At 72.2% G+C, this 57,671-nt stretch carries 48 protein-coding genes (1 of these 48 running past the window's edge); 16 read left to right on the top strand and 32 right to left on the bottom strand.

Annotated features, from left to right (window positions below):
* A protein-coding gene (locus tag LZF96_RS04625; protein WP_233865855.1) for an MFS transporter crosses the window boundary here: on the bottom strand, nucleotides 1-55 show its beginning. It extends 1,592 nt beyond the left edge of the window; the window shows 55 of its 1,647 coding nt (coding positions 1-55); the start codon lies at nucleotides 53-55; its stop codon lies off the left edge, out of view.
* Nucleotides 56-318: 263 nt separating this feature from the next.
* On the opposite strand from LZF96_RS04625, the gene LZF96_RS04620 reads away from it, so the two are divergent.
* Nucleotides 319-765 (top strand): enediyne antibiotic chromoprotein, encoded by a 447-nt coding sequence (locus LZF96_RS04620; protein WP_233865853.1) that lies wholly within the window; start codon nucleotides 319-321, stop codon nucleotides 763-765.
* Between the two features lie 177 nt (nucleotides 766-942).
* On the opposite strand, the gene LZF96_RS04615 is transcribed toward LZF96_RS04620, so the two are convergent.
* The 3 genes from LZF96_RS04615 to LZF96_RS04605 form a co-directional block, all read right to left on the bottom strand.
* Nucleotides 943-2,295: an NAD(P)/FAD-dependent oxidoreductase gene (locus tag LZF96_RS04615; protein WP_233865851.1), complete on the bottom strand. Its 1,353-nt coding sequence runs from the start codon at nucleotides 2,293-2,295 to the stop codon at nucleotides 943-945.
* A 17-nt stretch (nucleotides 2,296-2,312) separates the two neighbouring features.
* On the bottom strand, nucleotides 2,313-2,741 hold the full coding sequence (locus LZF96_RS04610) for an SgcJ/EcaC family oxidoreductase (protein ID WP_233865849.1): 429 nt from the start codon (nucleotides 2,739-2,741) through the stop codon (nucleotides 2,313-2,315).
* A 118-nt stretch (nucleotides 2,742-2,859) separates the two neighbouring features.
* Nucleotides 2,860-4,041, bottom strand: a complete 1,182-nt coding sequence (locus LZF96_RS04605; protein WP_233865845.1) for an acyl-CoA dehydrogenase family protein — start codon at nucleotides 4,039-4,041, stop codon at nucleotides 2,860-2,862.
* Nucleotides 4,042-4,222: 181 nt separating this feature from the next.
* Here LZF96_RS04605 and LZF96_RS04600 point away from each other — a divergent pair, with 181 nt between their 5' ends.
* The gene (locus tag LZF96_RS04600) at nucleotides 4,223-5,794 is read left to right on the top strand and encodes a 4-hydroxyphenylacetate 3-hydroxylase family protein (protein WP_233865844.1); all 1,572 of its coding nucleotides are present in this window, start codon (nucleotides 4,223-4,225) and stop codon (nucleotides 5,792-5,794) included.
* 99 nt (nucleotides 5,795-5,893) lie between these two features.
* On the opposite strand, the gene LZF96_RS04595 is transcribed toward LZF96_RS04600, so the two are convergent.
* Complete coding sequence (locus LZF96_RS04595) at nucleotides 5,894-7,555, bottom strand: thiamine pyrophosphate-binding protein (protein ID WP_233865843.1); 1,662 nt, start codon at nucleotides 7,553-7,555, stop codon at nucleotides 5,894-5,896.
* Between the two features lie 10 nt (nucleotides 7,556-7,565).
* On the bottom strand, nucleotides 7,566-8,582 hold the full coding sequence (locus LZF96_RS04590) for a trans-aconitate 2-methyltransferase (RefSeq protein WP_374203095.1): 1,017 nt from the start codon (nucleotides 8,580-8,582) through the stop codon (nucleotides 7,566-7,568).
* A 226-nt stretch (nucleotides 8,583-8,808) separates the two neighbouring features.
* Between LZF96_RS04590 and LZF96_RS04585 the strand changes: the two genes are divergently transcribed.
* Both LZF96_RS04585 and LZF96_RS04580 read left to right on the top strand, forming a co-directional pair.
* A complete protein-coding gene (locus LZF96_RS04585; RefSeq protein WP_233865840.1) occupies nucleotides 8,809-10,131 on the top strand; it encodes an acyltransferase in 1,323 nt (440 codons plus the stop codon).
* A 348-nt stretch (nucleotides 10,132-10,479) separates the two neighbouring features.
* Entirely contained in the window at nucleotides 10,480-11,454 is a 975-nt protein-coding gene (locus LZF96_RS04580; protein WP_233865838.1) for an AfsA-related hotdog domain-containing protein, read from the top strand.
* 247 nt (nucleotides 11,455-11,701) lie between these two features.
* Here the strand turns inward: LZF96_RS04580 and egtD are convergent, their stop codons facing one another.
* Entirely contained in the window at nucleotides 11,702-12,652 is a 951-nt protein-coding gene (egtD, locus tag LZF96_RS04575) for an L-histidine N(alpha)-methyltransferase (protein ID WP_233865836.1), read from the bottom strand.
* Nucleotides 12,653-12,744: 92 nt separating this feature from the next.
* Nucleotides 12,745-13,989 (bottom strand): ergothioneine biosynthesis protein EgtB, encoded by a 1,245-nt coding sequence (gene egtB / locus LZF96_RS04570; protein WP_233865833.1) that lies wholly within the window; start codon nucleotides 13,987-13,989, stop codon nucleotides 12,745-12,747.
* 267 nt (nucleotides 13,990-14,256) lie between these two features.
* On the opposite strand from egtB, the gene LZF96_RS04565 reads away from it, so the two are divergent.
* The 5 genes from LZF96_RS04565 to LZF96_RS04545 all read left to right on the top strand — a co-directional run bounded on the left by LZF96_RS04565 (nucleotide 14,257) and on the right by LZF96_RS04545 (nucleotide 20,474).
* Entirely contained in the window at nucleotides 14,257-15,615 is a 1,359-nt protein-coding gene (locus LZF96_RS04565) for an NAD(P)/FAD-dependent oxidoreductase (RefSeq protein ID WP_233865832.1), read from the top strand.
* Nucleotides 15,616-15,945: 330 nt separating this feature from the next.
* A complete protein-coding gene (gene trxA / locus LZF96_RS04560) occupies nucleotides 15,946-16,326 on the top strand; it encodes a thioredoxin (protein WP_233865831.1) in 381 nt (126 codons plus the stop codon).
* A gap of 203 nt (nucleotides 16,327-16,529) precedes the next feature.
* The gene (lhgO, locus tag LZF96_RS04555; protein WP_233865830.1) at nucleotides 16,530-17,732 is read left to right on the top strand and encodes an L-2-hydroxyglutarate oxidase; all 1,203 of its coding nucleotides are present in this window, start codon (nucleotides 16,530-16,532) and stop codon (nucleotides 17,730-17,732) included.
* Between the two features lie 177 nt (nucleotides 17,733-17,909).
* Nucleotides 17,910-19,652 (top strand): alpha-glucosidase, encoded by a 1,743-nt coding sequence (locus LZF96_RS04550; RefSeq protein ID WP_233865829.1) that lies wholly within the window; start codon nucleotides 17,910-17,912, stop codon nucleotides 19,650-19,652.
* A gap of 249 nt (nucleotides 19,653-19,901) precedes the next feature.
* Nucleotides 19,902-20,474, top strand: a complete 573-nt coding sequence (locus LZF96_RS04545; RefSeq protein ID WP_233865828.1) for a GNAT family N-acetyltransferase — start codon at nucleotides 19,902-19,904, stop codon at nucleotides 20,472-20,474.
* A gap of 45 nt (nucleotides 20,475-20,519) precedes the next feature.
* Here LZF96_RS04545 and LZF96_RS04540 read toward each other — a convergent pair whose 3' ends face one another.
* The 12 genes from LZF96_RS04540 to LZF96_RS04480 form a co-directional block, all read right to left on the bottom strand.
* Nucleotides 20,520-22,070, bottom strand: coding sequence for an ABC transporter ATP-binding protein (locus LZF96_RS04540; RefSeq protein WP_233865827.1), 1,551 nt, complete (start codon nucleotides 22,068-22,070; stop codon nucleotides 20,520-20,522).
* Nucleotides 22,070-22,849 (bottom strand): ABC transporter permease subunit, encoded by a 780-nt coding sequence (locus tag LZF96_RS04535; protein WP_233866081.1) that lies wholly within the window; start codon nucleotides 22,847-22,849, stop codon nucleotides 22,070-22,072. Before LZF96_RS04535 ends, LZF96_RS04540 begins: the two co-directional genes overlap by 1 nt.
* Before the next feature lie 59 nt (nucleotides 22,850-22,908).
* Nucleotides 22,909-23,862 carry an ABC transporter permease gene (locus LZF96_RS04530; RefSeq protein ID WP_233865826.1) on the bottom strand — a complete coding sequence of 318 codons (954 nt, stop codon included), beginning with the start codon at nucleotides 23,860-23,862 and terminating at the stop codon, nucleotides 22,909-22,911.
* Nucleotides 23,859-25,472: an ABC transporter substrate-binding protein gene (locus LZF96_RS04525; protein ID WP_233865825.1), complete on the bottom strand. Its 1,614-nt coding sequence runs from the start codon at nucleotides 25,470-25,472 to the stop codon at nucleotides 23,859-23,861. Before LZF96_RS04525 ends, LZF96_RS04530 begins: the two co-directional genes overlap by 4 nt.
* Nucleotides 25,469-26,365, bottom strand: coding sequence for a class I SAM-dependent methyltransferase (locus LZF96_RS04520; RefSeq protein WP_233865824.1), 897 nt, complete (start codon nucleotides 26,363-26,365; stop codon nucleotides 25,469-25,471). Before LZF96_RS04520 ends, LZF96_RS04525 begins: the two co-directional genes overlap by 4 nt.
* Complete coding sequence (locus LZF96_RS04515) at nucleotides 26,362-27,633, bottom strand: MFS transporter (protein ID WP_233865823.1); 1,272 nt, start codon at nucleotides 27,631-27,633, stop codon at nucleotides 26,362-26,364. Before LZF96_RS04515 ends, LZF96_RS04520 begins: the two co-directional genes overlap by 4 nt.
* Nucleotides 27,630-28,745 (bottom strand): dipeptide epimerase, encoded by a 1,116-nt coding sequence (locus LZF96_RS04510; RefSeq protein WP_233865821.1) that lies wholly within the window; start codon nucleotides 28,743-28,745, stop codon nucleotides 27,630-27,632. Before LZF96_RS04510 ends, LZF96_RS04515 begins: the two co-directional genes overlap by 4 nt.
* Nucleotides 28,742-29,827, bottom strand: coding sequence for a PLP-dependent cysteine synthase family protein (locus LZF96_RS04505; protein ID WP_233865819.1), 1,086 nt, complete (start codon nucleotides 29,825-29,827; stop codon nucleotides 28,742-28,744). The genes LZF96_RS04510 and LZF96_RS04505 overlap by 4 nt, the downstream gene beginning before the upstream one ends.
* Nucleotides 29,824-30,705 (bottom strand): Rossmann-like domain-containing protein, encoded by an 882-nt coding sequence (locus LZF96_RS04500; RefSeq protein WP_233865817.1) that lies wholly within the window; start codon nucleotides 30,703-30,705, stop codon nucleotides 29,824-29,826. Before LZF96_RS04500 ends, LZF96_RS04505 begins: the two co-directional genes overlap by 4 nt.
* Nucleotides 30,702-31,973, bottom strand: a complete 1,272-nt coding sequence (locus tag LZF96_RS04495; RefSeq protein ID WP_233865816.1) for an ATP-grasp domain-containing protein — start codon at nucleotides 31,971-31,973, stop codon at nucleotides 30,702-30,704. Before LZF96_RS04495 ends, LZF96_RS04500 begins: the two co-directional genes overlap by 4 nt.
* Nucleotides 31,974-32,604: 631 nt before the next feature.
* On the bottom strand, nucleotides 32,605-34,572 hold the full coding sequence (locus LZF96_RS04490) for an endo-1,4-beta-xylanase (protein ID WP_267940464.1): 1,968 nt from the start codon (nucleotides 34,570-34,572) through the stop codon (nucleotides 32,605-32,607).
* Between the two features lie 232 nt (nucleotides 34,573-34,804).
* Entirely contained in the window at nucleotides 34,805-35,305 is a 501-nt protein-coding gene (locus LZF96_RS04480; RefSeq protein WP_233866073.1) for an NUDIX hydrolase, read from the bottom strand.
* A 358-nt stretch (nucleotides 35,306-35,663) separates the two neighbouring features.
* Between LZF96_RS04480 and LZF96_RS04475 the strand changes: the two genes are divergently transcribed.
* Nucleotides 35,664-36,428 (top strand): trans-aconitate 2-methyltransferase, encoded by a 765-nt coding sequence (locus LZF96_RS04475; protein WP_233865815.1) that lies wholly within the window; start codon nucleotides 35,664-35,666, stop codon nucleotides 36,426-36,428.
* Here the strand turns inward: LZF96_RS04475 and LZF96_RS04470 are convergent.
* Nucleotides 36,410-37,324 (bottom strand): dihydrodipicolinate synthase family protein, encoded by a 915-nt coding sequence (locus LZF96_RS04470; protein ID WP_233865814.1) that lies wholly within the window; start codon nucleotides 37,322-37,324, stop codon nucleotides 36,410-36,412. The genes LZF96_RS04475 and LZF96_RS04470 overlap by 19 nt on opposite strands.
* On the opposite strand from LZF96_RS04470, the gene LZF96_RS04465 reads away from it, so the two are divergent.
* The gene (locus tag LZF96_RS04465) at nucleotides 37,323-37,943 is read left to right on the top strand and encodes an L-threonylcarbamoyladenylate synthase (protein WP_233865813.1); all 621 of its coding nucleotides are present in this window, start codon (nucleotides 37,323-37,325) and stop codon (nucleotides 37,941-37,943) included. The two genes, LZF96_RS04470 and LZF96_RS04465, sit on opposite strands and share 2 nt — an antisense overlap.
* Nucleotides 37,944-38,020: 77 nt before the next feature.
* Here the strand turns inward: LZF96_RS04465 and LZF96_RS04460 are convergent, their stop codons facing one another.
* From LZF96_RS04460 to LZF96_RS04430, 7 genes are all read right to left on the bottom strand, one after another.
* On the bottom strand, nucleotides 38,021-40,180 hold the full coding sequence (locus LZF96_RS04460) for a PQQ-dependent sugar dehydrogenase (RefSeq protein WP_233865812.1): 2,160 nt from the start codon (nucleotides 40,178-40,180) through the stop codon (nucleotides 38,021-38,023).
* Nucleotides 40,181-40,312: 132 nt separating this feature from the next.
* Nucleotides 40,313-41,260 (bottom strand): sugar phosphate isomerase/epimerase, encoded by a 948-nt coding sequence (locus LZF96_RS04455; protein WP_233865811.1) that lies wholly within the window; start codon nucleotides 41,258-41,260, stop codon nucleotides 40,313-40,315.
* A gap of 323 nt (nucleotides 41,261-41,583) precedes the next feature.
* The gene (locus LZF96_RS04450; protein ID WP_233865809.1) at nucleotides 41,584-42,591 is read right to left on the bottom strand and encodes a sugar phosphate isomerase/epimerase; all 1,008 of its coding nucleotides are present in this window, start codon (nucleotides 42,589-42,591) and stop codon (nucleotides 41,584-41,586) included.
* On the bottom strand, nucleotides 42,588-43,835 hold the full coding sequence (locus LZF96_RS04445) for a Gfo/Idh/MocA family protein (protein WP_233865807.1): 1,248 nt from the start codon (nucleotides 43,833-43,835) through the stop codon (nucleotides 42,588-42,590). The genes LZF96_RS04450 and LZF96_RS04445 overlap by 4 nt, the downstream gene beginning before the upstream one ends.
* 97 nt (nucleotides 43,836-43,932) lie before the next feature.
* The gene (locus LZF96_RS04440; RefSeq protein WP_233865806.1) at nucleotides 43,933-44,994 is read right to left on the bottom strand and encodes a substrate-binding domain-containing protein; all 1,062 of its coding nucleotides are present in this window, start codon (nucleotides 44,992-44,994) and stop codon (nucleotides 43,933-43,935) included.
* Nucleotides 44,995-45,155: 161 nt separating this feature from the next.
* On the bottom strand, nucleotides 45,156-46,259 hold the full coding sequence (locus LZF96_RS04435) for an ABC transporter permease (RefSeq protein WP_374203094.1): 1,104 nt from the start codon (nucleotides 46,257-46,259) through the stop codon (nucleotides 45,156-45,158).
* Entirely contained in the window at nucleotides 46,256-47,737 is a 1,482-nt protein-coding gene (locus LZF96_RS04430) for a sugar ABC transporter ATP-binding protein (RefSeq protein WP_233866067.1), read from the bottom strand. The genes LZF96_RS04435 and LZF96_RS04430 overlap by 4 nt, the downstream gene beginning before the upstream one ends.
* Nucleotides 47,738-47,942: 205 nt before the next feature.
* Here LZF96_RS04430 and LZF96_RS04425 point away from each other — a divergent pair, with 205 nt between their 5' ends.
* The gene (locus LZF96_RS04425; protein ID WP_233865805.1) at nucleotides 47,943-49,196 is read left to right on the top strand and encodes an ROK family transcriptional regulator; all 1,254 of its coding nucleotides are present in this window, start codon (nucleotides 47,943-47,945) and stop codon (nucleotides 49,194-49,196) included.
* Nucleotides 49,197-49,225: 29 nt separating this feature from the next.
* On the opposite strand, the gene LZF96_RS04420 is transcribed toward LZF96_RS04425, so the two are convergent.
* Nucleotides 49,226-50,743 carry a serine hydrolase gene (locus tag LZF96_RS04420; protein WP_233865804.1) on the bottom strand — a complete coding sequence of 506 codons (1,518 nt, stop codon included), beginning with the start codon at nucleotides 50,741-50,743 and terminating at the stop codon, nucleotides 49,226-49,228.
* 340 nt (nucleotides 50,744-51,083) lie between these two features.
* Here LZF96_RS04420 and LZF96_RS04415 point away from each other — a divergent pair, with 340 nt between their 5' ends.
* Together LZF96_RS04415 and LZF96_RS04410 are read left to right on the top strand one after the other, a co-directional pair.
* Nucleotides 51,084-52,085 (top strand): ion transporter, encoded by a 1,002-nt coding sequence (locus LZF96_RS04415; protein WP_233865803.1) that lies wholly within the window; start codon nucleotides 51,084-51,086, stop codon nucleotides 52,083-52,085.
* A 417-nt stretch (nucleotides 52,086-52,502) separates the two neighbouring features.
* A complete protein-coding gene (locus tag LZF96_RS04410) occupies nucleotides 52,503-53,186 on the top strand; it encodes a hypothetical protein (protein WP_233865802.1) in 684 nt (227 codons plus the stop codon).
* 460 nt (nucleotides 53,187-53,646) lie between these two features.
* On the opposite strand, the gene LZF96_RS04405 is transcribed toward LZF96_RS04410, so the two are convergent.
* From LZF96_RS04405 to LZF96_RS04395, 3 genes are all read right to left on the bottom strand, one after another.
* Entirely contained in the window at nucleotides 53,647-54,807 is a 1,161-nt protein-coding gene (locus tag LZF96_RS04405) for a calcium/sodium antiporter (protein ID WP_233865801.1), read from the bottom strand.
* A 41-nt stretch (nucleotides 54,808-54,848) separates the two neighbouring features.
* Nucleotides 54,849-55,754, bottom strand: coding sequence for an MBL fold metallo-hydrolase (locus tag LZF96_RS04400; RefSeq protein ID WP_233865799.1), 906 nt, complete (start codon nucleotides 55,752-55,754; stop codon nucleotides 54,849-54,851).
* Between the two features lie 127 nt (nucleotides 55,755-55,881).
* Nucleotides 55,882-56,691 carry a phosphodiesterase gene (locus tag LZF96_RS04395; protein ID WP_233865797.1) on the bottom strand — a complete coding sequence of 270 codons (810 nt, stop codon included), beginning with the start codon at nucleotides 56,689-56,691 and terminating at the stop codon, nucleotides 55,882-55,884.
* 273 nt (nucleotides 56,692-56,964) lie between these two features.
* Between LZF96_RS04395 and LZF96_RS04390 the strand changes: the two genes are divergently transcribed.
* Both LZF96_RS04390 and LZF96_RS04385 read left to right on the top strand, forming a co-directional pair.
* Complete coding sequence (locus LZF96_RS04390; RefSeq protein ID WP_233865795.1) at nucleotides 56,965-57,228, top strand: DUF2945 domain-containing protein; 264 nt, start codon at nucleotides 56,965-56,967, stop codon at nucleotides 57,226-57,228.
* Between the two features lie 2 nt (nucleotides 57,229-57,230).
* Nucleotides 57,231-57,593, top strand: coding sequence for a DUF3140 domain-containing protein (locus LZF96_RS04385; RefSeq protein ID WP_233865794.1), 363 nt, complete (start codon nucleotides 57,231-57,233; stop codon nucleotides 57,591-57,593).
* Nucleotides 57,594-57,671: the final 78 nt, after the last annotated feature.

The following is a 57,671-nucleotide window of genomic DNA, read 5'->3' as shown; positions in this document are numbered from 1 at the left end:
TGGCCAGGCCGATCCATTCCTTCCGACCGGCTCGGGGAACTGCCTCTACAGTCATCTCTTGACACTTCCTATCGTCATAGAGGTGAACGGGCGTCGGGGAAGCGGAGATCAACGCCCTCGCGGTCACGCACCGGCCGGTGTCAGACACGATCTCCCCGGCGGCCGGAAGGCGCATCTCGTCACGTGCGGTCCTCAGCGAACACCACATCAGTCTCGTGAAGCAACGTGGAAGATGCCCAGGTCGTCGTGAGGTGTCTACCGTTTCTTCCACGAGGCCGATTCGGCCCGTCCCCCCTGTACCCGGGAGTCGTTTTCATGATGAAAGGGAACACGATGAAGTTCGCCGCACGAGCCGGTGGTGCCGCCGCCCTCGCCCTCGGGCTCGCCCTGGCCGTCCAGCCCGCCGCTCCGGCGGCCGAGAACTCCGCCCCCTCCGTGACCGTCACCCCCACCAGCGGTCTGTCCGATGGCGACACGGTCACCCTCTCCGCCACCGGGCTCACCCCGGGCGACCTCTACCACGTCGGCCAGTGCGCCTTCGTGGAGGAGTGGGTCTACGGCTGCAACGCCGCGACCTCGGTGGACGCCGTCGCCAACGCGGCCGGCGAGGTCAAGGTCACCCTCCGGGTGAACAAGAGCTTCGAAGCCGTGGTCGGGGCCGAGACCGTGCCCTGGGGAACGGTCGACTGCACCGTGACGCAGTGCATGGCCGGTCTCGGCAACGCCGCGGGTGAGGGCGGCGGCGTGCCGGTCTCCTTCCGCTGATCTCCGCAAGGGTGCCTCCGTGCCCCGGGTTCCGGCGTGGCGCCGCGCCGGAACCCGGGGCACCGCGCTGTCCGCTCGGGCCCTCGCCGGTGGAGCACCGGGCCGCGGGAGACCGGGTGCCGACGCGTTCGGCCCGCCCGCCCCGGAGGGCGGGCGGGCCGAACACCGGCGAAGAACTCAGGCCACGGCCGCTCCGACCCGGCGCACGCCCTCCTCCACGCGCCGCATCACCTCCGGGTCCATCAGCGCGGTGGGCGGATCGACCAGACCGGCGACCCGCATGAAGGTGGCGGTGAGAGTGCCGTCCACCGTCGCCGCGGTGTGGAGGTCGGCCATGTATCGACCGCTCCGCTCCCATTCGGCGGTCCGTTCCCCCTCCACCTCGGGGTAGCCGAGGTCGGAGCCGGCCGACATCTGCCACGGAACCTCGATGACCCCCGTCAGGTCCCGGAAGTAGGCCCGGGGATCGACCGGTCCACCCGCCACGTGCTCCCGCAACACCAACGACTCCAGGGCGGACACCGTCATGCCCTGTCCGTACACGGGGTTGAAACTGCACACGGCGTCACCCATCACCACCAGCCCCTTCGGGAAGCGGGTGAGCTCGTCGTAGCGGCGGCGCACGCTGGTCGGGAACCGGAAAGTCGTCCCGTCACAGACCGGCTCGGCGTCCTTGATCACGTCGTGGATGTCCGGCACCGCGAGGGTTCGCGTCCAGGCGAGGAATCCCTCGAGCTCGGTGGGCGCGCTCTCACCGAGCACACCGGTGAGTGAGACGACGATCAGTCCGTCCTCGATCCGGGAGAGGAACGCCCCGCGGCGGTGGCTGGGCGAGGAGACGGGATTGATCGACATGTCGCCCCGAAGGACCGACTCGTCCGGTAGCCGGAACAACCGCGTGGTGTAGGTCAGATCGACACCGATGCGCTCCTCCCGGGGGCGCTGGTACCCCATCTCCTCCAGCCATGCCGGGGTACGGGACCCGCGACCGGTGGTGTCCACCACCAGCTCGGCCCCGACGGACCGCTCGCCCCCCGCGGCACCGTGGACCCGGACACCGGTCACGGTATGACCGTCCTCGCCGACCGTGAGCCCCACGATGTCGTGCCCTTCCAGGAAGGACACGTTCTCCAGCGCGGCCACCCGGGCCCGTACCCGGCTCTCCAGCAACGGGCGGGTCGCCGACACACAGGTCAGACCGGTGGGAGCCGGACTCAACCGCCGTCCGTTGAAGAACCACCGGAGCTCGCCGAGGTCCGCGGTGGGGATACCCGCGGCGACGGCCTCCTCGGTGAAGCCGGGGAAGTGCTCCTCCAGAATCTGCTGACCTCGCGCCAGCAGTCCGTGCACGTGCCGCCCCTGCGGCACCCCCTTGCGCGCCGTGGTCGAATCACCGATCACATCGCGATCGACGACCACCACCCGACGGTGGGTGTCGGCGAGCACGCGTGCGGCGAGCAGGCCGGCCATACCACCGCCCAGGACCACCGCGGAACGAACGCCTTCTTCCGACATGTCGAATCCCTCCATGCTGTGCTCCGTCCCGCTCACGCCGTGTGCCGCGGGCTGTTCTGGTAGGAGGCGAGACGCCATTCCCCGCCTTCCTTGACGACCACCCAGCAGGCATGCACCGCGCGCTCCCTGGAGGGTTCCTCCTCCCCCGGCGCGAGCACACCGCCCCTGGTGATGAACAGGCCCGACACCGGAGTGAAGAACCGCACGTCGATCGGGGTGCCGGTGACCCGGGTGCCCTTGTAGGGACCCGCGAACGCCTCGGTCAGGAAGGTTTTGATGGCCTCACGGCCCTTGAGATGAACCCCGGGGAGAATCATCGTCCCGGTCTCGGCGAAGATCTCGGAGAAGGTCTCCGCGTCGTGATCGGCCCACGCGGCCATCACCCGCCGGGGCAATTCGGTGACCGCCGCTCGATCCTCGTCGGGGATCCGGACATCGTCATGGGTGTTCCGCTCGCTCATGGCTGCTCCTCGCTGATGGGATGTGGATTCCCGGGTCCCCACGGGCCGTGCCCGGGGGGAAACTCACCGATTCGGGGACCGCCGCGCCGAAGGGGAACGGGCGGCGGACCGGAAGCCGTCAGAGGTACTGGGTGTTGGGTTCCAGACCGCACAGCACCCTGCCGTACAACTCCGTGTTCACGTCCGGGTTCATCAGGGCGTGCAGGGCGACGGCGTTGATGTCGGCGAGGATCCGCTGAATCGGCACCCGGCGGTACACGGAGGAACCACCGGACGCTCCCGCGAGGATGTCCACGGCCTCCCCCGCCCGACGGACCGCCGCTCCCAGATCCGCCCTGGCCCGGGATCGCTCCGCTGCGGACCACTCCTCGCCGGCCCCGCTCTTGGCGTCCACCTGATCGGCCAGGCGGTGCGCGTGGAAGACCGCCTCGTCCGCGAGGAGGTGGGCCTCGGCCACCTTCAGGTGCGTCTGGGCCGCTTCCGCCTGGGTCCCGTAGGAGGTATAGGTCAGGCCTCGCTCGGGCAGCCGCTCCATGAAGAGGTCCCGCGCGGCCATCGCGAGTCCGACCGCGGTTCCCACCGATGAGGCGGACGCCACCGGCAACAACGGCGCGCGATAGACGGCGGACTCCTTGTTCGCCACGGAGGCGTACTGCCCGGCCAGTACGGCGGGAAGCGGCAGGATCCGCTCCCGGGGGACGAAGACGTTCTCCGCCACGGTGGTGACGCTCCCGGTGCCCCGCAACCCGTGGGAGTCCCAGTCGTCGACGATCTTCAGCTCGTTCATGGGGACGAGCGCCATCACCGGCATCGGCGGCTTGTCCCCATCGATGAGAACGGCGAGGATCTGCTGCCAGTGGGCATGGGGGGCGCCGCTGACGAAACCCCAACCACCGTTGACGGTGATGCCGCCGGATGCGGGGACGGCCTGCGCGGACGGGCTGAGCGTGCCGCACAGACGTACGTCCGGGGTGGAGAACACCTCGTCCTGGACCTCATCGGGGAACATGCAGGCCATGTACGTGGGGATCCACGTCACCGAAGCCGACCAGGCGGCCGAACCGTCCCCCCGCGCGAGCTCGGTGGCGAACTCGACGAGCGTGCGGGTGTCCACCTCGTGGCCACCGTAACGCCGGGGAACACGAAGTCGGTAGGCGCCCGCCTCGGTCAGGGCCTCTACCGTGTCATCCGACAGACGTCCGTCCCGCTGGGCCCGGTCCGCGCCGCTGCGCAGCAGCGGCACCAAATCGGTCGCGCGCCGGACCAGCTGCGCGCGCGTGGGAATATCGACGGTGGTCATCGTGGAACCTCCTGCGGAACGACGGATGCGGACCTTCGACGACCGAGCTCACACCCTGCCCCCGGAGCGGCGCACCTTCCGGATTGCGCTGCACGGCGCCCGGTCGAACGTCCCGGGCGGAGTGGCGAGGCCGCGCACACTGGAAGAAGCGCCACCGGACCCGAACTGTCACGATGCCGACATGAGCGAGCAGGGTGGCGCCTCCGCCGAACCCCCCAACCCACCACGAACACGTCCACTGACCGGCGACGAGTACCTGGAAAGTCTCCGCGACGGTCGGGAGGTGTTCCTCTACGGGGACCGGGCGGGTGATGTGACGCGGCATCCCGCGTTCGCCAACCCCGCTCGCATGACGGCCCGGCTGTACGACGCGCTCCACTCCCCCGAGCACCGGGACGTGCTCACCACCGAGGTGGACGGCGGGGGGGCGGGGTACACGCACCGGTTCTTCACGACACCGCGCAGCGCGGATGACCTGGTGGCCCACCAGCGTGCCATCGCCGCCTGGTCACGTATGAGCTACGGCTGGATGGGACGGAGTCCCGACTACAAGGCCGCCTTCCTCGGCACGCTGGGGGCCAACGCCGACTTCTACGAGCCGTTCGCGGACAACGCCCGTCGCTGGTACCGCCGTTCCCAGGAACAAGTTCTGTACTGGAACCACGCGATCGTGCATCCGCCGGTGGACCGGCATCTGCCCCCGGACCAGGTCTCGGACGTGTTCGTGCACGTGGAGCGGGAGACCGACGCGGGGTTGGTGGTCAGCGGTGCCAAGGTCGTCGCGACCGCCTCGGCCATGACCCACCACAACTTCATCGCCCACTACGGTCTTCCCGTCAAGGAACGTGAGTTCGCGCTGGTCGCCGCCATCCCCACGGCGGCGAAGGGAGTCAAGCTCATCTGCCGCCCCTCCTACACCGCGACGGCGGCGGCGGCGGGAACCCCCTTCGACTACCCGCTCTCCTCACGACTCGACGAGAACGACACGATGCTCGTCCTGGACCGGGTTCTCATCCCGTGGGAGGACGTCTTCATCTACGGCGACATCGCCAAGGTGCACATGTTCGCCGGGCACTCGGGCTTCGTGGAGCGCTTCACCTTCCACGGCTGCACCCGGCTGGCAGTGAAACTGGAGTTCATCGCCGGACTGCTCGCCAAGGCCCTGGAGATCACGGGTGTCCAGGACTTCCGCGGCGTACAGAGCCGACTCGGTGAGGTCCTCGCCTGGCGGAACCTGTTCTGGTCCCTCTCGGACGCGGCCGCCCGCAACCCGACACCCTGGCACCACGGTGCCGTCCTGCCCAACCTCCAGTACGGAATGGCGTACCGCTGGTTCATGCAGATCGGCTATCCCCGGGTGCGGGAGATCATCCAACAGGACGTCGCCAGCGGGCTCGTCTACCTCAACTCCAGTACCCGCGATTTCACCAACCCCGAGATCCGGCCCTATCTCGACACCTATCTGCGCGGTTCCGCGGGGACCGACGCCGTGGAACGGGCCAAGGTCCTCAAGCTCCTGTGGGACACCGTCGGCACCGAATTCGGCGGACGCCACGAGCTCTACGAGCGCAACTACGGCGGCAACCACGAGGCGACACGGACCGAGATCCTCGCTTCGCAGACCGCCCTCGGCATGGTGGACTCCTACAAGGAGTTCGCGGAGACGTGCATGGCCGAGTACGACCTCGACGGCTGGACGGTGCCGGACCTGATCGATTTCGGTGGCCCGCATCCCTTCCCCCGTCCCATGTGAGGCGGAACCCCGGAGGCGGATCCGCACGGAGACGGACCCCCGAGGCCGGGCCGGAACAGCGAGGGGCCCCGACATCGATGTCGGGGCCCCTTCGGATGATCAGCCCGCGGGTCCCCGGATCAGCTCCTCCAGGAACGGCGCGACGACTCCACCGGTGAGCTTGCAGTCCAGAACCAGCACACCCGGCCGCCCATGCCCGGTCCACCGTTCGACGATCGCCAGATCCTCCGGGGCCCGCACGGTCACCGCCTCCGCCCCCAGGGCCCGCGCGATGCCCGCGAAGTCCGTATCGGAAAACCGCACCGTGGCCGGGTCCGCGCCGCGTGGCAGGTACATGTGCTCCTCGAAGCCGTAGGAGGCGTCGTCGTAGATCACGACCAGCGCGGAAACGCCGGTCCGCACCAGGGTCTCGAGTTCGGGCAGCCCCATCAGGCCGCCGCCGTCCCCGGTGGCGAGGACCACCACCCGATCCGGCCGGCCCACCGCGGCTCCCACCGCACCGGCGAAACCGAGCCCTATGCACTGGAAGGCGGCCCCGGTGAAGACCAGACCGTGCGGGTCCGGAACCGACCAGTACTGCGCCGGCCACGCGATGAAGTGGCCCCCGTCCCAGACCACGGTCCGCTCACGCGGCAGAAGGGCGACCAACGCCCGGGTCAGCGAGCGGGGATCGATCCGCCGGGGCTCGGAGCGGTCTTGGAACGGCTCCGCGTGCCAACCCCGCGCCAGCGCGCGGAGCCGATCGGGTCCGATCCGGCTCCGCCAGTGATCGGCCGGCTCCCCGGGCGTTGCCGGGCCGAGCGCGGCCAGCAACGCCCGCGCCGTGGCCGCCGCGTCGGCGCGGAGCACGGTGTCCGCCCGGCTCGACGCGGTGTCCGCCAGCGTGACCTGCACCACGGTGGCCCGCGGATCGATGAGTCTTCCGCCGTGCAGGGTGAAAGGGTCCAGCGAAGCGCCGAACGCGACCACCACGTCGGCCTCGGCGATCAGTCGCGCGGTGGCCGGAGCCGAGAAACCGCCGCAGACACCCACCGACCAGGGACTGCCGGCGAACATGCCCGAGCCCATCACCGTCGTGGCCAGGAAGGCCCCGACCCGTGTCCCGAGCTCCTCCAACACTTCCCGGGCGCCCGCTCGCCACGCGCCCAGGCCGGCCACCACCAGGGGCCGCCGGGCCGTGGCCAGCGCCGCGGCGATCCGCATCACCCGATCGGCGTCCGGTGTCACGGGCGGAGCGGCACCGAGCGGTTCCGAACCGGCTTCGGGTGACACCCCCACCTCCGCTCCCGAGACATCGGTGGGCAACAACAGCGCGACGGGACGCCGCTCCGCCCGGGCCCGGACGACCGCGGCCCGGGTCCGGGCCTCCGCGCCGTCCGGCGAGAGGACCTCCACCTCCACTCCCAGGGAAGTGAGGAGCGCGACCTGGTCCACGTCGTGTGCCCCGGGTCCACCGGTGGCCGGAGCGCCGGACACCAACACCAAGCCGGATCGGTGCTTGACCGCCTCGGCCAGGGGAGTGAGCGCGTTGGTCAGTCCCGCCCCGTGGGTGGTGGTGCACACGGCGACCCCCCCACCGACCCGGTGGTAGGCGTCGGCCATCACCACCGCACCGCTCTCGTGTCGGGCGGCGGTGTAGTGCAGGCCGGCGGACGTCATCGCCGCGACGGCGAGGACGTTGCCGCCTCCGACCAGACCGAACACGTGCCGCACCCCGGCTCCTACCAGGGCACCGGCGACAGCTTCGACAACCGTGGTCATCCCCGTCCCCTCATCCGAGAACGAGGATGACTTCGCCCACGGTCATCTCGATGCGGTGCATCCCCACCAACTCCCACCCGGATTCCGGGATGACCGACTCCCACTCCGCGATCGACGGCAGATAGGTCCCCATCAGGTCGTGGCCGAGCTCGAACCCCAGGGTGAACACCGGCAGCTCGTCGTCGGCGAAGGTCGTCCGGGTCGCGTCACCGATGAGCAACCGACGCGCGCCGGGAAACGCCTCCCGCAGACCCCGCAGGGTGGCGATCGCCCCCTCCCGGCCGCGGTCCTGCCAGAAGTCGTGGCCCATCATGAAGCAGGTGAGCAGATCGACCGAGTCGTATTCCGGAGCCGGCGACAGCCGGAGGACGTCCCCGTGGACGAACCCCGCCCGGTGGCCGAGTTCCGCCGCCTCCAGCTCCGCACGGGCGACCTCCAGCGCGGGGTCGGCGACATCGATGCCGATGCCGGTGGCCGAGGGATACAGCTCGAGGATCTGTCGCAGTCGCGCCCCGCTGCCGCACCCCAGGTCGGCGACACGTCGAGGCGTGAAGTCGATTTCCCGCAGAGCCTTGCGGAAGGTCGGCGCGTAGGTGACCTCGTCTATCTCCCGACACGCGTACGCGATGGCGGCCGGGTCCCGTCGGTAGAAATCACCGGTGCGGTTGGCCCGCGGCAGCACGGAGGGGATCTCCCGGAAAAGCTCCGCGCTGCCCCGGGTGAGCCAGTGGAAGAACGACTTGGTGCGATACGCCTCTTCGAACCGTTCCCGGGGCGTCACCACCGTCCCCTCACGTCGAACGATCCCTGCCACCGCCAACGCCCGGAACAGGCCGACGGTGGACGACTCATCCAGGTTCTCGCGTATGGCGAACGCCCTCACATCGAGACGTCGCTCCCGATGGAGTTCCTCCAACGCTCCGATTTCCCAGGCTGCGGCGAGTGCCCACGCGGCCACCGCCGAGTTGTAGAGGGTCGCCAACGCGCGCTCGGAACCGCGCACACCTTCAACACCCACGATCCACATCCCATCCAGGTGGCCCGTCGGACCCGAGGCCCGCTCGCGCCCATGCTCCGGGCTCCGTCCGCGGACGGGCATCTCCGAGACTGCTGTGCGCCCCCGCTCCCGCGCGCGCCCCGAACAGGGTGCGCCACCCCAGGAACACCCGTCGAAGACCGCATTTTTGGAGATGGTCCGGGCGCCCGGACAACACCATCCTGAGGAGATCGATCGAACAAGAGGAGTCGCTGTTGTGAAGACCACTACGGCCGCGCCCACCTCCCGACAACCGCGGAGAATCGGGCGACTCGACGGCGTCCGCGCCCTGTGTGCGCTCGGAGTCGCCGCCGTACACACCTCCTTCACCGCCGGTGTCATGGGCGCATACGACGTGGAGCCCGGCAATGAGACCCTCGCGGTGCTCCTCGCCGGCCTGCGCCCCATCGCCCTGGGCCCGTTCTTCGTACTGTCCGGTATGCTCCTGTACCGCCAATTCGCCCGCTGGACCCTCTACGGAACGCCCCATCCGGATCTGAAGGCGTTCTTCGCCAAGCGGGTGGCCCGCCTGTGGCCGGCCTACGCCCTGCTGGCACTGGTCTGCGTCTTCCTCCTCAACTACCGTGCCATCGACGGTCCGTGGTACGTGCTGAGGCCGCTCCTCATGCTCCAGGTCTACGACTACACCTGGATCGCGGGGATGGACCCGGCGTGGACGGTGCCCGCCGAAATGCAGTACTACCTGGCCCTGCCACTCCTCGCCTGGCTGATGCACCGACTGGCGCGCGGCACCGATGACTTCGGGAAGAAGATCCGCCGGATGCTGATCCCGCCCGGGGTGGTCGTCATCGCGTCGGCATGGTGGACCTACCACATCCACCGTCCGGAGATGGGCATCTACCCCGAGCAGTACTGGTGGCCGTTCGCCGTCGGGGGCGCCTTCGTGCTCGGCATGATGATGGCCATCCTGCTGCTCGCCGCCGAACACGGCAAGGAGCACTTCCTTCACCGGGTCGCCCGTGAACGCCCGCTCCTGCTGGTGGGGGGCGCCGTGGTGGTCTACGCCTTCAACTGCACCCAGCCCTTCGGCAGGCCCGGCTACGGCGACTACGAGAGCGGCGGGCTGGCCCTGACCCAGTACTTCCTGCTGCTGCTCTTCTCGTACCTCGTGGTGACGCCCCTCGCCATCCCCGGTACCCGGTCACGCGTACTCGACGGCGTATTCGACAATCCCGTGTCCCGCTATTTGGGGCGAATATCCTACGGAATCTACCTCTGGCATTTCGCCGTGATGTACTTCTGGTTCGGCACCGGAAGCATATTCGGCACGGAGCCCGCGGAAATGAATGTGTTGCGCGGAACCATCCAGTTCCCGGAGCTCATGACCGCCGTTCTCATCGGCAGCATTGCCATTGCATCGCTCAGCTACTATCTCGTGGAACGCCCCATTCTCAATGGTGTGCAGCGCTGGGCGAACGCCAGGAATTCGCCTCCCGGAAACGCCGCCGTCACATCGGACCCCGGTGCCGACCCCGGCACCGCCCCCGGTACCGACCCCGCCCCCACCCTAACTCGCTGACCTGCGAAAAGAGCAGTGTGTCGGTCCGGCCGGGCAGTCACTCGACCGGACCGACACCACTCAATACAGCTAAATTCCTCCCCACCTCTCAGCCACCTCAAACACTGACTTCGCACTTGCCCCCCACAAATGGATCGCCACACCGGGACCAATGCAACAAACGCGTCAAAATTCACCCACCTAAAATACCGGACATCTTGATCGATCAGTGCGCCGAGTGACTCTCCCCCTTCACACCGTGACCCTCTCCACACAATCTCTCGACAGGGAAAACAAACGCGGTTACTCTTCCTGGCGGCCCCTTCCCTTACTCGTCGGGGCCGCGTGCAAACGCCTCACGGGAGAGAAATGCTGATCGTCCGAGAGAATTCACCCGGCGTCGATCCGAAGCACACCCCGATACGCACCCGTACCGGCTCCGGCACACCCGCTTCCGCCGTCCACCTCACAGATTGGCGGCGAGCCGGAAACGACTCCTTTCACGTGTCGGCCCGCTGGGGGCACCATCCGGGGTACCTCTCCCGACGCGGGACGTACGATCCCATGCTGCTGTGCGAGACCTTTCGCCAGTGCGCGCTGTTCCTGGCCCGTGGCATCCACCGAACTCCCGCGAACCACCATCTCGCCTGGACCCGCCTCCAGTACTCGGTCAATCCGTATGCCCTGCGCGGAGCCGACGGGGACACCCGTGTCGACCTCCACCTCACCTGTGCCGACGTTCGCTTCAGGGGAGGCCACCCGGCCTCGATGACGCTCTACATGGAGACGGTCCGGGGCGGCGACCTCCTCTCCATCGCCACTCTCGGCCTGGAACATCTGTCGGTTCCCCTCCGCCACCACGACCGGGCCCGGCAGCGACGGGGAAACGGGACCACTGATCAACCACCGTCGTCCCCCACTCCGTCGGCGGTGGGTCGTACCGCCCCACGGGATGTCGTGCTCTCCGCCACCCCGGAACAGCACTGCTGGCAGCTGCGCGTCCCGCCCGGTCACCCCTCGAACCCGGCGCCACCGGGGAACGGCCACGTGCCCCCGATGGTGCTGATGGAGGCACTGAGACAGGCCACCCTGGCGTCACTCCCGAACGGCGTCCCCGCTCTCCTGACCTCCGTTGACGCCGCGTTCCTGCGGCCGGTCGAGCTCGGTGAGCCCTGCTGGTTCGAGGCGGAGCCGGACCCGGGGGGACGGTCCCTCACGATCAGCGCCATACAGCGTGGTGCGCTCGGCCTCACCGCCGCCACCGAGACAACCGTCCTGGCCCCTCTCCCACGGTCCGCCGAGCGGCGACGGGCGGCCCGAACCGCCGTCGCCGACCTCGGCTGACCTCCCGGCGGTGGCGCCCCACGCCGGGTCCTCCTCCCGGGGCGCGGGCACCTCGGCGTCCGACCACGGACGACATCCCGGGATTCGAACCGGAGGCGGGGGACGGAGGTTCCGCCCCCGGCCCCCGGCCCCCGGAGCGCGGAACCTCCGTCCCCGGATCCGTTCGTCCCGGATCCGTTCGTCCGGGATCCGTTCGTCCGGGATCCGTTCGTCCCGGATCCGTTCGTCCGGGAACACGGCGGCCGGACTACGGCATGACGGCGAGGGAGAGGGCGTAATCGCCATCGGGATCGGTCCACCAGGAGCGGAGGTACAGCCCGGCCGCCGTGAGCTCCCGCTCCACACCCTCGCGGCGGAACTTGGCGCTGGTCTCGGTCAGCAGTTCCTCCCCGTCTGCGAAGGTCACCTCCAGGTCGAGGACGCGCACCGTCTGTTCACCCCGGGCCCGGAGCCGCATCTCGATCCGCTCCTCGGCGTCGTTCCACACGGCGACGTGATCGAACCCGTCGGGATCCAGCTCGGCGCCGAGTTCCCGGACCAGGACGTGGAGGACGTTGCGGTTGAACTCGGCCGTCACACCGGCCGCGTCGTCGTAGGCGGCGATCAGACGGGCCGGGTCCTTGACCAGGTCGGTCCCGAGCAGGAGCCCGTCACCGGGGGCCAGGTGCCCGGTCAGGGCCCGCAGAAAACGCGCGCGCTCCCCGGGAAGGAGGTTGCCGATGGTGCCGCCGAGGAACACCACCAGTCGCCGGCCTCCGACGGGCAGGGAGGAGAGATGGCGTTCGAAATCACCGACCACGGTGTGCACCGTGATCGAGGGGTACTCCCCCGCCACGGCGGTCCCGGCCTCGGTGAGGACCGACTCGTCGACGTCCAGGGCCGCGTATCGCCGCAGGGTGCCGGTCTTGGCGAGGGCGTCCAGGAGCAGGCGGGTCTTCTCCGAGGTCCCGCTGCCGAGTTCGACGAGGGTGTCGGCGCGGGTGGCCTCGGCGATGTCCAGGGCGTGCGCGCGCAGGATCGCGCGCTCCCGACGGGTGGGGTAGTACTCCTCCAGTTCGGTGATGCGTTCGAAGAGGCGGGAGCCCTCGGCGTCGTAGAACCATTTCGGCGACAGACTCCGACGGTCGGTGGTCAGGCCGGTGCGGACGTCCCGGGCCAGGTCGGTCCGGCGCGCCGCCGGGTCCAGGTGTCGATCCACCCGGACGGTCGCGCTTCGCGGAGGGCCGCCCCGCGTGGTTCCGTCGGAGGCGGCGGTGTCCGGGATCACGGGTCCGGTTCCCCCCGGGCCCTTCACGGCCGCGCCAGTCGCAGGCCGGCGAACACCCACCGGGAGCCGGCGGGGTAGAAGTTGCGGTAGGTCAACCGCTCGTGACCGGGCGGTGTGACGCAGCTCGCCCCGCGCAGGACGTGCTGGTCGGACATGAACTTGCCGTTGTACTCCCCCACGGCGCCCTCGACGGGCCGGAAGCCGGGATAGGGCAGGTAGGCGCTGGAGGTCCACTCCCAGACGTCCCCGATCATGTGCCGACCGACCGGGCCGGGGTGCAGGCGGTCGGGGTCGAGCAGGGTGCCGCGCCGATCGGCCACCTCCCGGGCGGCGACCTCCCACTCGGCCTCGGTGGGCAGGCGGGCCCCTGCCCATCGGGCGTAGGCGTCCGCCTCGTGGAAGGAGACGTGGCAGACCGGCTCGGCGCGGCGCAGGGGCCGCACACCGGCCGCGCCGAAGACCGTCCAGCGGCCGTCCTCCTCCTGCCGCCAGTATCCGGGGGCGCGCAGGCCGTGGCGTCGGACCGCCGCCCAGCCGTCGGAGAGCCACAGCTCGGGGCGGGAGTACCCGTCGTCGGCCATGAAGGCCAGCCAGTCCTCGTTGGTGACGGCGCGCTCGGCGATCTCGAAGGGCACCAGGTGCACCGTGTGGCGCGGGCCCTCGTTGTCGAACGCGAAACCCGTGCCGTCGTGGCCGATCTCGTGAAGGCCGCCGGGGACGGCGCGCCAGCTCTGCGGGAGCGGGGCGGGGTCGTCGGCGGGGTCGTCGGCGGGCCGTCGGACCATCGCAGGACCGAACGGGTGGTGGGAGAGGAGGTGCAGCGCGTCCATGACCAGGAGTTCCTGGTGTTGCTGCTCGTGGTGCAGTCCCAGTTCGACGATCCCGTCGTGCTCCCCCTCGACGGTGTTCCCCAACAGGTCGTCGACCGCGCGGTCGACGTGTGAGCGGTAGCGGCCGACCTCCTCGGCCGACGGCCGGGTGATCAGCCCCCGTTCGGGGCGGGGGTGCCGGGGGCCGACGGCCTCGTAGTACGAGTTGAACAGGTAGCCGAAGGTCGGGTCGAAGGGGCGGTGCCCGGTGGGTCCGAGGAGGAATTCCTCGAAGAACCACGAGGTGTGGGCGCGGTGCCACTTCGTGGGGCTGGCGTCCGGCATGGACTGCGCCGTCTGGTCCTCCGGGGAGAGCGGCGCGGCCAGCCGCTCGGTGAGCGCGCGGACGTCCCGGAAGCGCGCGAGGAGGCTGGGTGGGGCGAGCGCTGACGAAGTCACACGACCTCCGGTCGTCGTCGGCGTTCCGCGGCCGGGCGACCGCGGCGTCAACGATCGCTGTACCCCTCACCCGGCCGGCTGACCCCTGACGCCCCGGATGTCGCCGCATCGGCACGGTGTCCGAAGGAGCCCGATCGGGTGGTGGGAGGCGGCGGCGGGGGTTCGGGGACACCGCCGACGGGCGGGATCACGGCGGCCGGGGGAGGGTGGAACGACCGCCCGGTCAACCCACCGGGCCGGTGACCGGACCCGGGGAGAGGATCTCGCATGGCCGTGGATTTCGACGTCGTCGTCATCGGAGCGGGTCCGGGGGGTGAGACGGTCGCCGGTCGTCTGTTGGAGGCGGGGCGGCGGGTCGCCCTGGTGGAGCGGGAACTCGTGGGCGGCGAGTGCGCCTACTGGGCGTGTGTACCGTCCAAGACCCTGCTGCGGTCCCCCGAGGTGCGGGCGGAGGCCGCCGCGGTGGCCGGGGTGTCCGAACCCGCCCATGAGTGGTCGGCGCTGCGCGACTACCGGGACCACATGATCCGCGGGTTGGACGACACCGCGCAGGTGAGGGGGTATCGGGAGCAGGGCGCGACGGTCCTGCGGGCCGAGGCCCGGATCACGGGCCGTGATCCGTGGGTGGTGGAGGCGGGCGGGGAACGTCTGACCGCGGCGAACGTGGTGGTCGCCACCGGCTCGGAGGCGGTGCGCCCACCGGTGGACGGTCTGGACGGGGTGGAGGTCTGGACGAACCGGGAGGCCACGACGTTGCGGGAGATCCCGGAGCGGGCGCTGCTGATCGGTGGCAGCGCGGTGGGGGTGGAGTTGGGGCAGTTCCTGGCCCGGATGGGGTGCTCGGTGGTTCTCGTCCAGCGCGGTCCCCGTCTGTTGGGTCGCGAGGAGCCCCGGTTGGGCGAGTTGGCCGCCGAGCGGCTGCGCGGGGACGGGGTCGAGGTGCGTACCGGCTGTCAGGTCTCGTCGGTTCGTCGGGAGGGCGACGGAACGGTGGCGGAGTTGGACGACGGGAGCGCGGTGCGCACCGACGTGGTGGTGTTGGGTGCGGGGCGTCGTCCCCGTACCGGGGGGCTGGGGTTGGAGGGGGGGGGGGTGGAACTCGGCGGGAGCGGCGCGCCGGTGGTGGACGAGCGGTGCCGGGTCACCGGGGACGGGTTGTGGGCGATCGGTGATGTCACGGGCATCTCGCAGTTCACGCATGTGGCGCAGTACCACGGTCGGATCGTGGCCGACGTCCTCCTCGGCGGATCGCGGCGTGCGGACCACACGGGGATCCCGAGGGTGGTCTTCTCCCATCCGGAGATCGCGGCCGTGGGGGTCACCGCGGCCGGGGCGCGGGAGGAGGGCATCGAGACGGCGGCGTGCGAGTTCGACCTCACGGCCTCGCTGGCCCGTCCCTGGACGTTCGAGACCGAGCCCACCGGCACCCTGGGGCTGCTGGCCGATCGGCGGCGGCGGGTGCTGATCGGGGCGTGGGCGATGGCCCCGCTGGCCGGGGAGTGGATCCACCAGGCGGCACTCGCCATCCGGGCCGGTATCCCGATCGACACGCTGCTGGACGGGGTGGCCCAGTTCCCGACCTACAGCGAGTCCCTGGTGAGGGGGCTGGAGCGGCTCGAGCTGTGACGGGGCGACGGGGTGGGGAGGGCGCGGCCGGTGGCCGGGCACCGGTGGCCGGGAACCCGGGACGCGTCGGGTTCGCGTCCGGTCGCCCCCCGTGACGGACGGTGGAGACGGTGTGGGGTCGGGCGGATGACCGACGGGCGGTTTCGCCGATGGGTGGAGCGGGCACGTGGCCCGGGAGCCGGGGGCGTGCCCGCGGGGCCCGGGGCCGACCGTTTCCGGGATCGCGCGGCCCATCGATGGTGGAATGCGGTGTCCCCCTCCGGCGTTGAACACCCCGAGGGGTACCGGGCGTCGTTCCGCGTCCGCCGATCGTCCGGAAGGAGCCGGCACATGAGCAGCATCGCCCTGACCGCCACCGACTTCGAGAGCACCGTCACCGACAACGACATCGTCCTCGTCGATTTCTGGGCCTCCTGGTGCGGTCCGTGCCGGGCGTTCGCCCCCGTCTACGAGCGTGCCGCCGAGACCAACCCGGACATCGTCTTCGGCAAGGTGGACACCGAGGCCGAGCAGGCCCTGGCGGCCGCGGCCGAGATCACCTCCATCCCCACGCTGATGGCCTTCCGCGATGGCGTCCTGGTCTTCTCCCAGCCGGGTGCCCTTCCCGCGCCGGCGCTGGATCAGGTGATCTCCGCCGTGCGGGGGCTCGACATGGACGAGGTTCGTGCCTCCATGACCGCCGGGAACACCGGTCCGGACGAGCGGGGCTGAGCCCGGGGCGATGTTCGGCGCCCTCGCCGGTCCGCGGAGGCGGGGGCAGGGGCGCCGGCGTGTTCCCGTGATCGGAACCACCCGGCGGCCGGTCACCTGCCCGGGGACGCCGGGGAGGTGGTCGCGCTCCCGCTTCCGGGCGGCGAGGGTGGGGGCCCGCCCGGACCCGAACGGGACATCCCACCCGTGAGACGGAGGACGTGATGGCTGACGAGACCGTCGGCATCGTCGGGGCGGGGATCGTCGGCCTCGCCGTGGGGCGGGAGATCACCCTGCGCCGACCGGGTACCAGCGTCGTGGTGTTCGAAAAGGAGGACTCGATCGGCGCCCACCAGACGGGGCACAACTCGGGTGTGGTGCACGCCGGGATCTACTACGCCCCCGGCAGTCTCAAGGCCCGGCTCTGCACCCGGGGGCGTTCGATGTTGCGGGAGTACTGCGTCGAACGCGGTCTGCCGTACGAGGAGTGCGGCAAACTCGTGGTGGCGGTCACCCCCGGGGAGCTGCCCCGGCTGGAACGCCTGGCCTCTCTCGCCGAGGTCAACGGTGTGCCGGGGTTGAGGAGGCTGGTCGCCTCCGGGATCACCGACGTCGAGCCGCACGCCTTGGGGCTGGCGGCCCTGCACTCGCCGCGCACCGCGATCACCGACTTCGTGCGGATCGCCGAGGAGTTCGGCCGGGACATCGTCAGCGCCGGTGGGGAGATCCTGTTGGGCCGGGGGGTCACGGCGGTGCATCGGGAACGCCGCGGAGGTCTGCGGGTCGTCGCCGGCGGGCACGCCGAGTCGGTGAGCCGGTTGGTGGTGTGCGCGGGTCTGCACGCGGACCGGGTGGGGAGGCTGGTGTCGGACACCGCCGAACCGCGTATCGTCCCCTTTCGCGGCGAGTACATGCGGGTACGGGCCTCCAAGGCGGGTCTGGTGCGGGGGATGATCTATCCGGTGCCCGATCCCCGCTATCCGTTCCTGGGGGTCCACTTCACCCGCCGTGTGGGCGGTGGCCTGGAGGTCGGGCCGAACGCCGTCCCGGCGATGGCCCGCGAGGGGTACCAGCGGTGGCGGGTGGACCCGCGGGAACTGCTGCGGATCGCCTCATGGCCGGGAAGCGGACGGCTGGTGGCCCGCCACTGGCGCACCGGTCTGCGGGAGATGCGCGGGTCGCTCTCGGTGCGTGCCTACCTGCGCGATGCCCGGCGGTACGTGCCCGATATCGGTCCGGCCGACGTGGTGCGGGCCGGGGCCGGGGTTCGCGCCCAGGCGCTGGACCGGGACGGCACGCTGGTCGACGACTTCCGGGTGCACCGGCTGGGCGGGGTGACCGTCGTGCGCAACGCCCCCTCCCCCGCCGCCACCTCGTCCATGGCCATCGCGGAACACATCGTGACCGCCATGGGCCGAGGGGATTGAGGTCGGCACGACGCCCCACCGGCCGGGACGGCCCGGCGCGCCGGGAGACACGCCGGCGGCGGTCGGTGGGGACGTCACGGGTTCGGGGTTCACTGGAGGGACCCGACCCCTCGCGGGACGGATCGGTGCCCGTGGGTGGTCCGTCCCCGCTCCCGTCACTCCCCCGAGGTGCCCGTGATGCCCGACAGCGACACCGACTCCGAGACCCCGTGGTGGCGCAGGGCGGTGGTCTACCAGATCTATCCGCTCTCCTTCGCCGACTCCGACGGGGACGGTCTCGGTGATCTGCCCGGCATCACCTCCCGACTGGGCCACCTGGAACGGCTGGGGGTGGATGTGATCTGGCTGTCGCCGGTATATCCCTCGCCCCGGGACGACAACGGTTACGACATCAGCGACTACCGCGGCATCGACCCGGTCTTCGGCACCCTCGACGACTTCGACGCGCTGCTGGCCGGGGTCCACCGGCGCGGCATGAGACTGATCATGGACCTGGTGGTGAACCACACCTCCGACGAGCACCCCTGGTTCGTCGCCTCCCGGGACGGTGGCCCGGACGGGCCGATGCGCGATTGGTACTGGTGGCGACCGCCCCGCCCCGGCATGGAGCCGGGCGATCCGGGCGCGGAACCGAACAACTGGGGCTCGTTCTTCTCCGGCCCCGCCTGGACCCTCGATCCGGCCACCGGGGAGTACCACCTGCACCTGTTCTCCCCCCGGCAGCCGGACCTCAACTGGGAGAACCCGGAGGTCCGCCGGGCCATCCACGACATGATGCGGTGGTGGCTGGATCGCGGGGTGGACGGCTTCCGGATGGACGTCATCAACCTGATCTCCAAGAACCCCGGGCTGCCCGACGGGCACGTGCCGCCGGGTGCCCGGTACGGGGACCGCGACCCGCACTGTGTGTGCGGCCCGCGCATCCACGAGTTCCTGGCCGAGATGCACCGGGAGGTCTTCGCCGGGCATCCCGAACGCCTGTTGCTGGTCGGGGAGATGCCCGGGGTCACCGTGGAGGAGGCGCGGCTGTTCACCGATCCCGCGCGGCGGGAGGTGGACATGGTGTTCCAGTTCGAGCACGTGGGGCTGGACTGCGGGCCGGCCGGGAAGTTCGACGTCCGCCCACTGCGGCTGACCGACCTGAAGGCGTCGTTCGCGCGGTGGCAGCACGGGTTGGCGGAGACGGGCTGGAACAGCCTGTACTTCTGCAACCACGACCAGCCCAGGGTGGTCTCCCGTTACGGGGACGACTCACCGGAGCACCGGGCCCGTTCGGCCACCATGCTCGCCACCGTCCTGCACCTGCACCGCGGCACGCCGTACATCTACCAGGGCGAGGAGTTGGGCATGACCAACGCGCCCTTCGCCGGGATCGACGATTTCCGGGACATCGAGTCCCTCAACCACTACCGGGAGGAGGTCGCGGCGGGGGCGGACCCGGAGCGGGTGCTGGACGCCCTGCGGGCCCGCAGCCGGGACAACGCCCGCACCCCGATGCAGTGGGACGCCTCCCCGCACGCGGGGTTCACCACCGGCACCCCGTGGATGCCGGTCAATCCGAACCACCGCGAGGTCAACGCCGGGACGCAGGAGGCGGACCCCGATTCGGTGCTCCACCACCACCGGCGACTGATCGAACTGCGGCACACCGAGCCGGCCGTCACCCGGGGCGACTTCCACCTGTTGTTCGCGGAGAGCGAGGAGGTGTACGCCTTCACCCGGCGGTACGCGGCCGGGGGCACCGAACTGTTGGTCCTGGCCAACTTCACCGACCGGGAAGTGGAGTTGGAGGTGCCGGAGGGGTGGACCGGAACGGAGGAGGTCATCGCGAACGTCCCGTGCCGAGGGCCGCTGGGGGATCGGTGCGTCCTGACCCCCCGGGAAGCCCGGGTGCACCGGCGCCGGGTGGGTCGGGAATGACCCCGCGGCGGCGGTGAACCCGGGGTCGCGCGGCTACGGGTGACGGTGCGGGCCCCACCGACGCCCCGCCGCGCCCCGGGTCGTGGCCACCGGACACGTGTCCGGGACGCCGGATGGGTGGATCGATTCGACCACACCTCGCGAACATGAATATCATTACCGAAAACGGGAATCCCCGATCTTCCCCGGAGGGCCGGGTGATCCTCCCCACCGGACCCATGCCTCCTTCCACACCCCCACGGATCGCACATGACCGAGTTGCCCTCCCCCCGTACCGTCGGTCGATACCTCGTCCGACCGGCCTCGCCGGAGGACGTCGACGGCGCCCGCGGCGTCATGCTGGACACCTTCTACCGGGAGTTCGGTTACGGCTACGTCCCCGCCTGGCACGAGGACGTCATCGACATCGACGGCACCTACCTGGCCGACCCCCGCCATCTCCTCCTCGTGGCGATCGACGCGGAGGACCCGCGGCGGCCGGTGGTCGGAACCACCGGCCTGCTGTCCCGTGGACCGCGGCATCCCCCGCACCCCCGGTGGATCGCCGAACGCTACCCCTCCGGTTCCACCGCCCAACTCGTCCGCGTCTACGTACGGACCGAACACCGGCGTCGGGGGCTGGCCCGGGTCATGGTGGACCTGGCCGCGGAGTTCGCCGCCGCCCGCGAGTACGCCTCCCTGTACCTGCACACCAACGTGAACATCGCGGGTGCCCAGCCGTTCTGGGAGGACGTCGCCAAGGAGATCTTCGACGCCAGGACCACCGGCGAGCACGGGGACGGCTTCGCCACCGTGCACTACGAGATCCCCTTGCCCCGCTGAGCCGGCGGGCCCGTCCCGGTCGGTGGAATCGGGGACGGGCCCGTCTCATCCCGCCGGATCGGGAACGGGCGCGGCGGGCACCGGCAGGGCCTCCAGCAATCGCCGCGTGACGGGGTGGTCGGGAGCGGTCAGGACCGTGCGGGCCGGACCGCTCTCCACCACCTCTCCCCCGTCGAGCACCACGACCCGGTCGGCCAACTCCCGGGCCAGAGACAGGTCGTGGGTGACGAGGACGAGGGAGACCGCGCGGTCGGGATCGCTCGTCAAGCCCGTGAGAAGGTCCCGGACCCCGCTCCGGGTCTCCGGGTCCAGCGCCGAGGTGATCTCGTCGCACACCAACACCCGGGGACGGGCCAACAGGGCACGGGCCAACGCGGCCCGCTGGAGTTCACCGCCGGAGAGCCCGTCGGGGGTGCGGGCCGCCGTGGCCGTGTCGATCCCCATGGAGGCGAGCACCTCCTCCGCCTCCGCGCGGGCCCCGGCGGAGGGGACGCCCCGCAGCCTGACGGCGGACCGGGCCACCTGCTCCAGCACCGGCCGGTACTCGTCGAAGGAGGCCCGGGTGTCCTGGAAGACGTACTGCACCGCCGCCACCTGTTCCCGTCGACGGTCGCGGACGCTGTGCGGCAGGGGATCACCGGCCAGCAGAATCCGCCCCGTGCGGCGCCGGTGCAGACCGGCCAGGCAGCGGGCGAGGGTCGTCTTGCCGGAACCCGAACTCCCCACCACCGCGAGGCGCTCCCCCGCGCCCAGGGTGAGGGAGACGTCCCGCAGGACCGTGATTCCCCTCCTGCGGTGACCGTGGTGCGCGGTGAGCCCCTCGACCCGCAGGAGTTCCGGGCGGTCGTCGATCGGCACGGGCTTCCGCACGGTGGCGACGGGCGATTCCGGCCCGGTCGGTGACCGCGACCCGCTCCCCGGGGCGCCGGAGGGCACGGAGACCTCCCGTGCCGGTCCGCTCTCCACGACCGCGCCCTCCCGCAGCACGACGACCTGGTCGGCCAGTTCCCGGACCACGCCGGGGTCGTGGCTGAGCAGGAGAACGCCGATTCCCCGGTCGAGCACCGCCCGCAACTCCCCCACCACCCGGCGGGTGGTCAGGGGGTCCTGCCCGGTGGTGGGTTCGTCGGCGATCAGCACGGGAACCCCGGCGAGCAGCGCCTGGGCGAGCACCACCCGCTGCTGCTGCCCACCCGAGAGCTGATGGGGGAAGCGGCGGGCGACGCGGTCGGGTTCGGGGAGACGGGCCGCCCGCAGGGCCTCGCGGACCCGCGCCCTCCGCTCGGCTCGACGTCCCCCGCCGAGACGGGCGATGTCGTTCAGCAGCGCGCCCGAGCGGCGGGCGGGGTTGAGGGCGGCCGCGGGGTTCTGCGGGATGTAGGCGGCACGGCCCTCGACGGTCACCGTCCCGTCCACCCGGGCCCCGGCGGGGTACTCCCCCAGCAACGCCAGGGCGGCGGTGCTCTTGCCACTGCCGGAGGGACCGACCAACGCCGTGCACCGGCCGGCGCGCACGGTGAGGGAGACCCCGTCCACCAGGGCGCGCTCCCCCACCACGACCCGCAGGTCCTCCACCCGTGCCACGGGTCGGGACATCACGTTCCCCCTTTTCGAACGGCTCTGCGCGCCAGCGAGGCGTCGCACAACAGGTTGGTGCCGGTGGTCAGGGCCACGATGAGCAGCGCCGGGATCACCACGGCCCACGGCTGGATGAACAGACCGGTGCGGTTGCGGTCCACCATGACCGCCCAGTCGGCGGCGTCGGGGGAGATCCCCACCCCGAGAAAGGCCGCCGTGGCCACCAGGTACAGCGCCCCGGTCAACCGGACCCCGGCGTCCGCGGCCAACACTCGCGTGATGGAGCGCCCGACGTAGCCGACCGCCATCCGCCACCAGCTCTCGCCCTGCATGCGCATCGCCTCCACCGCCGGCCGGGAGGCGGCGTCGGCGGCCGTGGCCCGGATGACGCGCAGGGCGTCGGGGACGTTGATCAGGGCCACGATGAGCGCCAGACCGGCGGGCCCGGGGGAGAGCAGGGTCGCGACGATGAGCAGCAGCAACAGGGAGGGGATCGCCAACAGCACGTCCCAGGGGCGCATCAGGGCCTCCTCCACCCGGGGTCGGTGGGTGAGGGCGGCCGCCAGACCGATCGGGAGGGCGATCAGGTAGGCCAGTGCCGTGGCCACCACGGCGGTCACGACCACCGAGCGCCCGCCGAGCAGCACCTGCCGCCACACCTCGCGACCCATGAAGTCGGTGCCCGGCCAGGGGCCGTCGCCGAGGGTGAAGGAGACGCCCCGCGGTCCCGGTTCGCCCGCGAACCAGGGGCCGAGGAGTGCCAGCAGGAGGGGCGCCGCGATCAACGCGGCGCCCAGGACCGCCTGCCCCCGGGGACGGCGCTTCGGTAGCGGCGGACGATCGGTCGCGGAGGGCCTCACGCGGCCACCTCCAGTCTCGGGGCGAAGCGGTGCGCCACCAGGTCGGCCCCCAGGTTGAGCAGGACGGTCACGAGTCCGAAGAGGACGGCGAGACCCTGGATGACGGGGATGTCCCGGGCGGCCACGGCGTCCATCAGGACGGTGCCCAGACCGGGGACCACGAACAGGGTCTCCACCACGATGACCCCGCCCAGCAGCCAGTCGGCGGTACGCGCCACCTGCTGGGCGGCCGGGGCCGCGGCGTGCGGCAGGGCGTGGGTCCAGCGGATACGGACGGCGGGAACGCCGTAGCGGCGGGCCTGGGCCACGTGGCCCGAGGTCATGGCGTCGATCATGCCCGCCCGGACCAGTCGACTGATCGAGCACACCGGGCGGGCCAGCAACACCATCACCGGGAGGACCAGGACGAGGGGGGTGACCAGCGGGTCGGTCCCGTACCCGATGGCGGTGGGCGGGAGCCACCCCAGCCACAGTGCGAACACCACGGTCAGCAACACGCCGAGGGCGAACTCGGGCACCGCGTAGAGCCCGAGGGTGACGGTGCTGATCAGCCGGTCGACCGGACCGCCCTCGCGGCGGGCGGCGAGCACCCCGAGCCCGACCGCGAGGGGGACCAGGATCATCATGGTGACGCCGGCCAGGAGCAGGGTCGGGCCGAGTCCGGCGGCCAGGTACTCGGTGACCGGGCGGCCGGTCACCAGGGAAACACCCGGGTCGCCCCGCGACAGGCCGCCCACCCACTCCACGAAGCGCTCGCCCACCGGACGGTCCAGGCCCATGATCTCCCGCACCCGCTCGATGCGTTCGGGATCCGGCTGGTCCCCGGCGAAGGCGACGGCCGCGTCGCCGGGGAGCGCCTCGGTGAGCGCGAAGACCAGCAGCAGCACCCCGGCGACCTGCAGCACACCGAGGACCAGCCGACGCAGCACCCACGAGCGCCGGTCGGTCACGCCATCCACACCCGGTCGAAGCGGGCCCAGTCGAGGGTGTTGGCGGGGGCCTCCTCGGAGACTCCGCGCACCTTCGGTGCCGTGGCCACGATCCAGTCCGCGAAGCCCCAGACGAGGAAGCCGCCCTCGGCGTGCAGACGGCGCTGCATCCGCTCGTACAGCGCGGCGCGCTCGGTCTCGTCCCGGGTGGACTGGGCCTGCTGGTAGAGGTCGTCGAAGTCCTCGTGCCGCCATTGGGTGGCGTTGGTGGGCGAGTCGGTGAGCAGGCGTTGGGAGACGTGCGACTCGATGGGCATCGAACCGGAACGGGTGCAGGCCATGACCCCGGAGTCCAGGGTGTCGCTCCAGTAGGTGTCGGCGTTGCCGATCCGCACCTCGACGGTGACCCCCGCCGCGGCGGCCTGCTCCCGGAAGATCTCCGCGGCCTCGACGAAACCGGTGGCCACCGGCGAGGTGTCGAGCGTGACGGTCAGTCCGTCGCCGTGACCGGCCTCGCGCAGCAGTTCGGCGGCGCGCTCGACATCCCGCTCGCGCTGCGGTATCCCGTCGGCGTAGTACAGGTACCCCTTGCCGAAGAGGTCGTTGCCGATCTCCCCGGCACCGGAGAGGGCACCGTCGATCAGCTCCTGCCGGTCGGGGATGAGGAAGAACGCCTCGCGCACCCGGGGGTCGTCGAAGGGCGCGCGATCCGTCTTCATGACGAACCCCTGCATGGCGCTGTTGGACAGGTCCACGATCCGGACCCGGTCCCCGTCGCGGTGGGCACGGGCGGTGACGGGGTCGAGTTCGTGGGCGTACTCCACCTGGCCGCCGAGCAGGGCGTTGATCCGCGCGGACTCCTCGTCGGCGACGACGATCTCCAGCTCGTCCAGGTGGGGGGCGCCCTCCCAGTAGTCCTCGAAGCGCTCCACGAGCAGGGAGCGGCCGGGGGTGAAGGAGACGAATCGGAAGGGCCCGGAGCCCACCGGGTCGGTGAAGTCGTCGGCACCGTCGGGCACGATGTACGCGCCGAACGCGGCGAGGACGTTGGGGAACTCGGCGTAGGGGCGCTTGAGGCGGAACTCCACGGTGCGCTCGTCCACCGCGCGGCTGTCCTCGAGGTCGATGGGTTCCAGGGAGGAGCGGGCGCGGAAGGCCCGGTCGGGGTCGGCGATGCGCCGGTAGCTGTACAGCACGTCCTCGGCGGTGACGGGGGCCCCGTCGTGCCAGAAGGCCTCGCGGAGGGTGATGGTCCACAGGTCCAGCCCCTCGTTGCTCTCCCAACTCTCGGCGAGACGGGGTCGGGAGGACATGTCGGAGCCGAAGTCGGCGAGTTTGTCGAAGAGCGCCTTGGCCCGTGCGGCGTCGGCGAAGAGGTTGGTCAGGTGGGGGTCCAGGGTCTCGTTGGCCCCGCCCCCGGCGAAGGCGGCGCGCAGTCTGCCACCGTCGCGGGGTTCCCCGTCGTCCTCTCCCCCGGCGGGCGCCGGGGTGTCGTTCGATCCCCCGCAGGCGGACAGGGCGAGTACCGCGGCGGCGCCGCCGGCGGCGAGGACGGTGCGGCGTGCGGGCCGCCGGGAGCGGGGCGAGCCGGTGCCGGTGCCGGTGGGGAGAGCGGGCAGGTGGTGGGTCATCTTTCGCTTCCTCGTTCTCTTCGCGGTGTGTCGTGGGGTTCGGCGGGGCGCAGGGGGTCCCGGGCCGCCGGGGACTCCGCCGCGGGGAGGAGCCGGGCGACCAGGTGGAGGCGGTCCCCGTCGGCCGCACCGGTCGGGGCGGGGGCTCCGGGCCGCCAGGGGGGTTCGGTGCGCGGGCCGGGGCCGTCGTGCAGTTCGAGCACCTCGAATCCGGCGAAGCGCAGCACCAGACGCAGTTCCTGCGGGAGGAGCAGCCTCCAGGCGGAGTGCTGCTCCACCGCCGGCGAGCCGTCGTCGGCGGTCCACACCCGGCGGCGGCGCAGGAGTTGGGCGGCGCGGTCGATCCACAACGTGGTGAGCGAAGTGTGGCGTACGCCGTCCACGGTCAACTCCGCCGTGCGGGGGGCGTCGAGGAGTTCGGTGGAACCGAGGAAGAAGGCGCCGTTGCGCATCTCGGCCACCAGGAGGCCGCCGGGGCCCAGGTGTCGCCGGCAGGAGGCGAGGAAGCCCTCGAGTTCCTCGTTGGTGTGGCAGTACAACAACGCGCTGTCCAGGCACACCACGGCGTCCACCGTGCGGCGCAGGTCGAAGGCGCGCAGGTCGGCCCGCACGTACTCCGGGCCGGGGTGGTGGGCGCGGGCGTGGGCGAGCATGCTCGGGGCCAGGTCGATGCCGGTCACGCGGCGACCCCGGCGGTGCAGGTGGGCGGCGTCCCGGCCGGTTCCGCATCCGGCGTCCAGCACCCGGGGACCGGCTCCGTGGCGCCGCAGGACGTCCTCGACCCAGCGGGCGGCGACCCGTTCGGGATCGGGGAAGCGGAGTTCGTAGAGGTCGGGTCGGTCGGTGAGCAGGTTCCCCGAGCCACCCGGCGGGCCGATGTCGGAGTGCGTCACGTGGCGACTCCCCGGGCCGGGACGGGGGCGGGGGCCCCGGGATCGGGGAGCAGGGAGCGGCGGGAGAGCAGGGCCACTCCCCCGGCGGAGGCCAGGCCGATGACGGCGCAGCACACCCACGGCAACCACGGGATCCCGTGGTCGCCCCCGAGGTCCATGGTCCATCCCACGAGGGTGTTGCCGAGGGCCGCGGCGACACCGGAGACCATGTAGAAGACACCGAGGTGGGTGCCGGTGAGCGAGGACCGGCCGAAGGACGGGACGAGTTCCATGACGAAGGGCTGGGCCGTCATCACCCCCAGGTAGAGAACGAGGGCGCCGGCCAGGACGGGAAGCAGACGCAGCACCGCGGTGGTGGTGTCGGTGCCCGACGTCCCGACCACCGGCAGGGGAACCAGGAAGGCCAGGCCCATGAGGGCCAGGCCCAGGGAGATCCACCGGCCGCGCCGGCCGCGGCGCTTGAGTCGGGTGGTGAGGCGGAGTTGGAGGGCCAGGCCGGCCACGGTGCCGACCAGGAAGATGAAACCCGCCGCGCCCGCCCATCCGGTGGCGGTCCGCGCGCCGTCCGGCAGGAGCAGGTAGAGCTGGGTCTCCAGGGTGAACATGCCGGTCATCGCGAGGGCGAAGGCGAGGAAGCGCCGGTTGCCGAGCACCTCCCGCCAGTCGGTCAGGACCCCCGGCCGGTCGACGCGCTCCACCCGCCGGGCCGGCAGGAGGAGGGCCTGGGCCACGGTCAGGACGGCGAAGATCGCGGCGGCGGTGAGCGCCGAGGCGCGGAAGTCCACCAACAGCAGGGCACTGCCCAGCAGGGGGCCGACCAGGGCACCGCAGGTCGCGAAGACCTGGAACAGGGCGAACGCCTCCGCCCGGCGATCCCCCGACTCCACGGCGATGTAGGCGCGCACCGCCGGGTTGAACAGGGCTCCGGCCATGCCGCTGAGGACGGAGGCGGCCAGCAGGACGGTCAGGGAGTCGCCCAACGCGAAGAGACCGAAGCCGATGGTCCGTACCGCGCAACCGATGATGATGACGCCCCGGGCGCCGAGCCGGTCGGCGGCCGAGCCGCCGATGAGGAACAGGCCCTGTTGGCTGAGGTTGCGCACCCCCAGCACCACCCCGACGATCGCCGCCGACATGCCGAGGTTCTCGCCGAGGTGCAGCGCGAGGTAGGGGATCAGGAGGTAGAAGCCGATGTTGACGCCGAACTGGTTGACCAGGAGCAGGCGGATGGCCGGGGGGAAGTCACGCACCGCGCGCAGCGTCTTCACGCGGGGCCTCCCCCCTTCCCCGTGGACCGCTCCGGGAACGGATCGGCGGAGGGCAGCGGTCCCACCGGTGTGACGCCCAGTCCCGGCAGGTCGCCGACCCCCACGGTGCCGTTCCCGCCCCCGATGCCCCGCCAGGGGTCCCGGGCCAGCAGCAGGTGGCCGTCCAGATCGACCCAGCGGGCCCGGTCGGCCAGGTGCACGGCCGGGGCGATCCCCAGGGAGGAGGCGGTGAGGCAGCCGAGCATGATGTCGGTGCCGCTGCCGGCGAGCGCGTCGATGATGCGCAGGGCCGCGCGCACCCCGCCACACTTGGCGAGCTTGATGTTGACGCCACCGACCCGGCCGGCGAGGCGGACCGCGTCCCGGTGGTCGGCGGCGTCCTCGTCGGCGATCAGGGGCAGGGGGGAACACTCGGCGAGCCGGATGAACGCCTCGTGGTCGCCGGGGGCGATGGGTTGTTCCACGGCCTCGACGCCGGGAAGGGCGAAGCGCGGGATCAGCCGTTCGGCCCGCTCCGGGGTCCAGGCCCCGTTGGGGTCCAGGAGCAGCCGGACTCCGGGGGCGGCCTCGAGGACCGCGGCGACACGCTCCAGGTCCTCCACCGGATCGGGGGTGCCGAGCTTGAGCTTGAGCAACCGGAACCCCCGGTCGACCAGCGAACGCGCCCGCTCGGCGGCGTCCCCCGGGTCGGTGATGCCGATGGTGTGGGCGGTCGCGGCTGAGAGCGACGGAACGGTGGGGTCGGCGCCCGGCAGAAGGCGGTGGACGGCACGTCCGGTGAGCTTTCCGCGCAGGTCCAGCAGGGCGGCGTCGACCGCCGCCGAGATCCCGGCGGGGATGTCCGGCGGCAGGGGGAGGTCCGGGCCGGGGAAAGCCGGGTCGGAGAGGGGGTCGGCCCGGCGTTCCAGGGCGGGAGCGACGTGCTCCGTCAGGTACCGACGGGCGCTCCGCGCCGTGATGCCGAGGTGGACCGAGGACACCACCTCGCCGTGGCCGGTGGCCCCGGCGTGCTCGATGGAGAACCACACCGCGTCACGGCGGGCCATCACCGACCGGGAGATCCGCAACGGGGTGGCCAGTTCGAGGGAAACGGTGCGGACGGCCGTTCTCACCGGGCGCTCCCCCCGGGACGGTCGAGGGGGTCGACGACGGTGCGGCAGCGGGTCCATCCGGTCGCCTCCACGGCTCCGGGATGCGGGATCTCCAGGGGGCGGTCGCGGGGCGGTTCTCCGGTGCCGATGCCGTGGCGCAGGCAGTGCTCGTCGTCGTAGACGGTGTCCACGTAGCGGTGGGGCCCGTCGGGGAAGACCGTGGCGACCACCGCGCCGGGAGCGGTGCGGGCGGCCCAGGCCGCCACCAGGGCGACCGCGCCGGTGCTCCAGCCACCGCTGACGAAGCAGCCGCGGGCGAGTCTGCGGCAGGTGTCGACGGCCTCCGGGGGACCGACCCAGTGCACCTCGTCGAAGAGGTGGTGACGGACGTTGCGGGGGTGGATGCTGCTGCCCAGACCGCGCATCGGGCGGGAACGGGCCGGTTGGCCGAAGATGGTGGAACCCACCGAGTCCACGCCGATGACCCGCAGTCGGGGCCAGCGGCGACGCAGCGGTGCGGTGATGCCGGCGCTGTGCCCACCGGTCCCCACGCTGCACACCAGGATGTCGAGGTGGTCCAGGAAGTCGACCATCTCCTCGGCCATACCGGCGTAGCCGATCGCGTTGTCGGGGTTGTTGTACTGGTCGGGCCAGTAGGCGCCGGGCAGTTCCGCGAGCAGGGATCGCAGCCGCGCGAGGCGGGCCGCCTGCCAGCCGCCGCGCGGATCGGGGCGGTCCACCAGTTCCAGGAGGACCCCGTGGGCACGGAGCAGTCCTCTGACGGCCGGCTCCAGTTCGGTGTCCCCGACGAGGACCACGGGGTGACCGAAGGCCTGCCCCGCGAAGGCCAGGCCGATGCCGAGGGTGCCGGAGGTGGACTCCACCACGGGTGCCCCCGGACGCAGTTCGCCCCGCTGCCGGGCGCCGTGCAGCATCGCCACCGCGGCGCGGGCCTTCATCCCTCCCACTCCCTGGGCCTCGAGCTTGGCCCAGAATCCGGGGTGGGGGCGCGGAAGCGGGAGGGTGATGCGGGCCATCGGGGTACGGCCGATCAGGGACAGCAGTTCGGGTGCGGCGGGACGTTCGGTGACGAGGGCGGTCACGCGTCCTCCTCCGGTCCGTGGTCCGGGCGGGGGTCCGATACGGAGGGCGCCCGGTAGAGGTGCAGCACCCCGGGGCCGCCGTCGAGCCAGAAGAAGGGGTAGGGCTCGGCGGAGACGGCGGTGACGCCATGGCCGAGCAGACGGGGTAGGACGGCGCTGCCGGTCTGGGCGAAGGCCACCAGGGGCTTGCCGGTGGCGAGGGCGTGCTCCCGCAGGGGTTCGAAGGTGCCGTTGCCCAGCGTCATACCGGAGACCAACAGGGCGTCGCAGTCATCCAGTTCCGCGTGCGTGTCGGTGCGGATGGGCTCGCCCCACTCGGTGGTGCCGCCCTTGAGGTCACAGGGAACGTGGTCGAGGCCCCGCTCGCGCAGACGTTCCAACAGGGAGTTGACCACTCCCACGACGAGGACGCGGCGCACCGGCGGGTCGAGGGGCAGGAGGTCCACGACGGCCCGGGCCCGGGCCCGGGACTTCACCAGACTGTTCCCGGCCGGCAGGGGGTGGGGCAGGGCGCCGTTGGCCGGTGTGTGCGGCAGGACATGGGAGAGGTAGGCGTCGAGGGCGGCGGTCCGCACCGATGGGAGGGGATGGCGCAGCAGGTCGGCGACGGGGGCTCCGACGCACTCGTCCACCGCGTCGGCGGGCAGGGAGCCGGGTTCGACCGCGCAGGATCCGACCGCCGCCGCGAGACGCAGGCCGAGCACCTGGTTGCGGTAGCCGGTGGCGCGTCCCCGGTGCCGGACGGCCTGGGTGGTGACGAAGGCGAGAGAGATCCGCTGTGCGCGGGGGTCGGGCCCGAAGTCGCCGTCGAGGACGCCGCGCACGATGTCGGAGACCGACCGGACGAGGGGGGCCGCGGGGGTTCCGGTGGGGGTCACGCGGCGGTCCCCCCGGCGTCGGTCCAGCGGGGGCGGAGCGCCACCAGCGCCTTCTCCGCCCGGGGACGGGCGTCCCCGGGCTCCGGTGAGGTGACCATCACGTGGCCGAGGTAGTCGTTGTTGCTGCGGGCCGGACGGGTGTGCCGACCGGGGGCGACGAGATCGAGTTCCCGCACCCCGGGGATTCCGGCCGCTTCCCGCTCACCGTCGAAACCGGCCAGTTCACCGGCGCGGTCGGGTAGGAGGAAGCCGATGGCGGCGCTGCCGACACCGGTCTCGCGGGGGACGAGGTCCGGTTCACGGCCCAGCGCGATGTCCACCGCCGCCCCGGGCAGGTCGACGCCGGTGACGTGGCGGACGAGTTCGGTGATCCGGTTGCCGGCGGGCCGGGGGTTGACCTCCACCACCCGGGGGCCGTCGGGGGTCAGCTTGATCTCCGTGTGGGCCACCACGTCGTCCACGCCGAGGGCCGAGAGCGCGGCGACCGCCGTGGCGCCGGCCTCCCGCAGGGCGTCCGGGGGTGACGCGGCGGGGAACATGTGGCCGGTCTCGATGAAGGCGGGCGCGCCGGCGACGCTCTTGTCGGTCACCCCGACCACGTGGTGGACGCCGTTCCGCGAGACCGTCTCGACACTGACCTCGGGACCGGCCAGGAGTTCCTCCAACAGGAGCGCGGGCGAACGTCGTTGGCCCCGGGCGTTGACGGGGAAGTCGGCGATTTCCCGGTGTGCGGCGAGCAGTTGGGTCTCGTCGTCGACCCGCCGCACGTACATGCCGGCGCACAGGTCGGTGGGCTTGAGGACCAGGGGGAAGCCCAGTTCCCTCGCGGCGTCCACCAGTTCGGCGCGGTCCCGACAGACCGCGTGGCGCGGGCCGGGTACGCCGGCGTCCATGAGGATCCGACGGGTGAGGTCCTTCCGGCAGGCCGCCTCGACGGCCTCGGGGGCGGGACCGGGGAGGCCGAGGTGGGCAGCGACCCGGGCGACCGCCGGCAGGTAGTAGTCACAGGAGGAGATCACGCCGTCGAAACCCAGTACCGCGTGCAGGCGTTCGACCTGCTCGGGTAAGACGGCGAGGTCGTTGGTCTCGGCGGTGAGGATGTTCCGCGCCGCGAGCAGGGGGTGCGGCTCCGGCGGACGCGCCGCGCGCAGGTAGTGGTGCAGGTCACGGGTGAGGAACGTGAACCGGTCCCCCGCTTCCCCGATGGCTCGCGGCAACAGCGTGCTCATCGAACCGACCCAACTCTCGATCACCAGCAGATGTCCCATCGCCCCCTCCTTCGTATGGCATGACCACGACCGCAAAGGAGACTAATGGTTATCTTTTTCAATGTCATCAGTCGGTCCGCCCCCGGGGATCCCGCACCGGAGAAGCCCTGCCGCGACCGCGGCCCGGACCGTGGAGCGATGACCCGTGACCTCCACCCGGTTCACCCCTCCCCTCCGCGCCGGGGGGGGCGACGAAGGCGGCCGATCCGCTCGTTCCGTCCGCGACGGCGGCCCCGGCGGGAACGACCGGGCGCGGCAGTGTCCCCTTACGGGTCCGCCACCGTGCCCGTGAGGGGACACCGATCCCCAGAGGGCCGACACCCCAGTTCTCCGCGAACCCGCGAGATGTCGTCGGAGGTTTCCGCGGACCGCGTCGTGATCGGGCCCCGGCGGAGTGGGGGGACCGAACTCGCGTCCCGTGTCGCCGCCACGCGCACCCGGGCCGACGCGAACCGGACCGCCCCGGGCGCCCGAGGCGGAGAGAAGGACGGAGGACGTTCCCCATGATCCCGGAACACCGCCGTCGCGCGGTCCCCGGTCCGGTCCCGGGGGCGCGCGAAGCGGGGCACCCGCCCCCGTCGGGGACGGAGGCGGGGACGGGCGTCCTCTCGAAAAGGATTGATCGTGCCGGCTACGCCTCCGGCGCGAGCAGGCGGCAGGCCCGGTCGTCGAGGGTGAAGAGGGTCGGTTCGGGCGGTGCCCCGGAACCGGTACCCGGGATCCGGGAGCCCAGGTACCCGATGTTCGCCGAGGCGCCGGGGGCGAGGAGGGCGTTCCACGAGGCGTCGCCCACCACGACGCGGGGCCCCCGGTCGAGCAGGGTGCCGTTCCACAGGTGGTCGACCCGATGTTCCGGACCCGTGGTCCAGTTCAGGGTCCAACCGTCGATCGTCCGGGAGGAGGTGTTGCGGATCGTGATCTCCGCGCGGAAGCCACCCGGCCACCGGTCGGTGACCCGGTGGTCCACCAGGCAGCCTCCCGACGGGCCGGCGCCACCGTCCCATCCGGGGTCGACAACCGCCCAGTAGGCCGACTTCGCCCGCAGCCGCTCGTCGAACAGGAGCGGGGCGTCCTTGCGGTCCAGAGGGCCGCCATCGAGCCAGGTGTCGTCGTCCGCCAGGCCCCAGAGGGTGACGGAGGTGATGTGCTCGGAGTACGAACGGAAGAGCTCGAACATTCTCCGGTACTGCCGGGCCTGGGCCGCCAGTCGCTCGGCCGGCACCACGGGGAAGACCTGGTCGGGAGCGGTGTACACGGAGACGTCCATCTCGGTGATCTCCTGCTCCACGCCGAGCGGGACGAACCTCTCGAGCATGGCCTCCGCCTCCGCGACCGAGGGCCACTCGATGTTGATGTGCGTCTGGTGGCCGACCCCGTGAACCGGCACGCCCTCGTCGAGCAGCATGGCCACCAGGTCGTACAGCGCCTCCCGCTTGGCTGGGACATTGGTGTTGTAGTCGTTGATGACCAGCCGGGCGTCGGGGGCGACCTCGTGCGCGACACGGAAGGCGGTGCGGATGTAGTCCGAGCCGGTGATCTCGTACCACGGGCTGCGGCGCATGCCGTCCGACCGGCTCTCGTCGATGACCTCGTTGACCACGTCCCAGGTCCCGATCCGGTCGCCGTAGCGGCCCACCACCTCCCTGATGTGCGTCTCCAGGCGGTCCAGCAGCAGGGCCTTGTTCTCCGGTGTCGGTGTCATCGGTTCGCCGTCCGGATCAGTGAACACCCAGGCGGGGGTCTGCTGGTGCCACACCAGGGTGTGGCCGCGCACGGTCATACCCCGTTCCTCCGCGAATTCGATGATCGGGTCGGCGTCGGTGAAGCGGAAGACCCCCTCGACGGGCTGGGTGGCGTCCCACTTGAGGGCGTTGCCCGGGGTGAGGGAGCCGTGGTGTCGGGCGAGGAGTTCGGCACGCTCGCCGTACACGTCGCGGGGACTCACGGCTGCGCCGACGGTGAACTCCGGTAGGGCGTCCCGCAGAGCCGGGATGTCCCGTTGGATGGGCGGGACGGGAATCCGGGTGACGAGGACGTCGTCCATCCGGAAGGAGGGCGTTCCCCCGGCCGTCTCGACGTAGAACGCGAGGTGCTCGGCGGCGACGGTGGGCGTGTGGGTACCGGTCAACTCCACCCACCCGTCCGGGCCGACCACGGCGGAGCCGAGGGTGTGGTAGGAGGTCGTGCCGTCAACCAGGCGTTCGAGACTGAGCCGCGCGGTGTCGGGCGCGGCCCCGTCGGCGAGCCGCACCCACAGGGAGACGGTGTACTCCACGCCCCGCTCCAGCAGGTGATCCACGCGCAGGGCCGGTCCCTCCCAGCCGGCGCTCCGTTCGGTGACGGCGAGGCCGTACGAGCCGGTGCGGGCGGCGGTCCCCTCGACGGTGACGGTCTCCCCGCCCCGGGCCGCCCAGCCCTGAGCGGTGCCGTCCTCGAAGTCGGAGACGAGGACGGTGACGGGGAGGGCGGGGTCCGGTTCGGTCGGTGCGGCGCCGGTCGCGGTGGGGGCGAACACGCCGGCGAGAAGGGCGAGTACGAGGGAACAGGCGGCGAGCAGGGGCGGACGCCCTCGCCTCGCCGTTCGGGGGGACGCGCGCATCCGGGGTTCCTTCCTGCCGGGTGACGGCGGAACGGAGGTGGGGGGCCACGGGGCGGGGACGGCATTCGGCACGGCGTTCGACGCGACATCTGCCGACGTGCGACGAAATCTGCATGGGAGCGCTCCCATGCGAGGGGATGTTAGCGTCGCTCCCCGGACCCGGGAAGACTTCCGGCAGGGGGTCGGAGGATCCGTCCGGAGTACCGGGAGGAGCGGGAGGGCGGTCCGGGCGTCACCGACCGGGCGGGGCCCCGCGCCCGGGTACGCGGCCCCCGCCCGTCTCCCCCAGGGCGAGCGCGATCAGCTCGCGGTGGATCGGCTGCGTTCCCTCCGGAAGGTCGTCGGGGGCGCACCAGCGGGCCTCGAGGATCTCCGTGCGCTCCAGGCTCGGGGTGCCCCCGACGAGGAATGCCTCGTAGGCCACCTCCGCCCGCAGACGGTAACCGCTGCGCAGCCACAGCAACCGTCCCGCCCGCACCTCCAGGGCGGTCTCCTCGCGGACCTCCCGCTCCACCGTGGCGCCGAACTCCTCGCCGCGCACGGCGTATCCGGAGGGAAGTCCCCACTGCCGGTCCTCGGGCCACATCCGGTGCCGCAGCAGCAGGAACCGTCCCCGGTCGTCCCGCACCACCCCGGTCACCCCGATCATGAAGGTGGCGTTCGCCAGCCACAACAGGCGCCACTGCACCGACCCACGGGTGCCGCGCCACAGTCGGGCCGCGAGCCGTCGCACCACGAACCGCTCCGCTCTCCTCGCCCCGGAAGCCCGGCGGTGCCGGGGCCACGGGACCCCGGCCGTTCCCGTCGGCCCGGTAACCGGGGGCGGCGCACCCCGCGCCGCGTCCCGACCCTACGTCCGATCCCGACCGGGAACACGCGCACCGCGCCATCGGGCGGGACGGTGGCCCGCGCCCTCCCGGGTTCCCGGAGCCCTCCCGCCCCTCCCACTCCCCCACCGCGCGGTCATCGGGGATCCGGAGGGCGGAGGGGCGACCGGGAAGGTGCTCCGACGATCTACGATGCGGGTGGGACACCGGTTCGCCGCCACGGGTCCGCGCGTCCTTTCCCTCCGGCGGTGGAGAGCAGGCACGATGAGCGCCCCCGAAGGGTCTCCGAACCCCCACCCCCGCATGTACGGCGACCTGGCCCGGTGGTGGCCGTTGATCTCCCCGGTGGAGGTCTACGAGGGTGACGCCCACACCGCCGCGGGGCTGTTCGCGGCCGCCGAGGGGCCGGTGCGAACGGTGCTGGAACTGGGCAGCGGTGGCGGTCACACCGCCTTCCACCTCCGCTCCCGGTACACGATGACGCTGGTGGACCTCTCCGGGGAGATGCTCGATGTCTCCCGCGCCCTCAACCCCGGGGTGGAACACCTGCTCGGCGACATGCGGGACCTCCGGTTGGGCCGGAGCTTCGACGCCGTCCTGGTCCACGACGCGATCGACTACATGACCACCGAGGAGGAGTTGGCGGCGGCCTTCCGGACGACGTACCGGCACTGTCGGCCGGGCGGCGTGGCGGTCTTCTTCCCCGACCACCTCCGCGAGACGTACGAACCGAGCACCGAGTGGGGCGGGGAGGACGCGGCGGACGGCAGCGGGGTGCGCTACCTGGAATGGGGCCTGCCGGCCGAACCCGATGGCCACACCGTCCGCACCGAGTACACCTTCACCCTGAGGGAGGCCGACGGCACCGTGCGGACCGCGCACGAGACGCACGTCACCGGCCTCTTCACGGCCGCGGTGTGGACGCGTCTGCTGGGGGAGGCGGGCTTCGAGGTCTCCACCGCCACGGAGTCGGGCGGCGACGGCGAACCGACCCGCACGATGTTCGTCGGTCACCGCCCGACGGAGTGAGGGCGATCCTCCTCGGTGGTCCGCCCGCCGGGTCGGCACCGAGGGGCGTCGGGTCGGCGGCCGGTGACGGGACCGTCGGGGACTCCCGACGGCCTCGGCTCCGTGAGGAGCTGTTCGGCGTGCTCCACGGAGGCCCGGTGGGCGGGCAGCGGCGGGAGGCGGACGTCCGCGGTGGGGATGCGTCCCCGCGCCCGCAACACCCCCTTGATCACCGTGGGGTTGGGCTCCCGGAAGAGCGCCGAGGAGAGCGCGGCCAGGGCGTGGCCGAGAACGCGCGTGCGCGCGGGATCGACTCCCGCCACCGCCGAGGCGAGGAATTCCACGAACCGGTCGGTGGCCAGGTGGGCGGAGGCGGTCGCTCCCCCGCCCGCGCCCATGGCCACCAGCGGCTGGAGCAGGGCGTCGTCACCGACGAGGATCGAGCGGCCGGAGGGGATGTCGCCCATCAGCCGGACGGTCTCCTCGTCGATGACCTCCGGGCTCGGCTTCATCCCGATGACGCCGGGCAGTTCGAGCACGGCCCACAGGCAGTCCACGCCCGGTGAACACCCGGTCCGCCGGGGCACGTGGTAGACGATCAGCGGCACCGGGGTGGTCTGTGCCAGACGGGTGAAGTGCGCGAGGACACCGGCCGTCCCGGGGTCGGGGCGGCCGGCGAGGTCCGCCAACGCGCGCTCGACCGCACGGGTGTCGCCTCGGAGCGGCTGCCGATCCGGCGTCGGACCCGCCCGGCGCACCGGAGCGGGGCCGGCGGGCACCCGGCGGTACGGGCGGTGGGCGAGGCACTGCGCGCGGTGATTCCCCCGGAGGCCGCGGTCGGCGGGTGAGCGCCGGTCCGGTTCCCGCGCGCGGGTCGCGGCGGACGGGGGCGGGGCGCGGCCGTAGGCTCGGCGCATGGCGAAGTACTTCGATGTGCACCCGGACAACCCACAACGCCGTGTGATCGGACAGGTGGTGGAGATCATCCGGTCGGGGGGTCTGGTCGTCTACCCGACGGACTCCTGTTTCGCGCTGGGCTGCCACCCCGGCAACAAGGAGGGGCTGGATCGCATCCGGGAGATCCGGCGCCTGGACGACCGGCACCACTTCACGTTGGTGTGCCGGGACTTCGCCCAGCTGGGACAGTTCGCGCGGATGGACAACGCGGTGTTCCGCACCGTCCGGGCCGCCACCCCCGGCAGTTACACCTTCATCCTGCCCGCGACCGGCGAGGCGCCCCGCCGGATGCTGCACCCGAAGAAGAAGACCGTCGGGGTCAGGATCCCCGACCACACGGTCGCGCAGGCCCTGCTCGCGGAGTTGGACGAGCCGCTGCTGTCCAGCACGCTGCTGCTACCCGGTGAGGAGGAGCCGCTGACCATCGGGTGGGAGATCAAGGAGCGGCTGGACCACTCCGTGGACGCGGTGCTGGACTCCGGGGACTGCGGCACCGAGCCGACGACGGTGGTCGATTTCTCCGATGGCGTGGCCGAGGTGATCCGGCGGGGCGCGGGCGACCCCGAGCCCTTCGAGTAGGCACGCCCACGGCGGGTCCGCCCGCCCGGAACGGGATCGTTCCGGGCGGGCGGTGCGCCGCCGGCCGGTCGTCCCGGTCAGCCGGTGGGCAGCAGGACGACCTCGGCGCTTCCGGTGAGCGGCGGAAGGCCGTTCAGACCGGGGTCGGTGTAGGAGGCGACGAAGACCGCGCGCAGGTTGTCCTCCTCGACGTCGTGCCCCTCGGGGACGGTGGTGACGAAGGAACCGGTGCACCCCGAGGCCGTGGACATGGGGTGACCGTGGTCGTCGTGGCCCAGGATGTAGGTCACCGTGACCCGGGAGCAGTCGACCGGCTGGTCGTCGCTCACCCCCACCTCGTACCCGACGGTGTCGCCGAAGGCGAAGTCGAGGTCGGGGGTCGGCCGGACGAAGGTGACCACGGGGGCCTCGTTCGCGCCCACGGTGATGTCGATCTCGGCCGAGGCCGACTTGCCGCGGTGCCGGCCGCCGATGTCGGTGACCTTCAGGGTGGCGGTGTGGACGCCTGGTTCGGTGTAGGTGTGCGCGGGGCTCACCGCCCGCGAGTCGATCCGTCCGTCGGAGTCGAAGTCCCACTCGTAACGGAGGCGGTCGCCGTCGGGGTCCACGGTGCCCGCCGACGAGAAGGAGACCGTCAGCGGCTCCTCCCCGCGGGTGACGTCCGCCGAGACCGCGGGGATCGGGGTGTGGTTGCCACCCGGCCCGATGTAGTCGATCCGGGAGAGCTCCGCGTCGGGGTTCTCCTGGAAGTAGCCCCGACCGTACTCCAGCACGTACAGCGCGCCGTCGGGACCGAACTCCATGTCGATCGGTGCGGAGAAGGACATCCCCGGTACCACGTCCTCGATGCCCGCCAGTCCCCCGGTGCCCCCCGACACGCCGTCCGCGGCGGGGTGGAATCCCTTGAGGTAGTTGCGGGTGAACTCGTAGAACAGCGGAACGCCGTCGTAGTGCTCGGGCCAGGCGATCGGGGCGCGGCCCCGGGTCGTCACCGGGTCGAAGGCGTAGGCCGGGCCGGCCATCGGGCCGATGCCTCCGCTGCCCAGGCCGGGGAAGATCGGGGAGACCTCGTTGGGGTACCACACGTCGGGCTGTTCGACGGGCGGCAGTTCGGTCAGCCCGGTGTTCCGGGGCGAGGTGTTGACGGGGGCCGAGCAGTCGAAGGCGCCCCGGTCGGCGCCGGTGGCGAAGTCCCGGTCGTGGTAGGGCATCGCGGGGGTGACGCAGTGCGGCCATCCGTGGTTGCCGGCCGCCCGGGCGACGAACCACTTGCCGTGGCCGTTGGGTCCCCGGGTGGGGCTGGGGGTGCGGGCGTCCGGTGAGTAGTCGGCGACGTAGAGGTCGTCGGTGACGGGGTCGATCTCCATCCGGAACGGGTTGCGCAGCCCCATCAGGTAGATCTCGGGACGGGCGCCCTCGGTGCCCGGCGCGAAGAGGTTGCCCTCGGGGATCGTGTACGAGCCGTCCTCGCCGACCGTGATGCGCAGGACCTTGCCGCGCAGGTCGTCGGTGTTGGCGGAGGTGCGCTGGGCATCGTAGGAGGGGTTGCGTTCGGGGCGCGCGTCGATCGGGGCGTAGCCCCCGGAGGCGTGGGGGTTGGTGTCGTCGCCGGTGGACAGGTAGAGGTTGCCGTCGTTGTCGAAGACGATGTCGCCGCCGACGTGGCAGCAGATGCCGCGATCGGCCTCGACATCGAGGATGTGCTGCTCGGTGGAGAGGTCGAGGGTGTTCCCGACGAGTTCGAAGCGGGAGAGTCGGGTGACGCCCGTGAAGCGTTCCCAGTCCTCGTCGGTGCCCACGTCGGGCGCGGCTCCCTCGTTGACGCCGGGGGTGGAGGGGTCGTCCACGGGGGTGTCGAGCGGGGGCGCGTGGAAGAGGTAGACCCAGCGGTTGTCCCGGCCGTCGAAGCCGGGGTCGACGGCGATGCTCTGGAGTCCCTCCTCGTCGTGGGTGTAGACGTCCAGCTCGGCGGCGAGGGTGTTGAGGCGGCGGGCCGGGTCGTGCAGCCACACCCGGCCGTCGCGGGTGGTGTGCAGGACGCGGCCGTCGGGGAGCACCGCGAGGTCGATGGGTTCGCCGGGCGAGGCGTTGAGTGTCACCTTCTGGAACTCGGCCGTGGGGGGCGCGGCGGACGACTCGACGGCGGGGGGCGGGGTCCCGGTGGCCGAGATCGCGGGGGCGGCCGGCAGCCCGGCGACGACCAGGGCCGCGGTCACCGCGGCGGGGAGTTTTCGCATGGCGGACCTCTCATCACGTGATCGGGGATCGTGGGGGTGGTGATGGACGTGCCGTCCCCGTCCCTCACCCGGTCGGGGGAGGAGCGGGATCCGGGTCGCCGGCGGGGAGCGGCGACCCGGACACGGAGGAGGTCAGTACCGCAGGCCGCGCAGGTAGGAGTAGCCCACCCGGGCGGTGGTCATGGGAGTGACCTCCGGGTTGTCGTTCTCGACGATGTATTCCTCGGGCGAGTGGGCGCGGAAGATCCGCCGGAAGTCGATGATCCCGGTGCCGAGGTCGGCGGTGGCCCCGTCGGCGGCGGCCCGGTCCTTGACGTGGAACTGCCGGACCCGCTGGGGGGCGTCACGGATGACGTCGATGGCGAAGCACTCCGGATCCGGCTCCCCCAGTTGGATGGCCGCCGTGACCACCCAGTAGAGGTCGATCTCCAGGTGGACCAGGTCGGGGTCGCACTCGGAGGTGAGCACGTCCCAGGGGGTGACGCCGCCACCGAGATCGGTGGTCCACTCGTGGGCGTGGTTGTGGTAGCCGTAGCGCAGGCCGGCGGCGCGGGCCGCCGCGGCCTCCCGGTTGATCTGCTCGGCCCACGCCTGCCACCGGGCACGGCTGGAGGAGGCGAGGTAGGGGACGACCAGGTGGGACCGGCCGAGCGTGACGGCGTCGGCGATCTTCGTCTCGAGGGCGGCGGGGTCGGTGCTCAGGCCGTCGTGGCCGGAGGTGGCGGCCAGGCCGATGTCGTCGAGAAGGGCGCGCACCTCGCCGGCGGTGCGTCCGGCCAGTCCGGCCAACTCGACGCGGCGGTAGCCGATGTCGGCGAGTTGACGCAGTCCGGGCTCGAAGTTCTCTCCTCCGAGCACGGAGCGCAGGGTGTAGAGCTGGATGCCGATCAGGCCGGGTGGTACCACCGGGCGGCCGGTGGGGCGACCGGCGGCGTGCGCGAGGGGGGCGCCGACGCCGGCGGCGAGGGCCCCGGCTCCGGCGAGGCCGGCCAGGGCCCCGCGCAGCAGGTTCCGGCGGGAGGTTCCGCGCTCGGCGAGGGAGCGTTCGAGGGCTTTCCGGCCGTCGAATCCGTAACACATGGCGACTCCTGGGGGGGGAGGGGGAGACGACTTCCCGGTGCGGTTCCGGGGTACGGGGGCGGTCCGCGCGACGCGGCATGGCGTGGTGGGGCGCGGTACCGGGGAGAGGGGTTGGGGCGCCGGGCCCCGGTACCGGCGGGACCACCGGGCCGAGCGGGGGCACGGAGGGCACGAAACGGTGCGGGGACCCGGGTGATCACGGAGGGGAACGGGAGGAGCGCGCGTCCCCTCCCCTGCCCGGGACGAGCGGGGGCGGGGACGCGCGGGGGCATTGGACCGGGGTCGCCGTGCCGGTGCCGCCGACGGGGGCGTGCGGCCGGGGCTTATCCGGGGGTGCTGAAGGCGGCGTCGAAGGAGGCCGTCGGGGGGTCGAAGAGCAGGTCCCGGACCAGGGTCAGCGCCTCGGGGGCGCCACGCAGACGGTCCATGCCGGCGTCCTCCCACTCGATGGAGATCGGGCCGTCGTAGCCGATGTGGTTGAGCACCCGGAAGCACTTCTCCCAGGGCACGTCGCCGCGCCCGGTGGAGACGAAGTCCCAGCCGCGCCGGGGGTCGCCCCAGGGGAGGTGCGAGCCGAGGCGGCCGTTGCGGCCGTCACCGGTGTTGCGTCGGGTGTCTTTGCAGTCCACGTGGTAGATCCGGTCCCGGAAGTCCATCAGGAAGCCGGCGGGGTCGATGTCCTGCCAGATCATGTGGCTGGGGTCCCAGTTGAGGCCGAACGCCTCGCGATGGCCGACGGCCTCCAGGGTTCGCACGGTGGACCAGTGGTCGTAGGCGATCTCGGAGGGGTGGACCTCCAGGGCGAAGCGCACCCCCTCCTCCTCGAAGACGTCCAGGATGGGGTTCCACCGGTCGGCGAAGTCCCGGTAGCCGGCGTCGATGACCTCCTGCGGCACCGGCGGGAACATCGCCAGGTACTTCCAGATCGACGATCCGGTGAAGCCGACGACGGTGTTCACGCCGAGTCGGGCCGCGACCCGGGCGGTGTGCTTCATCTCCTCGGCGGCCCGCCGTCGGACCCCCTCGGGGTCGCCGTCTCCCCAGACCCGGTCGGAGACGATGGCGCGGTGCCGGAAGTCGATGGGGTCGTCGCAGACGGCCTGTCCCTTGAGGTGGTTGGAGATCGCCCAGACACCGAGGCCGTACTCGGCCAGGATGTCGGTGCGCGACGTGAGGTACTCCTCGTCCTCCACGGCCCTCCAGACGTCCAGGTGGTCGCCCCAGCAGGCGATCTCCAGCCCGTCGTAGCCCCATTCGGCGGCCAGTCGGGCCACCTCGCGGAACGGCAGATCGGCCCATTGGCCGGTGAACAGGGTGATGGGTCGGCTCACGGGTTCGATTCCTCATTCCTCGGCAGGGGGTCCCCGGTGGGTCGGGCGGTCTCGACCGGGACCCAGGCGCTGCCCCGTTCGACGCTGTCCTGGACGGCGGCCAGGACGCGTTGGACACACAGGCCGTCCGCGAAGGAGGGCTCGGGATCGGTCCCGTCGGCGATGGCGGCGAGCAGGTCGGCGGCCTGGTGGGCGAAGGCGTGCTCGTATCCCAGGACGTGGCCCGGCGGCCACCAGGCGCCCGCGTAGGGGTGGTCGGGTTCGGTGACCAGGATCCGGGTGAAACCACGGGTGGTGGTGTCCCCGTCGGTGCCTCCCTCGTGGAGGTGCAGGACGTTCATGTCCTCGAAGTCGAAGGCCAGGCTGCCCCGGGAGCCGTTGAGCTCCAGCCGGATGGCGTTCTTGCGCCCGGTGGCGCAGCGGGTGGCCTCGAAGGTGGCGGGGGTGCCGTTCGCGAGTCGTCCCAGGAAGACCACCGCGTCGTCCACGGTGACCGGTGCGGTGCCCCCTCCCCCGGGCAGGGGGCGTTCGCGCACGAAGGTGTCGCCGAGTGCGGTGACGCCGACCAGGTGCTCGCCGGTGAGGTACCGGGTGAGGTCCACGATGTGGGCGCCGATGTCACCCAGCGCCCCCGAACCGGCCCGTTCCCTGCTCATCCGCCAACTCATGGGGACCGAGGGATCGGTGAGCCAGTCCTGGAGGTACTGGGCACGCACGTGGCGGAGTTCGCCCAGGCGGCCCTCCGCCACCAGACGGCGGGCCAGCGCCAGGGCCGGGACCCGGCGGTAGGTGAACCCGACCATGGAGCGCACTCCCCGGCCGGCGGCGGTCTCCGCCGCGGCGGACATCGCCTCGGCCTCGGCGACGGTGTTGGCCAGTGGTTTCTCGCACAGCACGTGCTTGCCCGCCTCCAGCGCGGCGACGGCGATCTCGGCGTGGGTGTCGCCGGGGGTGCAGATGTCGATCAGGTCGATGTCATCCCGCTCGATCAGCGCCCGCCAGTCGGTCTCCACCCCCTCCCAGCCGAAGCGGTCGGCCATGTCGGCGGCGGCCTCCCGGTCACGTCCGGCCAGGGCCGTCAGCCGGGGCCGGAGGGGCGGGGTGAAGAAACTGCGCGCGTTGCGCCACCCCTGGGAGTGGGCCGTGCCCATGAAGGCGTAGCCGACCATGCCGACGCGCAACTCCGGCGCGTCGGACGGGACCGTCCGACGCGGGGTGTCATCGGGTGTCGCGATCGAACTCATCGAATGTTTCCTCCCGGGCCCGAGCGGCCCCGTCGCTTCCGTCCGTCCCGCCGCCCGGCGCCCCCGTCGGGGGCGCCGGGCGGCACGGTGGCCCGCATCAGGACTCGAAGCCCAGCGGGAGGTACTGCTCGACGTTCTCGGCGGTCACCACGGGGGCGTCGAGAACGATGCGGCGGGGCACCTCGACCTGCACCAGGTCGGACATGCCCTTGCCCTGGGCGAGCAACCGGGCCAGGCGGATGCCGTCGGCGGCCTGGGTCGGCGGGTAGAGGACGGTGGCCTCCATCTCCCCCTCCTGGATCCACCGCATGGCGTTGGCCGACCCGGCCCCGCCGATGAAGAGGAACTCGTCGCGGTCGGCGTTGTCGAAGGCCGCCTTGACGCCGACCCCCTGGTCGTCGTCGTGGTTCCAGATGATGTCGATCTCGGGGACGGCCTGCAGCAGGTTGGAGGCCGTCGCCTCGCCGGACTCGACGGTGAACTCCGCGGCGACCCGGTGGGCGACGTCCTGACCGCAGGCCTCCAGCGCGTCGGCGAAGCCCTGCGAGCGGTCCTGGGTCAACGGCAGGGAGTCCATGCCGGCGATCTCCGCGATCACCGCCTCGCCCATGTCGTTCTCCTCGACCAGGGAGCAGGCGTGGGTCCCGGCGGAGACCCCCATGCCGTAGTTGTCGCCGAGGATGGTGGTGCGGGCGGCGAACTCGCTGGAGAACTCCCGGTCGACGTTGACGACGGGGATGCCCGCCTCCATCGCCTCGGTGGCGATCCGGGTCAGCGCGGCGCCGTCGGTGGGGAGCAGGACGATGGCGTCCACGCCCTCGTTGATGAACGTCTCGATGTGGCTGATCTGCGCGGAGGGGTCGTTGGTGCCCTCGGCGACCCGGAGGTCGATGTCGGGGTACTCCTCGGCCTCCGCGAGGGCGGCGGAGTTGATGGCGGCGAGCCAGCCGTGGTCGGCCTGGGGGCCGGAGAAGCCGATGACGACGGTCTCGCCCTGTTCGTCGTTGGAGCCGGCGGCCCGCTCGGTGCTGTCACCGGCGGGCTCGCCGGTGTCGGCGGGGGCGTTGCTCGTGCAGGCGGCGGCCAGGCCGATCGCGATCGTCACGAGGCCGAGCCGGGTGAGAAGGCGGGGGACCGGTCTGGTGGAGGTGGTGCGCATGGGGTACTCCCGATGGATGGTCGCCGAAGTGGCGGGACGGGCGGGCGGGGAGGGTCGGGGCCGTGTGATGGAGGGCGGCGGGTGCGGCGCCATGGCCCCGACACGGGGAGGAAGGATGGCGGGGACGGCGGGGGGAGTCGCCGCCCCGGGTCGGTCGGCGGCTATCCGGTGCCGCCCCGGGCCGCGACGCGCTGCTGGAGCAGGACCGCGACGACGATGATCAACCCCTTGGCCACCGCCTGGGTGGAGGTGTCCAGGTTGTTGAGGGTGAACACGTTGGTGAGAGTGGTGAAGATCAGCACCCCGAAGACGGTCCCGACGATGGTGCCGCGCCCACCACTGAGGAGGGTCCCGCCGATCACCACGGCGGCGATCGCGTCGAGTTCGTAGAGCATCCCGTGGGTGGAGGTGCCTGCGGTGGTGCGGGCCATGAGCATCACGGCGGCGATGCCGCAGGCCGTACCGAGCAGCACGTAGAGCAGCGCGGTGTGGCGGCGGACGTTGATGCCGGCCAGTCGGGCGGCCTCGGGGTTGCCACCCACCGCCAGGGTGCGGCGGCCGAAGGTGGTGCGGTTGAGCAGGACCCACCCGACGGCGGCCACCAGCGCGAAGACGATGACGAGAACGGGGATGCCCAGCACCCGACCGCCGAAGAAGTCCACCAGGCCGCGAACCGTGACGACCTGGGTCCGCTTCTCGGAGATCATCTCGGCCAGTCCCCTGGCGCCGGCGAGCATGGCCAGGGTCGCGATGAAGGGCGCCATGCGTCCGTAGGCGACCAGCAGTCCGTTGATCAACCCGCAACCGGCGCCCACCGCCAGTGCGGTGGTGACCATGATCATCCAGTGCAGGTCGGCGGCCATGGTCTGGGTGGAGAGGGTGGTGGCCCAGACCGTCGCCAGGGCGACGATGGCACCCACCGAGAGGTCGATGCCGCCGCCGGTGATCACGAAGGTCATGCCGACGGCCACGACACCGATCACGGAGGCCAGCCGCAGGATCGTCATGACGTTGTCGAGGTTGGCGAAGCGGTCCCCGGCGGTGAGGAAGCCGATGGCGCACAGCGCCAGGAGGGCGATCACCAAGCCGGCGTTGCGTCCCACCGATCCGGCGAACAGCTCGGTGATCCGGTCGCGGGGGGTTCGTCTCCCCCCTTCCCCGGCAGGGGTCTTCTCCGAGGAGGTGGCCCCGGGCGGATGGGATCCGGCGGGGGTGCCGGCGCCGGGCTCCCCGTCGCGAGCCGGGGTCGTGGTCTCGGCGCTCACGCCACATCACCTTCCATCACCATGTCGAGCACGTCGTGCTCGTCGATCTCGTCCGCGGGCCCCTCGAAGACGAGTTCGCCGTCGGACACCACCAGCACGCGGTCGGAGAGTCCGATGACCTCCTCGATCTCGCTGGAGACCACGACGACCGCGATGCCGCGGGCCGCGAGGTCGCGGATCAGCGCGTAGATCTCCGCCCGGGCGCCCACGTCCACGCCCCGGGTGGGTTCGTCCAACAACAGGACCCGGCAGCCGCGCGACAGCCAGCGGGCGAGCACCACCTTCTGCTGGTTGCCGCCGGAGAGGGTCCGTACGGGACGGTCCACGCCGGGGGGACGCAGGTCCAGCCCGGCGGCCTGTTCCTCGGCCGCGCGCCGCTCGGCGGTCCGGTCGGGAAAACCCCAGCGGCTGAACCGGCGCAGGTCGGCCAGGGTGATGTTGCGATGGACCGCGTCGTCGAGCACCAGTGCCTGGCTCTTGCGCTCCTCGGGGCAGAAGCCGATTCCGGCCGCCATGGCGGCCCCCACCCGGCCGGGGCGGATCGGCCGACCGGCGACCCGGACGGTGCCGGTGGTGGGGCGTCGGGCGCCGTAGACCGTTTCGAGGATCTCCGAACGACCGGAGCCCACCAGCCCGGCCAGCCCCACGATCTCCCCCGCCCGGACGGTGAAACCGATGTCATGGAACTCACCGCGCCGCCCGAGGGATTCCACTTCCAGGATCGGTTCGGCGTCCTCGGGTACCGGTGTGCGGGCCGGGAAGACGTAGTCGATGGAGCGTCCGGTCATCAGGCGGATGATCTCGGGGGTGGGGGTGTCGGCGCCCAGTCCGGAGGCGACGGTGCGGCCGTCCTTGAGGACCGTGACGCGGTCCCCGATGCGGCGGATCTCCTCCAGTCGGTGGGAGATGTAGACGATGGCGATGCCCCGGTCCGCGAGATGGCGCACCACTTCGAAGAGACGCTCCACCTCGCCGCGGTCCAGGACCGCGGAGGGTTCGTCCATCACGATGAGCCGGGCGTCCCGGGACAGGGCCCGGGCCATGGAGACGAGTTGCTTGCCGGCGGCGGAGAGCCGTCCCACCTCGGTGGTCGGTGACATCTCGGGGTGACCGAGGCGGCGCAGCAGGCGGGTCGCGGCGGTGTTGGCCTCCGAACGGGCGGTCAACCCCCAGCGGGTGGTCTCGTGACCCAGCCGGATGTTCTCCGCGACCGTCAGGCCGTCCACCAGATCGAGTTCCTGGTGGATGGTGGCGATGCCCAGGCGCAGGGAGGCCCCCGGGTCGGGGAGTCGGACCTCCTCGCCCTGCCACAGGATGCGGCCGGCGTCGGGTTGGTGGGCGCCGGCCAGAACCTTGATGAGGGTGGATTTGCCGGCGCCGTTCTGGCCCAGCAGGCAGTGGACCTCGCCGGCCGACACGTCCAGGTCGATGCCGTCGAGGGCACGGACACCGGGGAAGCCCTTGACGATGCCCCGCATCGCCAGGAGCGGCTCCCCACGGGGCGTCCGGGATGACCCGGGGCTCTTCGTTGCGCCTGTCATGGCGGACAACGTAGGAGTACTTTTGCCGGTGGTCAATAAAAAGTTCCAAAGCTTATGCCCGAAGATCGGGAATGATCATTCAAAAGTGGGGGGCGTTGTACCGTTGAGCCATCACCACACATGTGACCGGGAAGGGAAGAGGATGAGGGAGACCGGCCCGTTGCCCTCCGGACCACCGGCCGGCACGGCCCTCCTGCTGCGTCTCGTGCGGGACGGACGACCGCGCACCCGGGCGGAGTTGGCCGCCGAGTCGGGCCTGGCCCGCTCGACCGTGGCCGAGCGGCTGGACACCCTGCTGGACTCCGGTCTGCTGTGTCACACCGACAAGGGACCCTCCACCGGCGGACGACCCCCCTCGCTGTACGCCTTCAACCCCGGGGCGCGAGTGGTCCTGGCCGCCGACACCGGTGCCACCCACCTCACCGCCGCCCTGACCGACCTCTCGGGTGAGGTACTGGCCGAGGAGAACGTCCCCCTCGACGTGGCGGCGGGCCCGGAGGCCGTGCTCGGGGAGTTGTGCCGACTGGGTCGCGTGCTGCTCGACCGTGTCGACCGCACCGGGAGGGACCTGCTGGGGATCGGCATCGGCCTGCCCGGCCCGGTGGAACACCTCTCCGGACGCCCCACCAACCCGCCGATCATGCCCGGTTGGGACGGCTTCGACGTTCCCGGCTTCGTCGGGGAGCGGCTGGGCGCGATGACCCTGGTCGACAACGACGTGAACATCATGGCGCTCGGCGAGCACCGCGCCCACTGGGCGGAGGCCGAGCACATGATCTATGTGAAGGTCGCCACCGGCATCGGAAGCGGCCTGATCGCGGGCGGCCGGCTGCACCGCGGGTCCCAGGGCGTGGCGGGTGACATGGGACACGTCCGACTGCCGCACGGCGCGGAACCGCCCTGCCGCTGCGGGAACGTGGGCTGCCTGGAGGCGGTGGCCGGCGGTTCGGCGCTGGCCCGCCGGCTGACCGGAATGGGGTCCCCCGTCCGAAACAGCGCCGAGGTGGCCGCCCTGGCGCGCGGCGGGTCGGTGGACGCGCTGACGCTGGTACGGCAGGCCGGCCGGGACATCGGGGAGGTGCTGGCCACCGCCGTCAGTTTCTTCAACCCCTCGGTCATCGTCATCGGTGGCGCGCTCTCGCTCGCCGGGGAGCACCTGATCGCCGGGGTGCGGGAGGTCGTCTATCAGCGTTCCCTCCCGCTGGCCACCAGGGATCTGCGCATCGTGCAGTCCCGGGCCGGCGAGCGGGCCGGTATCCACGGCGCGGCCCTGATGGTGGTGGAACACGTGCTGGGGCCCGTCCGTCCGGAGTTCCCGTCGGAGGGCGCCCCATCGGTGGGCGCCCCGTCCGAGACCGCGTTGTCGGCGGGCGGGTGGCCGACCCCGGTGCGGTAACCGGGGTCGGCCCGGGGGGGGCGGGCCGGTCAGTGGGACCGATCGGCCGGTCGGTCCCCGGGGCGGGTCCCGCGGTCCCCGTCCCGGGCACCGTCACGCTCCCCGAGCCATCCGCGCGGATCGGTGCCGCCGGGCACCGGGGCGGCGGGGTCGTAGGGGACGCGGGTGAAGACGAAGGTGCCGATGTCCAGGTGATCGGGACCCCGCGAGCCGGGGACGGTCCCGTCCACCTCGGCACCGATCCGCAGGGTCTCCCCCGCGAAGTAGCCCTCCAGCCCGGTCCAGGTACCGTCCGCCGAGGGACGGAAACGGGAGCCGCGCCCGGCGCCTTCCGCGGGTGCCAGTTCCAGTTCACGGCCGGCCCGTACCCGCAGGAGGTGCGGTGCGGCGCCCCAGTACCAGACGCCCGCCGCCGCCACGAGCGCCGGATCGGCCTCCGGCATCGGTCGCCAGGGTTCGGGGAGGACCGGCTCGTGCTCGGCGAACAGCGTGATCAGGTCCGCCGCCAGGGTGGGCGCGGACAGCCCGGAGCCGGCATTGGTCAGCGCGACGGCCGCGAGGCGTTCGGACGGCGAGGCCCACAGGCCCGCGACGAAGCCCGGCATGGAGCCGGAGTGGCCGGTGAGGGTGCGGCCCCGGTGGTGGAGGACCTGCAGACCCCACCCGTAACCGGTGTCCCGGTCGCGCGCCTCGGCCGGAACGGCCGGTCGGCGCATCTCCTCCAGGTCCGCCGCACCGAGCACCCGGTCGTCCCCCGCGACGAGGAAGGCGGCGAAGCGGCAGAGGTCGGCGGCGGTGGACCAGAGTTGGCCGGCGGGCGCCATCCGTCCGGTGTCCACGGCGGGCTCGGGCTGCACGACATCGGCGTGGGGGTGGACCGCCCAGCCCTCGGCGTGCGGGGCACGCGGCAGGAGGGTGGTGTCGGACATCCCCAGAGGGTGGAGCACCTCCGCGCGCAGGGCCTCGTACCAGGAGCGCCCCCGCAGACGCTCCACCAACGCGCCGAGCAGGGCGTAGCCGGTGTTGGAGTAGTGATGGCGGCGTCCCGGTGAGTGGCGCATCGGCCGTTCACCGAAGAGGTCGGGGAGTTCCGGACGCAGGCTCCCCTCGGTCCGTTCCCACCACGGACCACGCGGCTCGGCGGCCAACCCCCCGGCATGGCAGAGCAGTTCGGCGATGCGGGCCTGCCCACCGGCGGGCACCTCGAGGTACCGGTCGAGGCGGTCGTCGAAAGAGATCAACCCTTCGGCCCGCAACCGCATGACCAGGATCGCCACGAAGGTCTTGGTGATCGAGCCGATGCGGTATTGCGTCCCGGGGCCCGGTGGCTCCCCGGCGACCTCCCCCCGGCCCGCGCACCACACCGGGACGCCGTCCCGGACGACGGCGGCGATCACGGAGGGGGCACGCCCCTCGGCCTGGGCCACCGCCAAGCGGTGGTACAGCGCGCGTTCGGTTGTGGGCAGCGGCGGGGAGGAATCGGCGGCGCCGGGGACCCGGGGCGCGGCGGGTCCGGTGGCGGACCGGGGAAAGGATGGTTCCGTCATGGGCCCACTACTACCGTCGATGCCCCGGCGTCGCCGGCGGTTTCCGGGGCACGGCGCGGCGGCCGGGCTGCGGGGGCACCGGGGCACCGGGAAAGTCGAGGGATCAAGCCAACCCCCTTTCCGGAAAGGGCGATTCACTCTTCCGCCGGGATGTCCGCTGGTAACATCCCGGGCCTGGATGATCTTGTGTGCGTTCCCCGTGACGGCCCCGGGGAGCGGGCCGGCCCCTCCCGGTGGGTGGTTCGGTGACGGAGCGGCGCGGGGAAGAGCGGACTTCACGGTGACGGTGGAAGGTACCCCCGCCGGGTGGCGCGTCGGAGCGGCCCTTCGGGCCCGCCGGGTGACGGAATCCCGAACGTTCTCGGCGGTGGTCTGCGCACTCATCCTCCTCAACGCGGTGCTGTTGGGGGCCGAGACCTACATCTCCCCCGGTGCCGTCACGGGTCCGTTCCCCCGGGTGGAGGCATTTCTGCTGACCGCCTTCACGACCGAGATCACGCTGCGGGCGGTGGCATGCGTCGATCGCCCCCGGGAGTTCTTCCGCGATCCGTGGAACGTCTTCGACCTGACCGTGGTGGTCCTCACCCACCTGCCGCTGACGCAGGGCAACGCGACCATCCTGCGCGTCCTCCGGTTGCTGCGGGTGGCCCGGGTGGCCCGCATGATGCCGCAGATCCGGGTCATCGTGACCGCCGTGGGCAAGAGCCTGCCCGGCATGCTGGGGTTCCTCGCCCTCGGTGTGCTGATCCTGTACGTGTACGGGATGGTCGGGTGGCAGATCTTCGCCGTTCACGATCCCGAACGGTTCGGCACCCTGGACCGGGCCGTGATCACCCTCTTCCTGCTGGCGACCTTCGACGGGATCGGCGCGGCGGTGCGCGACGGTCTGGAGGTCTCCCCGTGGACGCTGCTCTACTACGGCTCGTACGTGCTCTTCGCCGGCCTGATGCTCATCAATCTGCTCATCGGCGTTGTGGTGGGCTCGATGGACGAGGCGCGGGAGGCCGAGCGCCGTCGACTCCGCGAGGGGGACGGACCCGACCGGGAGAGGGACGCCGGGACGGAGCCGCCGGGAGGCGGGGATCCCGATCGTTTCCTGCGGGAGCGCGTGGAGGTGCTGCGGCGTGTCCTGGAGGAGATGGAGAGCCGATTGGCCGAACGGTCCGACGGACCCGGCGAGGAGGTCGACCGCCCCGGTGCGGGTGGGATGGGACCGCCGGGTGCGGCCGGGACGTTCGGAACCCCGGCCACGGAAGCCCTCCCGCCACCGGCGGGGGTCGGGAGCCCGACCGTCGGGGTGGAGCGGCGGGTTCTCGCCCCCGGGGTTTCCGCCCGGCGGTGAGCCCCGGGCGGAGATCCCGGGGAGACCCGACGTTCCGGGTTCCCCGGCCGGACGACTTCCGGTCGGACACCCTCCGTTCACCTCCCCGGCACCGCCCCTCAACCCGCCTCCCCCTCGGGCCCGGCAGCGTGCGGCCACCCCTTTCCTCCTCCGGAGCCCAACCCCCGGGGGGCGAAAGGGGATATCGCCCGCCCCTTCCCCGGGAACCCTCCCCCGCCATCACCATCCGCCTCCGAAGACCCGCCCGCCCCGTCCCCGGGGACCACACCGTCGGTTCCGCCGGGCGGCGGGACCCCGGGGGGACAACGCGCGGTTCGTCTCCGCCACCCTGATCGTGGTCCTGCACACGGTGGGCGGCGTCATGGCCCGCCACGAGACGCCGCGCGCCCTGCACGTCGCCACCCGGGCGCTGCGCGGGTGCCGGCTTTCGTGATCCTGGCCGGGGTCTTCGGTTCCGCTGTTCCCGGGGACGGTCGTCGGGCCCGGGTCCTGATCGGCTCCGTCCTGGTCCCGGCGGCGATCTTCAGCCCTCTGTTCTCCCTGGAGGTTCGATTGTCGGGCGGGGAGTTCACCCTCCACGTCACCCAACTCCCCCGGACCCTGTGGTTCCTGATGTCCCTGTTCTTCCGGAGGTTGCCGCTGCCGCTGGTGGCGCAACCGCGTTATCCACTGACGGTCACCACGGTGATGACGTTGTCCGCCGGGTACGTGGGGGAACCGGGCCTGGCCTACTCGGTGAGCCGCACGATCGTCCATCTGCCGCTCTTCTGGATCGGTTGGCGGATCGGGCAGGGGGCGCTGCGCGGATGGTTCACCAACCCGCGAACGCCGTGGCCCGCCATCGGCGGCCTGTCGGCGTCGGTCGCGGTGGGGGTGTGGTGGCATCGCGAGATCCCCGGAACCCGGCTCTCCATACGGCACGCGTACACGGCCGGGCCACTGGGCCTCGAATGGGCTTGGGCGGTTCGGCTGCTGGTCCTGGCCTTCGCGGTGGGAGTCGTGCTCTGCCTGCTGCGGCTGGTTCCGCGCCGCCCGGCTCCGCACCCCTCCCCACCACGGGAGCGGCCGGCTTCACCGTTTGCCTGCCGCACCCCCTGGTGATCCTTCCCTTCCGGGAGACCGGGTGGATCACCCGGGTGAACACCCCGGTGGAGCAGATCGGGCTGGCGCTCCGCGGGGTGGCGCTGACGCCGGTCCCGGGCTCCCCTCCGGTGCGCCGGCTCACCCGTCCGCCGGTCCGGCCGCCGATCGATCGCCTCCTCGTCCCCGCGGCGCCCCGGAAGCCGGATGCCCCGCAGGCCGGCCGGGGGGCGGGGACCACGGGAGCACGATCACGGTCGTCGTGCCGGACACCCCCGCCGGTGACCCCGGCCGGCAGCGGCACCCCCTGATCCGAGATCCCTCCCGGCCGTCGGAGGGCGGGAACGGCCTCGAGCCCACGCCCGGCCCCACCGTCCGCGAACACCCGGGACGGTGGGCGGCACCATCGTGGAGTGACGACCGCCCCGCCCCGGCCGTCCCCGGCGCGGGGCGGTCGGCCGCGGGATGGGCGGCGACCGGATCAGCCGGCGCTCTCCCGACGTCCCCTGCGCACACCGAACTCGTGCGCGGTGACCGCGACCAACGTCACCGCCACCAGCGGCAGTACGAACCATCCCATGACGGCGGTGAAGCCCTCCAGCGCGTCGTGTTGCGTGGCCGCCAGGACCACGAACGCGGTGTAGGCGGCGTAGAGGGCCAGGAACAGCCCGCCCTCCCACCTCGCGATGATGAAACCGGTGAAGGCGATCGGCAGCAGGGCCACGGCGGCGGCGAGCATCAGCGGGATGTCCAGGGCGATCGCCGCGTCCGGGACCGGCAGGCCGCCGGAGGAGAGGATCGCGGGCAGCCCCAGCACCAGACCGATGTTGGCGATGTTGCTGCCGACCACGTTGCCCACCGCCAGGTCCCGCTCACCGCGTCGCACCGCGATGACGGAGACGGCCAGTTCGGGCAGCGAGGTGCCGACGGCCACCACGGTCAGACCCACCACCAGGCTGCTGACCCCGAAGGCGGTTGCGGTGTTCACCGCGCCCTCGACCAGGACGGTGGCCCCGGCCACCAGCAGTGCCACGCCCACCAGCACCAACAGCAGCGACTTGGGTACGGAGGTCCGCGGAGCCTCGTCGGACCCCGGCGCGGACACCGTGGCCGTTCCCACGGCATCCGCCGCGCCGGCCCCGCCGCCGGCCCCGCCCGGCCGCTCGGCGGCGACGCGTTCCGCGCGGTCCTCCCGTCGACTGACCAGAATCGTCATGACCGTGTAGCCGATCAGGACGGCGAGCAGGATGACCCCGTCCACGAGGCCGATGCCACCGTCCAGGGACATCACCAGCAGCATGACCGACAGCAACACCATGATCGGCAGGTCGAGCCGCACCAGCCGCTGTTTGACCAACAGCGGCAGTACCAGGGCCGAGATTCCGAGGATGAGCAGCACGTTGGCGATGTTGCTGCCGATCACGTTGCCCACCGCCAGGCCGGGTTCGTCCCGCATGACGGCGCCGACGGTGACCGCGAGTTCGGGGGTCGAGGTGGCGGTGGAGACCACCGTGAGGCCGACGACGAGCGAGGAGATTCCGACCCGGGTGGCGAGGCTCGACGCCCCCCGGACCAGCACCTCACCGCCCACGGTGAGCAGAACGAGCCCGGCGATGATGCGCCCCACATCGAGAAGATCCATTGCCGCAGTCTATGGATCGCCGGGGTCCGCTCGTGGGCGGTTCACCGACCCGGTCGGTACCGTGGCGTCCGCTCCGATTCCGGCGGGGCGGGGAACGTCCCCGGCACCGGCTCGACCCGGGCTCCCGGCCCGGCGTGGATCATGCCGCCCCTCGGACAGTGGACGACGCGGGAGGCGAAACCCCGCCGCCCGGCCTCGGCGAGGAAGTCCGAGAGCGGGGATTTCATGACGGTGTACTCCTCGTAGTGGATCGGTAGGACCAGCGGCGGATCGAGGAGTTCGATCAGGTCGTTTCCCAGTCGGTCGTCCATGGTGACCAGGAAACCTCCCGGGAGCCGGGTGCCGCCCGGGTGGAGAACGGCCAGGTGGATGTCCGGGTGTCGATCGGTGATCTCCCCGAGGCTCTCGATGGGGAGGGTGTCCCCGGAGATGTACATCCGCAGGTCGACCCCGCCCCCGGCGGGTCCGAACTCCACCACGCTCCCCATCACCGGTGGCAGGAGGAGACGAAGGGGCCCCCGGGCGTGGCTGCCGGGCACCGCGGTCACCCGTACCCGCGCCCCCTCGGTGACCAGTTCGCGTCCGTGCCACGCGGACAGTCCGACGGCTCGCGGGAAGCGGTGCGCGTGGCGCAGCCAACGGGCGGCGTGCGGGGTGGTGAGCACCGGTACCCGATGATCCAGGTGGTGCCGGGCCACCCGGTCCCAGTGGTCGCCGTGCAGGTGGGAGAGGATGACGGCGTCGGGGCGGCGCGGGATCTCCGACAGCGGGAGGGCTGGGTCCGCGAGCCGCCGCGACACCAGTCCGTAGCCCAGGTGGGCGAAGTGGCCCCCGTGCAGGAAGTTCGGATCGGTCAGCAGGGTGAGGGGTCCGTACCGCAACAACAGCGTGGCGTTGCCTGGGAACCGGATCGCCACCATGCCCTTCGGCGGTTCGTCGGTCGTCATCCGCGCCTCCGGGACGTCGGGGATCGGTCGGCGGTTCCCGGGTGCCCCGTTTCCGACCCGCGAACCCGGGGCCGGCCGGGGAAAGCCCGGGGCGGTCTCCCCGGCCGGGACCCGGGGGCGGCCCCCGTCAGGGACGGTGCCGGTCCGCGCCGGAACCGTCCCCCCGACCGGGATCGGTGGGACCCGGGGCGGGGAGCCCGGCGGGGGCCTCGTCGACGACCAGTCCGTGGCCCGCGCGGGAGGCGGTGTAGGCGGCGTCCCGGAACCGCAGGAAGCGTTCCGGCGGACCCAGTCCCGGCAGGCTGTTGCCGCGCAGGTCGAAGCCGGGCGTGGCCCCGGTCGGTCCACCGCGCGGCGGACCGATGGTCAGCCATCCGAAGCCGCGCCAGGGCTCGTCGGCGGCCGCCGCGCACAGCAGCATCCGGACCGGTGCCTCGCACAGGGCGGCGCGCAGCGCGGCGGGATCGCCCGGGACCCGACGGCGCTCCCCCTCCCGGGGGATGGCGGCCAGCACCCGGTCCCGGCCGCCGACCCGGTGGGCGAGGAGACTGGTGTACGGGCCCGCGAGGGCGTCACGGCGCATCACCGGCACGTGACGCGGCAACCGGCCGGGACGACTGGTGGTCAGCAGGAGATCCAGGTGACGGCCGGGCCCGCCGGCGTCGATCACCCGCAGGCCCAGACCGATGGCGTCCGGAAGCCCCGGCGACAACCCCAGCGATCGTGACCAGCGCACGGTCACCGCGCACCGTCCCGGTTCGTCGAGCCGGGGCACGTCCCAACGGTGTTCGCTCCCGGTGGTGCCGGGGAACTCCAGCACCCCCGGACACAGCAACCCCCGGGGGTGCAGGGCGGGGGCGCGACGGCGACGGGCCACTCCCCCGGCCAGTGCCCGCAGCCACGCGGGACCGGCCGTGGTGTCGCCGTCGCCGTTCACCGGTCACCCCCGGTTCGCCGGGGCGACCGCGCGCCCGGTCCCCGCACCGGCGGGGAGCCGCCGATGTCACCGCTCCGCCACGTGCCCATGCTCCGCTCCCTCCGTCGGGCGCCGGACGCGCCGCCGATCGTGCCGCACGGGTACCCCGGGGAGCGACGGTGATGCCGGTCGGAGGGAGCGTTCCGGGGTGCGGGAGGGAGCGGATGGCCGCAGCATGGCCGGTGGAAGCGCAGCCGAACGCCGGCGGAGACCGGTGACGAGGAGGTGGGCGGTATGAGCGGGCGTCGCAAGCCGAGCAAGGGCGACCGGGTCGCCTGGAGCAGTCACGGCGGCGAGGCCGTCGGACGTGTGGAGGAGGAGATCACCGAGCGCACGGAGGCGGGGGGCCGCACCGTGGACGCCTCCCCCGACGACCCGCAGTACAAGGTGCGCAGCGAGAAGTCGGGGGGTTCGGCCGTGCACCGGCCCGACGCGCTGCGCCCGAAACCGGAACGGGACCGGGAGAAGGACGGGGACGGCGGGAAGAAGGACGACTGACGATGGCCGCCGACCGAGGAAGCGACAAGGACAGCGGGAACACCCGGGACTCCGAGGACGCCGAGAAGTTCGACGACCTGGTGAACATGACCGCCGGGGAGTTGGAGAAGTGGCTGGGAACCGAGGAGTCGCGATCCGTCGGGCAGAGCGACGGCGGGGAGTCCACCGGGCACGCCTCGGGACGGCGGATCGTGGAGATCCTGCGCACCCGGCGCGGCGACCGGGGCGAGGAGGACCTGGCCCACATGCGGAAGGTGAACGGGTACATCCGGCGTCATCTGGCCCAGCGCCCCTCCGGGGACGTCGAGGACAGTCGTTGGCGGCACTCCCTGATGAACTGGGGACACGACCCGCTCAAGGAGTGAGCCGCGGGGGCGGGGGGGGGGCCGGCCCCCCCCCCCCCCCCCCCCCCCCCCCGCCCGGCCCGGGGGCCCCACCCGAAA

This window comes from Streptomyces sp. ST2-7A (assembly GCF_021390475.1).
GTDB lineage: Bacteria > Actinomycetota > Actinomycetes > Streptomycetales > Streptomycetaceae > Streptomyces.
This window is presented reverse-complemented; position numbering and strand designations above follow the sequence as displayed.

Bases quoted from the DNA above. Each gene is read 5' to 3' on its own strand.
- LZF96_RS04400 (WP_233865799.1), bottom strand. From the start codon at position 55,754: ATGACGACCGACGAACCGCCGAAGGGCATGGTGGCGATCCGGTTCCCA.
- LZF96_RS04610 (WP_233865849.1), bottom strand. From the start codon at position 2,741: ATGAGCGAGCGGAACACCCATGACGATGTCCGGATCCCCGACGAGGAT.
- LZF96_RS04455 (WP_233865811.1), bottom strand. From the start codon at position 41,260: ATGTGTTACGGATTCGACGGCCGGAAAGCCCTCGAACGCTCCCTCGCC.
- lhgO (WP_233865830.1), top strand. From the start codon at position 16,530: ATGGCTGACGAGACCGTCGGCATCGTCGGGGCGGGGATCGTCGGCCTC.
- LZF96_RS04590 (WP_374203095.1), bottom strand. From the start codon at position 8,582: ATGTGGATCGTGGGTGTTGAAGGTGTGCGCGGTTCCGAGCGCGCGTTG.
- LZF96_RS04620 (WP_233865853.1), top strand. From the start codon at position 319: ATGAAAGGGAACACGATGAAGTTCGCCGCACGAGCCGGTGGTGCCGCC.
- LZF96_RS04405 (WP_233865801.1), bottom strand. From the start codon at position 54,807: ATGGATCTTCTCGATGTGGGGCGCATCATCGCCGGGCTCGTTCTGCTC.
- LZF96_RS04470 (WP_233865814.1), bottom strand. From the start codon at position 37,324: ATGCGCCGAGCCTACGGCCGCGCCCCGCCCCCGTCCGCCGCGACCCGC.
- LZF96_RS04540 (WP_233865827.1), bottom strand. From the start codon at position 22,070: ATGTCCCGACCCGTGGCACGGGTGGAGGACCTGCGGGTCGTGGTGGGG.
- LZF96_RS04495 (WP_233865816.1), bottom strand. From the start codon at position 31,973: ATGGGACATCTGCTGGTGATCGAGAGTTGGGTCGGTTCGATGAGCACG.
- LZF96_RS04465 (WP_233865813.1), top strand. From the start codon at position 37,323: ATGGCGAAGTACTTCGATGTGCACCCGGACAACCCACAACGCCGTGTG.
- LZF96_RS04550 (WP_233865829.1), top strand. From the start codon at position 17,910: ATGCCCGACAGCGACACCGACTCCGAGACCCCGTGGTGGCGCAGGGCG.
- LZF96_RS04545 (WP_233865828.1), top strand. From the start codon at position 19,902: ATGACCGAGTTGCCCTCCCCCCGTACCGTCGGTCGATACCTCGTCCGA.
- LZF96_RS04525 (WP_233865825.1), bottom strand. From the start codon at position 25,472: ATGACCCACCACCTGCCCGCTCTCCCCACCGGCACCGGCACCGGCTCG.
- LZF96_RS04580 (WP_233865838.1), top strand. From the start codon at position 10,480: ATGCTGATCGTCCGAGAGAATTCACCCGGCGTCGATCCGAAGCACACC.
- LZF96_RS04445 (WP_233865807.1), bottom strand. From the start codon at position 43,835: ATGAGTTCGATCGCGACACCCGATGACACCCCGCGTCGGACGGTCCCG.
- LZF96_RS04390 (WP_233865795.1), top strand. From the start codon at position 56,965: ATGAGCGGGCGTCGCAAGCCGAGCAAGGGCGACCGGGTCGCCTGGAGC.
- LZF96_RS04605 (WP_233865845.1), bottom strand. From the start codon at position 4,041: ATGACCACCGTCGATATTCCCACGCGCGCGCAGCTGGTCCGGCGCGCG.
- LZF96_RS04460 (WP_233865812.1), bottom strand. From the start codon at position 40,180: ATGCGAAAACTCCCCGCCGCGGTGACCGCGGCCCTGGTCGTCGCCGGG.
- LZF96_RS04490 (WP_267940464.1), bottom strand. From the start codon at position 34,572: ATGCGCGCGTCCCCCCGAACGGCGAGGCGAGGGCGTCCGCCCCTGCTC.
- LZF96_RS04475 (WP_233865815.1), top strand. From the start codon at position 35,664: ATGAGCGCCCCCGAAGGGTCTCCGAACCCCCACCCCCGCATGTACGGC.
- LZF96_RS04600 (WP_233865844.1), top strand. From the start codon at position 4,223: ATGAGCGAGCAGGGTGGCGCCTCCGCCGAACCCCCCAACCCACCACGA.
- LZF96_RS04385 (WP_233865794.1), top strand. From the start codon at position 57,231: ATGGCCGCCGACCGAGGAAGCGACAAGGACAGCGGGAACACCCGGGAC.
- LZF96_RS04430 (WP_233866067.1), bottom strand. From the start codon at position 47,737: ATGCGGGGCATCGTCAAGGGCTTCCCCGGTGTCCGTGCCCTCGACGGC.
- LZF96_RS04565 (WP_233865832.1), top strand. From the start codon at position 14,257: ATGGCCGTGGATTTCGACGTCGTCGTCATCGGAGCGGGTCCGGGGGGT.
- LZF96_RS04425 (WP_233865805.1), top strand. From the start codon at position 47,943: ATGAGGGAGACCGGCCCGTTGCCCTCCGGACCACCGGCCGGCACGGCC.
- LZF96_RS04615 (WP_233865851.1), bottom strand. From the start codon at position 2,295: ATGGAGGGATTCGACATGTCGGAAGAAGGCGTTCGTTCCGCGGTGGTC.
- LZF96_RS04595 (WP_233865843.1), bottom strand. From the start codon at position 7,555: ATGACCACGGTTGTCGAAGCTGTCGCCGGTGCCCTGGTAGGAGCCGGG.
- LZF96_RS04440 (WP_233865806.1), bottom strand. From the start codon at position 44,994: ATGCGCACCACCTCCACCAGACCGGTCCCCCGCCTTCTCACCCGGCTC.
- LZF96_RS04420 (WP_233865804.1), bottom strand. From the start codon at position 50,743: ATGACGGAACCATCCTTTCCCCGGTCCGCCACCGGACCCGCCGCGCCC.
- trxA (WP_233865831.1), top strand. From the start codon at position 15,946: ATGAGCAGCATCGCCCTGACCGCCACCGACTTCGAGAGCACCGTCACC.